This window comes from Methanosarcina sp. UBA5, from assembly GCF_002505485.1.
Taxonomy (GTDB): Archaea; Halobacteriota; Methanosarcinia; order Methanosarcinales; family Methanosarcinaceae; genus Methanosarcina.
In genome coordinates, this window is sequence record NZ_DAVG01000076.1 from 71,984 (window position 1) to 112,594 (window position 40,611).

Annotated in this window: 37 protein-coding genes and 6 pseudogenes; 24 read left to right on the plus strand and 19 right to left on the minus strand. The window is 39.8% G+C overall.

The genetic code is table 11. The features are described from left to right. Positions 1-659: 659 nt before the first annotated feature. The 4 genes and pseudogenes from BP621_RS07590 to BP621_RS07605 all read left to right on the plus strand — a co-directional run bounded on the left by BP621_RS07590 (position 660) and on the right by BP621_RS07605 (position 4,266). A complete protein-coding gene (locus tag BP621_RS07590; protein WP_292388900.1) occupies positions 660-1,664 on the plus strand; it encodes a right-handed parallel beta-helix repeat-containing protein in 1,005 nt (334 codons plus the stop codon). Between the two features lie 214 nt (positions 1,665-1,878). Beyond that, positions 1,879-2,085 (plus strand): hypothetical protein, encoded by a 207-nt coding sequence (locus BP621_RS07595; RefSeq protein WP_292388901.1) that lies wholly within the window; start codon positions 1,879-1,881, stop codon positions 2,083-2,085. Positions 2,086-2,394: 309 nt separating this feature from the next. Beyond that, positions 2,395-3,342: pseudogene (locus BP621_RS07600) on the plus strand (ankyrin repeat domain-containing protein); the annotation flags it as partial. Between the two features lie 423 nt (positions 3,343-3,765). Continuing rightward, the gene (locus tag BP621_RS07605) at positions 3,766-4,266 is read left to right on the plus strand and encodes a hypothetical protein (protein WP_292388902.1); all 501 of its coding nucleotides are present in this window, start codon (positions 3,766-3,768) and stop codon (positions 4,264-4,266) included. A 99-nt stretch (positions 4,267-4,365) separates the two neighbouring features. On the opposite strand, the gene BP621_RS07610 is transcribed toward BP621_RS07605, so the two are convergent. From BP621_RS07610 to gatE, 5 genes are all read right to left on the minus strand, one after another. Then, a complete protein-coding gene (locus BP621_RS07610) occupies positions 4,366-4,491 on the minus strand; it encodes a hypothetical protein (protein ID WP_292388904.1) in 126 nt (41 codons plus the stop codon). Positions 4,492-4,665: 174 nt separating this feature from the next. Beyond that, positions 4,666-6,000, minus strand: a complete 1,335-nt coding sequence (locus BP621_RS07615; RefSeq protein WP_292388906.1) for an aminotransferase class III-fold pyridoxal phosphate-dependent enzyme — start codon at positions 5,998-6,000, stop codon at positions 4,666-4,668. A 121-nt stretch (positions 6,001-6,121) separates the two neighbouring features. Next, the gene (locus BP621_RS07620) at positions 6,122-7,603 is read right to left on the minus strand and encodes an aldehyde dehydrogenase family protein (protein WP_292388908.1); all 1,482 of its coding nucleotides are present in this window, start codon (positions 7,601-7,603) and stop codon (positions 6,122-6,124) included. A gap of 262 nt (positions 7,604-7,865) precedes the next feature. After that, positions 7,866-8,249 carry a response regulator gene (locus BP621_RS07625; RefSeq protein ID WP_292388910.1) on the minus strand — a complete coding sequence of 128 codons (384 nt, stop codon included), beginning with the start codon at positions 8,247-8,249 and terminating at the stop codon, positions 7,866-7,868. Positions 8,250-8,837: 588 nt separating this feature from the next. Further along, complete coding sequence (gatE, locus tag BP621_RS07630; RefSeq protein ID WP_292388912.1) at positions 8,838-10,739, minus strand: Glu-tRNA(Gln) amidotransferase subunit GatE; 1,902 nt, start codon at positions 10,737-10,739, stop codon at positions 8,838-8,840. A gap of 848 nt (positions 10,740-11,587) precedes the next feature. Between gatE and BP621_RS07635 the strand changes: the two genes are divergently transcribed. The 3 genes from BP621_RS07635 to BP621_RS07645 all read left to right on the plus strand — a co-directional run bounded on the left by BP621_RS07635 (position 11,588) and on the right by BP621_RS07645 (position 13,771). Next, complete coding sequence (locus tag BP621_RS07635; protein ID WP_292388914.1) at positions 11,588-11,782, plus strand: YwbE family protein; 195 nt, start codon at positions 11,588-11,590, stop codon at positions 11,780-11,782. A 248-nt stretch (positions 11,783-12,030) separates the two neighbouring features. Further along, positions 12,031-12,840 (plus strand): DUF6544 family protein, encoded by an 810-nt coding sequence (locus BP621_RS07640; protein WP_292388916.1) that lies wholly within the window; start codon positions 12,031-12,033, stop codon positions 12,838-12,840. A gap of 772 nt (positions 12,841-13,612) precedes the next feature. Further along, positions 13,613-13,771, plus strand: a complete 159-nt coding sequence (locus tag BP621_RS07645) for a hypothetical protein (protein WP_292388917.1) — start codon at positions 13,613-13,615, stop codon at positions 13,769-13,771. Positions 13,772-14,014: 243 nt separating this feature from the next. On the opposite strand, the pseudogene BP621_RS17195 reads toward BP621_RS07645, so the two are convergent. After that, positions 14,015-14,262 (minus strand): annotated as a pseudogene (locus BP621_RS17195) (DMT family transporter). Between the two features lie 380 nt (positions 14,263-14,642). Here BP621_RS17195 and BP621_RS07655 point away from each other — a divergent pair. From BP621_RS07655 to eif1A (BP621_RS07675), 5 genes are all read left to right on the plus strand, one after another. Then, entirely contained in the window at positions 14,643-14,864 is a 222-nt protein-coding gene (locus tag BP621_RS07655) for a CxxC-x17-CxxC domain-containing protein (RefSeq protein ID WP_292388918.1), read from the plus strand. 316 nt (positions 14,865-15,180) lie between these two features. Further along, positions 15,181-15,393, plus strand: a complete 213-nt coding sequence (locus tag BP621_RS07660) for a CxxC-x17-CxxC domain-containing protein (RefSeq protein WP_292388920.1) — start codon at positions 15,181-15,183, stop codon at positions 15,391-15,393. Between the two features lie 538 nt (positions 15,394-15,931). After that, on the plus strand, positions 15,932-16,300 hold the full coding sequence (gene eif1A / locus BP621_RS07665) for a translation initiation factor eIF-1A (protein WP_292388922.1): 369 nt from the start codon (positions 15,932-15,934) through the stop codon (positions 16,298-16,300). A 585-nt stretch (positions 16,301-16,885) separates the two neighbouring features. Further along, entirely contained in the window at positions 16,886-17,089 is a 204-nt protein-coding gene (locus BP621_RS07670; protein ID WP_292388923.1) for a CxxC-x17-CxxC domain-containing protein, read from the plus strand. 771 nt (positions 17,090-17,860) lie between these two features. Then, complete coding sequence (gene eif1A, locus BP621_RS07675; protein ID WP_394339288.1) at positions 17,861-18,190, plus strand: translation initiation factor eIF-1A; 330 nt, start codon at positions 17,861-17,863, stop codon at positions 18,188-18,190. 576 nt (positions 18,191-18,766) lie between these two features. On the opposite strand, the gene BP621_RS07680 is transcribed toward eif1A (BP621_RS07675), so the two are convergent. Beyond that, the gene (locus tag BP621_RS07680; RefSeq protein WP_292388924.1) at positions 18,767-20,401 is read right to left on the minus strand and encodes an acetolactate synthase large subunit; all 1,635 of its coding nucleotides are present in this window, start codon (positions 20,399-20,401) and stop codon (positions 18,767-18,769) included. Between the two features lie 270 nt (positions 20,402-20,671). Next, complete coding sequence (locus BP621_RS07685) at positions 20,672-22,036, minus strand: NAD-dependent succinate-semialdehyde dehydrogenase (RefSeq protein ID WP_292388925.1); 1,365 nt, start codon at positions 22,034-22,036, stop codon at positions 20,672-20,674. Between the two features lie 267 nt (positions 22,037-22,303). On the opposite strand from BP621_RS07685, the gene BP621_RS07690 reads away from it, so the two are divergent. Next, a complete protein-coding gene (locus tag BP621_RS07690; RefSeq protein WP_292388926.1) occupies positions 22,304-22,693 on the plus strand; it encodes a hypothetical protein in 390 nt (129 codons plus the stop codon). A 627-nt stretch (positions 22,694-23,320) separates the two neighbouring features. After that, the gene (locus tag BP621_RS07695; protein WP_292388928.1) at positions 23,321-23,707 is read left to right on the plus strand and encodes a hypothetical protein; all 387 of its coding nucleotides are present in this window, start codon (positions 23,321-23,323) and stop codon (positions 23,705-23,707) included. 426 nt (positions 23,708-24,133) lie between these two features. On the opposite strand, the gene BP621_RS07700 is transcribed toward BP621_RS07695, so the two are convergent. From BP621_RS07700 to BP621_RS07710, 4 genes and pseudogenes are all read right to left on the minus strand, one after another. Then, positions 24,134-24,301, minus strand: coding sequence for a hypothetical protein (locus BP621_RS07700; RefSeq protein WP_292388930.1), 168 nt, complete (start codon positions 24,299-24,301; stop codon positions 24,134-24,136). A 677-nt stretch (positions 24,302-24,978) separates the two neighbouring features. Beyond that, positions 24,979-25,154: pseudogene (locus BP621_RS17055) on the minus strand (30S ribosomal protein S6--L-glutamate ligase); the annotation flags it as partial. Between the two features lie 105 nt (positions 25,155-25,259). After that, positions 25,260-25,550: pseudogene (locus tag BP621_RS07705) on the minus strand (30S ribosomal protein S6--L-glutamate ligase); the annotation flags it as partial. Between the two features lie 136 nt (positions 25,551-25,686). Next, entirely contained in the window at positions 25,687-26,877 is a 1,191-nt protein-coding gene (locus BP621_RS07710) for a tetratricopeptide repeat protein (RefSeq protein ID WP_292388933.1), read from the minus strand. A gap of 172 nt (positions 26,878-27,049) precedes the next feature. Here BP621_RS07710 and BP621_RS07715 point away from each other — a divergent pair, with 172 nt between their 5' ends. Further along, a complete protein-coding gene (locus BP621_RS07715) occupies positions 27,050-27,832 on the plus strand; it encodes an HAD family hydrolase (protein ID WP_292388935.1) in 783 nt (260 codons plus the stop codon). Positions 27,833-28,157: 325 nt separating this feature from the next. Here BP621_RS07715 and BP621_RS07720 read toward each other — a convergent pair whose 3' ends face one another. Together BP621_RS07720 and BP621_RS07725 are read right to left on the minus strand one after the other, a co-directional pair. Next, complete coding sequence (locus BP621_RS07720; RefSeq protein WP_292388937.1) at positions 28,158-29,036, minus strand: tetratricopeptide repeat protein; 879 nt, start codon at positions 29,034-29,036, stop codon at positions 28,158-28,160. A 988-nt stretch (positions 29,037-30,024) separates the two neighbouring features. Then, positions 30,025-30,534: a response regulator transcription factor gene (locus tag BP621_RS07725; protein WP_292388947.1), complete on the minus strand. Its 510-nt coding sequence runs from the start codon at positions 30,532-30,534 to the stop codon at positions 30,025-30,027. 242 nt (positions 30,535-30,776) lie between these two features. On the opposite strand from BP621_RS07725, the gene BP621_RS07730 reads away from it, so the two are divergent. Continuing rightward, positions 30,777-31,058, plus strand: a complete 282-nt coding sequence (locus BP621_RS07730) for a MarR family transcriptional regulator (RefSeq protein WP_048105965.1) — start codon at positions 30,777-30,779, stop codon at positions 31,056-31,058. Positions 31,059-31,260: 202 nt separating this feature from the next. Here the strand turns inward: BP621_RS07730 and trxB are convergent, their stop codons facing one another. Both trxB and BP621_RS07740 read right to left on the minus strand, forming a co-directional pair. Then, positions 31,261-32,187 (minus strand): thioredoxin-disulfide reductase, encoded by a 927-nt coding sequence (gene trxB, locus BP621_RS07735; protein WP_292388950.1) that lies wholly within the window; start codon positions 32,185-32,187, stop codon positions 31,261-31,263. Positions 32,188-32,245: 58 nt separating this feature from the next. Further along, positions 32,246-32,488 carry a glutaredoxin family protein gene (locus tag BP621_RS07740; RefSeq protein ID WP_292388951.1) on the minus strand — a complete coding sequence of 81 codons (243 nt, stop codon included), beginning with the start codon at positions 32,486-32,488 and terminating at the stop codon, positions 32,246-32,248. 179 nt (positions 32,489-32,667) lie between these two features. On the opposite strand from BP621_RS07740, the gene dph5 reads away from it, so the two are divergent. The 5 genes from dph5 to BP621_RS07765 all read left to right on the plus strand — a co-directional run bounded on the left by dph5 (position 32,668) and on the right by BP621_RS07765 (position 36,400). Continuing rightward, positions 32,668-33,468 carry a diphthine synthase gene (gene dph5 / locus BP621_RS07745; protein WP_292388953.1) on the plus strand — a complete coding sequence of 267 codons (801 nt, stop codon included), beginning with the start codon at positions 32,668-32,670 and terminating at the stop codon, positions 33,466-33,468. A 39-nt stretch (positions 33,469-33,507) separates the two neighbouring features. Further along, positions 33,508-33,789 (plus strand): DUF357 domain-containing protein, encoded by a 282-nt coding sequence (locus tag BP621_RS07750; protein ID WP_292388971.1) that lies wholly within the window; start codon positions 33,508-33,510, stop codon positions 33,787-33,789. Positions 33,790-34,072: 283 nt separating this feature from the next. After that, a complete protein-coding gene (locus tag BP621_RS07755) occupies positions 34,073-34,459 on the plus strand; it encodes a DUF555 domain-containing protein (RefSeq protein ID WP_292388954.1) in 387 nt (128 codons plus the stop codon). 249 nt (positions 34,460-34,708) lie between these two features. Next, complete coding sequence (locus tag BP621_RS07760; RefSeq protein WP_292388972.1) at positions 34,709-35,608, plus strand: carbohydrate kinase family protein; 900 nt, start codon at positions 34,709-34,711, stop codon at positions 35,606-35,608. Positions 35,609-35,728: 120 nt separating this feature from the next. Next, on the plus strand, positions 35,729-36,400 hold the full coding sequence (locus BP621_RS07765) for a diphthine--ammonia ligase (RefSeq protein ID WP_292388955.1): 672 nt from the start codon (positions 35,729-35,731) through the stop codon (positions 36,398-36,400). A 263-nt stretch (positions 36,401-36,663) separates the two neighbouring features. Here the strand turns inward: BP621_RS07765 and BP621_RS07770 are convergent. Continuing rightward, positions 36,664-36,925 (minus strand): annotated as a pseudogene (locus BP621_RS07770) (IS1634 family transposase); the annotation flags it as partial. Positions 36,926-36,937: 12 nt separating this feature from the next. Between BP621_RS07770 and BP621_RS17200 the strand changes: the two are divergent. Further along, a pseudogene (locus tag BP621_RS17200) lies at positions 36,938-37,537 on the plus strand (sensor histidine kinase); the annotation flags it as partial. A 444-nt stretch (positions 37,538-37,981) separates the two neighbouring features. Next, a complete protein-coding gene (locus BP621_RS07780) occupies positions 37,982-38,479 on the plus strand; it encodes a serine protease (protein ID WP_292388957.1) in 498 nt (165 codons plus the stop codon). 125 nt (positions 38,480-38,604) lie between these two features. Here BP621_RS07780 and BP621_RS07785 read toward each other — a convergent pair whose 3' ends face one another. Beyond that, positions 38,605-38,868 (minus strand): YjbQ family protein, encoded by a 264-nt coding sequence (locus BP621_RS07785; RefSeq protein WP_349682058.1) that lies wholly within the window; start codon positions 38,866-38,868, stop codon positions 38,605-38,607. Between BP621_RS07785 and BP621_RS07790 the strand changes: the two genes are divergently transcribed. Then, the gene (locus tag BP621_RS07790) at positions 38,765-38,998 is read left to right on the plus strand and encodes a hypothetical protein (RefSeq protein ID WP_292388958.1); all 234 of its coding nucleotides are present in this window, start codon (positions 38,765-38,767) and stop codon (positions 38,996-38,998) included. The genes BP621_RS07785 and BP621_RS07790 overlap by 104 nt on opposite strands. 152 nt (positions 38,999-39,150) lie before the next feature. Here BP621_RS07790 and BP621_RS07795 read toward each other — a convergent pair whose 3' ends face one another. Further along, complete coding sequence (locus BP621_RS07795; RefSeq protein ID WP_292388959.1) at positions 39,151-39,498, minus strand: hypothetical protein; 348 nt, start codon at positions 39,496-39,498, stop codon at positions 39,151-39,153. Between the last annotated feature and the right edge of the window lie 1,113 nt (positions 39,499-40,611).

Here is a 40,611-nt window from a genome sequence, read left to right on the forward strand (position 1 = left end):
CACGCCGATAGGGTTTGGGGATGAGGTCCTCAAATCCAAACGTTGCCTCGCTTTCGATAAAACCTTTTTTGAAAAAGCTTGCAGGCAAGCTGTTTTTTGAAAAGGCTTGTGGGACTCGGGTAATATCAATATTATATTTTGAACTAATCCCAAAACTTAAAAACTGCTTCACTGAAGCTCGGATTAAAGATAATCTATCGAGCTTATAAGCACGAAAAAAGTTTTGAAACTCTCATTGATATAAGAAAAAAATTGGTTTTGGGATGGGCTAATAGAACCATAAGTGGAAAATGAATAAATTAAATAATGATTCTATCATAAAAAGACTGAACCTAATCTATAATTCTTTTTTAAATCTTAAAACTAATATAGTGCCGGAAACTAAATACTTAAATCGGAGCAGTAGTCTTGTTGATATCAACTCTCTTATATATTTAAGAAAATACAATCTGATACTGTTGTATGAAGTATGGTGGTATATTAAGTTGTATATTAATAAAATATATGCCTAAAATAATTAAATATACATATTAAATAATAAAACTTAAATATTTTGAACACTTCTCTCAATTATGTACTTAAAGATTCTATTACTTTTTTTATTAGTTTTATATTTTACAGGAATTGCAAGTGCGGGTGACGAAGTCCAAATTAATAAAATGATTAAAGACTCGAGCGGTACTGTCCAGCTTAAGGGAAAAACTTACCTTATTGAAAAGCCCATTCAAATGAAGTCCGGTGTAACTCTACAAGGAGTAACAGGGAAAACTACATTTTTTCTTAAAGAAAATTCAAACTGGGATGTATGGGTTCCCCTTATTGACGGTACCAATTTAAAAAATGTGAAGATTAGGTGTATTACTTTCAATATGAACTGCGATAAACAGAAAGTTCCGTATGCAAAAGGCTATCATAATGTAATATTTCTGAAAGGTTGCAGTAATGTGGAAATCGATAGCTGTACTTTTATCAATGGAAGAGGCGACGGAGCACGCTTCAAGTCATGCAAAAAAGTGAAAGTCCATAACAACATAGCAAAACGTCTAGGACATGACAGTTTTTATGCAGTCGATTGCAACGATGTAAATATTTACAGTAATAAGGTTACTACCCGGAAAAATGCAGGAATTCGGGACTGGAACTCGGTCAATGTTCGTATATATGGAAACACTGTAAATGCTCAACTGGATGGAAGGGGCGGCTATGCAGGAATTCAAATTGAGTATTCTAAATACTTTAAAGATCCTAATGTAGAAATTTCAAAGAATGTTCTTACAAAAACCTGGGGCCCCGGAGCTCAACTTATTGCCTATAGTCAAGGATTAAGGATCAATAAAGGAGTGGTTATAAAACAAAATAAGTTCCTTAAATGCGGGCAATCTCATAATATTGTAGATACAGGCGGGATATCTATAAAAGAGTTGGATGGAGCAACTATAATCAATAATGTAGGTGACGGTTGCCGTAATGCTTTCATTTTTGTTTACTCCGGTGGGGACGGTACCCTCATAAAGGGCAATACAATAAAAAACACTAAAGTGCATGTTGCAAAAAAACTGGCAGGTACAGGTACAGGAATAGATAACTGGGCTGGCAGTAATTTGAAAGTATATGGAAATTCGTTTTCGAATAACGTGAATGGAGATACTTATAATGTGGATTAATCGGCCTTAAAAGCGCTTGCATTTGACCCGAAATCCCCCAAAATCCTGACCAGCAAAGGGCAATAGTATATTTCAGGATGTGACTCCTGAAAAAGGCCCTTGAGGCTTTTGATCGCATTCTGGCAACCGAACCCAGGAAACCATCGGACTGGGCCTGCAAAATTCTCAGGTCCAGTTTTTTCCCGGAATAAGGCTCCTATTATGAAGCCTGAAAATGCTGAAACCTGGTGCTGGAAAGACAACGTTTCTTGAGCTTGGCGAAAAGGAAAAAGCCTTAAATGTCTTCAGGATGCTTCTTGAAAGCGATCCCGATCACCTCAACTCTCTTCTTAGCGGAGGGGATTTGCTGTGCAAATTTGCCAAATACGGTGAGGTTTTCAAGTACCATCTACGGGCCCCTGAAACTCAGCCTTGGAAATGAAGCTGCTGAGAAGGGAAAAGAGTTTTGTGGCGCGAAAATTAATGAGTGATTATTGTCCCATCGCGTTCTGGGCATTGCATTTGGAGCATTGCATTCAGTATCGTTCTTATTCTTGAGGTACCAATTTTCCGCTTCCAAAAGAAGAATTGATAACCTGAGTCAATATATAGGCATATAATTTCATGATGCTGAGTGATAAAACTTATTTTCTCTGAGTGATATAATTATATTTTGTCTGAGCTATAAAAGTTATATTTTCCATTCCACACTTCAATTACAGATGCCAGGATAGCTATAACCTAGTAATATAAATATTCGATATTTGAGGAGAAAACATTGATGGATTTTATATCTAATTTATTTGGTACAGATAAAACTCAAAATTTTTTTGAAGCTTGTAAATTAGGGCAGATAGAAAATGTAGAGAAGCTTTTGAAAAGCGATAAAGTAGATATTAACTCGCAGGATGCATATGGTAAAACTGCTTTAATTTATGCGGTGAACAAGGGATACAGGAACATTGTAGAATCGCTTATTAAAGGCGGTGCCGATCTTAATATTCAGGATGAAAACGGGGATACCGCTTTAATTTCTGCGACAAAGATCGAACGTGGGGACATTGTTGAGCTGCTCACCAAAAGCGGTGCCGACCTTAATATTCGGGACGGAAACTGCGAGACTGCTTTGAAATTTGCGGTAAAAGTAGGATACAGGAACATTGTTGAGCTGCTTATTGAAGGCGGCGCCGATCTTAATATTCAGGACAGGAACGGCGAAACGGCTTTGATTTCTGCCGCAAATAGGAGTCATAAGGACATTGTTGAATTGCTCATTAAAGGTGGGGTAGACGTTAACCTTCAAGACAAAAACCTTAACACTGCTTTGAATGCTGCGGCAAAGATTGGACATAAAAATATTGTTGAGTTACTTGTTAACGCCGGCGCTGATCTTGATGTTCAGGACAAAAACGGTAACACGGCTTTGATTTATGCGGCAGATAGAGGGTACAGGGGTATCGTAGATTTGTTTCTTGAAAGTGGTGCCAATCTCAATATCCAAGAAGAAAACGGGCTTACCGCTTTGATGTTGTCGGCACAATCTGGGAATATGGATATTGTTGACTTGCTTATTAAAAGTGGTGCCGACCTTAATATTCAGGACGAAAATAGCAATACTGCTCTGGATATTGCGGCAGAAATGGAGTTTAACGAGATTGTTGATTTGCTTGTTGAAAGTGGTGCGAGTTTCAGGTCCTGATTTCTCCGGGAAGATGAATTTCATGACTTGTTACAGTGAAGAATACAGTAATCAAATTGCACTTTAGAATAAAGCAAATATCAAAAACCCGATGATAGAGGTTAAAAAGCCAGCACACTGTCAAATATGCAGAAAACCAATAACAAGGTTGCAGAGAGCCGATAAAAAGATTGCAGAGATTCAATAGTTAAGAATGAGGGAAACCTTATTTGAGTATGTAATCATTCGCACAAGAAGATAAGGAAAAGTCGTATTTGCATATATTCAGGTCTGCAAGTTTCAGGTCTTTACGGCTTTTTTCAAGCCCAAGGTTTTTGTGGTTTTTTTAATCCATGAAAAATCGGTCTCAACAGCCTGGTCTCTCTAAGTTCTGGATTATAATGAAGAAAATAGGAAAAGCCCTCGTATGATTGATATACCATCGTGACAATCCTTATTGCTATGAATGGCAGTAAACCCGAAAATTCAGCTTCACCTTCTTACTTAACTGACCGTGCGGCCCGCGAAAAGGCCCTTGTCGGGAATCTCACTCCTACCTACGAATCAGTTACTTTTTCAAATCCGGTTCTTGACCAGTTCAGGGGACTTATACCCGATTTCAATAAACGTCTCTCGCCTAAAAGAGATCTGGGACTTTCTTCTTCTGATCACCTCCGCCTGAGTCCGGAAACTATTCCGAGGCTTGTTTCCAGCTCCTGTATCGGAATCAAATCTGCTGGTCTTTTGGAGCCCATATTCGAAAGCCCAAAGATGCCTGCAGGAAAAGGGCTTGAGATCTTGCCTGATCTGCCTGGAAGAATGCTGACCGGATCAAGAATCTGCTCTCTAACGCTTACAGACCTTCCTATGGCTCCCCTTACAAGCAGGCTTTTAACGCTCAGGCAGACAGATGGACTGAACAAAGTCGAGAAGGACAGAAAATAAAGAAAGGGCTGCAAAAATAGAAAAATATATCTTCTCTTTTTATTTTTTACAAAATCGTGTAATTATTTAAAGAAAAAAGTAGTCCTTTTTACACATTTCTTAGAGATTGGTTACCTTTATACAGATGATTATCCCTAAGAGACTTACTGCCATTGCAATAGCAGTTATGAAAATAATCAAAGCGAAACCATCGTTCTCAAGCAGATCATTGTTCTGATACTCCATATTATTGTATACGTGATATCTACTTAAAAACTTTACAATTTTCATCTAATTATACAGAAATATTCTGCACTGGTCTTTAATTTATTCTTGAAGACTGCAAAATTCATTAGGAAATCTTTTCATTCTTTTACTCATATTCGAAGACTCTTTAATTTCTTTATCTTTTTCGGAGGCTTAAATGCCTGCCTTTTTCAGAGCCTTTTGAAATTTCTCGAGTCCAATGTCAAGTTCTTCATTTGTAATAACTAGCGGTGGGGAGAAACGAATTACCGAATCTCCACAGGGGAGAAGCAGAATTCCTTCTTTAAATGCTTCCCTCAGAATTCTATCCCTCCGTATCGGGTCTATTGATTTGTCGGGTTTTACAATCTCGACTCCGATCATCAGGCCGAGGCCGCGTACGTCCCCAATGCAGAGAAAGTTTTCCTGAAGCTCTCTCAGGCATTGCTTCATCTGGGAACCAAGCTCCTTTACTCGATTCTCTATATTTTCCTTTTCCAGATATTCGAGAGACGCGAGAGACGCGGCTGAAGCCAGAAGATTACCTCCAAAGGTGTTTGAATGGACGCCCTGGGGCCAGTCCATAAGCTCGCGGTCTGCAAGCATTGCCCCCATTGGAAGACCTCCTCCAAGGGCTTTTGCAAGGCATGAGATTTCGGCCCTGACCCCAAAATTTTCCATTGCAAGGAAAGGTCCTGTCCTGAAGCAGCCTGCCTGAACTTCGTCCGCTACAAGGAGGACATCGTTATCTGTACAGATCTGCCTTATTTCTCTATGAAATTCAGGAGGGGGGACGATATATCCACCTTCTCCCTGGACTGGTTCCACAAAAACGGCAGCTGTATCCTTTGGGCTCAATTCCCGCCTGAAAATCAGGTTTTCAATCTCTTTTGCACACTCGATCCCGCAGGAAGGATATTCAAGTTTAAAGTGACAGCGGTAACAGTAGGCATAGTGGGAATGAGCTGTACGAAGCGCAGGAAAATGTTCCTTTTGCCTGGCTTTTGAGCAGGTAAGAGAGAGGGAACCCAGAGTCCGTCCGTGAAAGGCATTATAAAATGAAATAAGCCCCTGCCGCTTTGTTTTCCAGAAGGCAAGTTTGATTGCAGCTTCGATGGCTTCAGTCCCGCTGTTGCAGTAAAAGACTTTTGAATATCCTGAAAGTTCTTCTAACTTTTTTGCAAGTTTCACAGGGGGTTCGGCAAAAAAATCCCCGTATCCACAGTGAGTCATTTTTTCAAGCTGGGCTGAGATTGCAGCTTTGACCTCAGGGTTGGAGTAGCCTGCGTTCATAACAGCAATCCCTGCAACCAAGTCAATATACTCTCTTCCGTCTATATCCCTGATTACGGAACCCTTTGCGCTGTCTACAACCAGAGGATAGGGTCGGGCTGTACAGGCCGATGTTATGTTACAATCCTGATCGATAATCTCTTTGGCTTTCGGGCCGACGATATTAAACATCCCTACTTCATGTTCAAAAAAATCAAGATACTGACCAGCCTCCATCGCTTTATATTTTCCCGGCTTCTCTGCTCCCTGCGTTTTTTCAAATTCTTCGGTTTTCTCCTGAGCCAGAATACACTCCTCCCCAATTTCTCTAAGCTCTCAAACTTTACTCCGATGAATTTTATTCCGACGAATCGATCTGGGCTTTTTGTAACCTGCCGCTATAATCTATATATACAGCTTTTACCTCGGAAAACTCCTTGACGGCCTCGGTACCAGCTTCCCGAAAACCATTTCCTGTCCCTTTCACGCCTCCAAAGGGGAGATGGACTTCTGCCCCTATTGTAGGAGCATTAACGTATGTGATTCCGGCTTCGATTTTTTCAATTGCCTTGAAAGCATTTCCTACATTTCCAGTATAGATTGCCGAAGAAAGCCCGTACTTGGTACTATTAGCAAGTTCGATTGCCTCTTCAATGTCTGAAACCGTAAAGATCCCGAGCACTGGCCCGAAAATCTCTTCCTGTGCAATTCGCATATCAGGCCTGACATCCGTAAATATTGTGGGCTCGAAGAAATAGCCGGGAAGCCCGGGATCTACTCGGTTTCCCCCCGCAAGAAGAGTTGCCCCTTCTTCTTTTCCTATTCTCACGTATCTTTCGATTTTTTCAAGCTGGGCTTTGCTGATTACAGGCCCAATGTCCGTCTCAGGCAGAAGCCCGTCACCTATCCTGAGAGCTTTTGCTTTTGCAAGCAGTCTTTTTATGAATTCGTCTTTTATTTTTTCATGCAGAATCAGTCTGCTCGTAGCAGTACAGCGCTGTCCGGTAGTCCCGAAAGCTCCCCATAGCACACCCTCAAGGGCCAGCTGAAGATCGGCGTCATCCATAACAATTACTGGATTTTTGCCTCCAAGTTCCAGAGAAACCCGTTTCATGGTTTTTGAACATTCTTCCATTATCCATTTCCCGGTATCAAGACTGCCTGTAAAGGAGATAGCCTTTATGCGCGGGTTCTGGACGACAGCTTTCCCGACAGTCTCTCCAGGCCCCGTTACTAGGTTTATTACTCCAGGAGGCAAGCCTGCTTCAATAAGCACCTTTACCAGCTTGAGGGCAAGCAGGGGCGTGTCACTTGCAGGCTTGAAAACAACTGCATTTCCAGCTACAAGGGCTGGCATGATCTTCCAGGCGGGAATTGCACTCGGAAAGTTCCAGGGTGTAATTAGACCAACAACCCCTATCGGTCTCAGCACGGTCATACAAAACTTTTCCTTAAGTTCGGAAGTCGTTGTTTCCCCAAGCATCCGTCTTCCTTCTCCCGCGGCATAGTTTGTGATATCAATGGCTTCCTGTACATCTCCTCTTGTCTCAGGTAGCACCTTTCCCATCTCTTTCGTCATAAGAACAGCAAGTTCTTCCTTTCTTTCCTGCAAAATTCGGGCTGCTCTGAAGAGTACCTCAGCTCTTTTAGGAGCCGGAATCTTGCTCCAGAGCCTAAACCCTGCCTCAGCAGCCTCAACCGCACTGTCAATGTCCTCGGCTCCAGCTATCTGTATTGTTGCCAGGTTTTCCAGAGTAGCTGGATTTATATCATCAAAAACCTCGCCGGTTGACGAGTCTTTAAATTCTCCTCCTATAAACAGCTTGTACTCCTGAACCATAAAATCCCCATAAAGGATGAATATACAAGGAAATAAACATATTCCAGAAATTTTTTATTACAGAAGGCCTTTCCTGGCCTGCTGGATAATCCTATTTCTTATTGAGCAGGGAGAGACTAAATAAAGTTATATACCAGACTCTTTAAAAACCTGCAAAGAAAAAAAGATTCGAAAACTGAATTAGCAACAGCTATTGATAAGTATAAATCTTTTGAATCTGGTTGAGACTACTGCAGGGCTCAAAGTTCTTATTTTGTTCTTTTTAGTAGCCTGCACTGCTGCTGGCAGCCTGCCAGATTCTCTTTGACAGCTCAGAGTACTGAACTTTTGGGTCCCCTATTTTCTGAATAAAGGAATTTGCGCCATTCTCGATTGCCTGGTGCATAAGTTCGTCTCTACCCACACCTGTGAACAGAATGAAGGGAGTGTTAATCCTTCTGTCACGGATAGTTTTCAAGAACGTGATACCATCCATTAAAGGCATATCATAATCTGAGACTACCACATCATAGGAGTATTTCTCCATCCTCTGAAGGGCTTCCCTTGCAGAGTTTACAGTATCCGAAGTTATATCATGGAAGACTTCTAAGAAGGTCTTTGATAGCTCTAAAAACAAAGGATCATCATCTACAAGCAGTATTTTCACGGGGATCTTCTCCTGAGGTTATTATCTTGCAACCTTCTTGTGGATCATTACACCACTTATCATCTCCTATGTACCAGAATCTCACCCACAACTACCACTAATACAAATGTCTTAATTAACATAAAAAGTTATCTTTTTTACTTCATAAATGAGAGTTTTTGTCGTTCTGGAGTAAGAATTTTTGTGTTCCAGAAATAAAAAATTATTATTTTATCCCGTCTGGCCTGAAACTTTCTTGAAGGGAACGTGCAGAGATCAGAAGGCTTAAAAAAGCATTTTTTAAGAAGATAATAAATAAAAAACAAAAAAAATCAAAGTTGCGCTGGCGCATCCCACTGCAAACAACGGGGTATGTTCGCGTCACCGCTCCAAATTCCGTTAAAGGAAATACTAATCCTAAACAATTTAGTTTGAGCAGAAGTTAGTAACCGAAAAATGGAGTTGATAGATTATATTATCATCAACGGTTACCGGGGAAGTTTTCCACCCCCGCAGCAAGTTAGCGGGGTATTCGACTGAAATAAAGAATGAAAATAAAGGATAAACAACAGAGAATAAAGGATAAAGGATAAAGGAAAAAGAAGGGAGTTACTCCTGATTGATGAAGCTATCCAGTTCTTTTTTCAACATCTGGCTAAGGATTTTTCCATCAACCGTGCCCCTGTATTCTTTCATGACAATACCCATGAGGGGGCCAAGAGCTGACGGACCTTTTTCCTTGATAAAGTCTCCTCTTTCCCTGACGATTTTCTTGATGAAGTTTTCAACTTCTTCGGGGTCAAAAGCACTGAACCCAAGCTTTGAGATCGCTTCTGGCGCGCTTAGTTCAGGCTCTTTTGCAAGAGCGGCCAAAAGATCCTGGATAGCTTCTTTTGCTATTTCCTGGTTTGAAATAGCTGCAAAAAGCCCTTTGAAATGCTCATCCGCAAGGTTTTCTGTCTCGACCCCGTTTCTCCGGATTTCCGGAACGATCCCGACAAGAGTTCTGGCAATGAGGGTTGAGTTTACGTTTGCATCTTTTCTGTATGTCTCAATCAGGTCTTCAAAGAGAGGAAGATGCTTTGAATAAGCTACTTTTTCGGCAAGCTCTTCATTCAGGCCGTTTTCAGAGACAAAACGTTTCGCCCGTTCAGTAAGGAGTTCGGGAATCTCAATTGAATCGAAATATTCCTGCGAGATTTCGATTTGAGGCACATCGGTTTCAGGGTACATCCTTGCAGCACCAGGAAGAGGACGCATATAAGCGGTATTTCCATCGAGAAGGGCTTTTCTGGTCTCTTCAGGAATTCCTTCTATGGCTTCTTTTGCTCTTTCAATAACCGCTTCGATTGCGAGCCTGGCTTTTTCGGGCTCGTCCGCAACCATTATTACGGCATCCCCTGCGGATGCACCTATCGCGTTTCTGACAGTCTTGACTTCTTTTTCAGTTATCCCGTAGTTGGGAAGTTCATCGGTGTGGAAAATCCCTCCAACGCCCGCAGTCTTTGCCCTGTCTGAAAATTCGGTCCCGAGCCTTCTTCCTGGCTGCACTTCTTTGCCTACAAGTCCATCAAATTTCCTGAGAAGAGCTGCAAGGACTGCACCTTTTTTTACGCCTTTTTGCAAGACTTTAGATTTAGTGTCTACAAAAAGCCCTGTTACGTCGTAGATTTCCTCGCAGACGAAGGCTTTTCTTTCCATAAGCTCCTGCCTGATAAAAAGAAGATTTAACTGCCTTTCAACTTCCCTGCGGACAATATCTTCTATCAGGTCAAGCGCCTGCACGCCTTTTATTTCGACTCTTGCGCCTTCGGCAATTGAGATGTTTACATCCTGCCTGATTGTGCCAAGCCCTCTCTTTACTTTGCCTGTAGACCTGAGGAACATTCCTATCTGCTCGGCAATCTCTCTTGCCTGGCGAGGAGTTCTGATATCCGGTGCAGTCGCGATCTCCACAAGCGGAATTCCCAGCCTGTCCAGGGAATATATGATCGAGTCTCCAATCTCTTCTACTTTCTGGGCGGCTTCTTCTTCCACGCAGAGGCTGTCAATTCCACATCGTCCATCAGAGGTTTCGATATACCCGTCACTTGCAAGAAAAGCAGTCCTCTGAAATCCGCTTGTGTTAGACCCGTCGACCACAATCTTCCTCATAACATGCATCTGGTCGACAGGCTTCATGTTGAAGAGTTTTGCAACCCCCAGGGAAATAGCCAAGGCTTCCTTATTGAGTTCTCTTGGAGGCTCTTCGTCATTTTCTATAAGGCAAGTCGTATCGTAAGCCTTATAGATATACTTCCTCCTGATCTTGGTCTGCTCCACCGCAGCCCTGTCTTTTTCTCCCATCTCACTTTCCGTAGCTCTGAGATACCTGAAAAACTTGAAGTCCGAGTCCTTGACATCTCTTATCAGAGTTGGACACCTGCAGAACAGCTTCTCCTTCGAATCCAGCTGCTGGTGAATTTCAAGCCCGGCTTTCAGCCCAAGTTCACTGTAATCGTATTTTTCCATATTTTCACCCGAATCTAAGCAGGAAGCGCCTTAATTTTCTTTAATTTACCTTAATTTCCTTAAAGTTTCCTTGAATTCTTTATAATTTTCCTAAATTCTTTTTAATTTTCCTTAAGCTCTTTTAAATTTTTATTTAAGTCCAGTCTTTCAAATCTAGCTCTTTTTGAGCTCCCTTCAGTTTTAAGTCCTTCGGCTCGTTACTTCCTCTCTTCTTTTTAAACACTTTTGCGCTCGATTCCTCTCTTAGCTTTATTAGGTGCTGTACTGGCAATTATCAATTATCATTGAGTAATTGTTGAATAATTATTGAGTAGGAAACTGAATGTAAAAGGTATTATAAAATGTATAAAGGTATTTCTGTATATAAGAGTGAAGCAATTCAATTGACTCGCTAATTAATAAAATCAGTAAAGAAGTGCAGGCTGCTTTCAGGCAGAGAACCTCTTTTCGAAAATTATTTTAAGCGTTGTTCTGCACAGAGGAAATCTCCTCTCGGGTTATGATGGTACTTCTGGAGTGTAATTATAGAAATTTCCGGTGATCCATCTGTCTAGAGTACGATCAACTATAGTCCTTGAAGTAAGTATTTGCACTTACTTTATAACCATGGAAGATCAGAAAGCATGGAATAATTGTGCCCTATTTACTTTATTCTGTATTTTCCGTGGTTAACCTTTCACTTGAGATTGGTGAAAAAATTTTGGTCCTTGATTATAAAAATATCCATTTACAAGACGAGACTAAGATTTACCCTCGACATTATGCCATTTAGGTCGCACTCTATAGAACTTCCATTCTAATTTCCTGAAAACGCACACCTTTATATAATCTCTAACTTACCTTCTGCCATGAGCAATGGTACTATAAGAGCAAATATTAAAGAAGGAATGAATGTCGGAATCGTCTTAAAAGCAGACCAGAAAACCGGAAAAATTACTCGAGGCGTCGTAAAGAGAATTTTAACCAATTCTTCAACTCACCCGCACGGAATAAAAGTGCAGTTAACGGATGGCCAGGTTGGAAGAGTCAAGGAAATCTATTAAAAGTTGCAGGATAAGTTATTTTTCGAAAACTGGCACGCTGACCGCTGGCAAAAAGGAGCCGCCACCAATCGCATATCTATTAACTTTATGTTGAGCCTGAATTCAAAAATTTCACTTATGACCGGATAACAGTATTACAAAATCTAAAGCTCCGTTCCTGAAGCCGAAAGCATCCGAGAACCCTATCAACCGTATATCAATCGCCAGTTCACTCAAGGAAATATGAAAAAAGCGCCTGGGAATAAAATATGCTAAAGGCTATTGCTTCAAATATATTTTTGATTGTCAGTACAAGGCTTGGCAGAGAGATCGAGAAAATATTTACGCAGCACCGGGAGCAGAAGCAGGTCATTGTGACTGAAGAAATTCTGCAAAAACTTCCGAATCCGGTAAAAAGATATCTTAAGTATACTGGGGTGGTTGGCAAGCCGATAGTACAAACGATAAGGCTCAAGCAGGTAGGAAAAATCCGGAAAGATGCTACACAACCATGGATGAATTTTGAGGCAAAACAATATTACTCCATAGACCAGCCGGGTTTCATTTGGATTGCGTATATGAAAATCTTGGGTTTGCCGTTGATGCGAGTGAGAGATTATTACATGGAGGGCAGGGGCAATATTTTGGTGAAGGCACTTTCATTATTCACAGTTGCGGATTCCGGAGGCGAGAAAATGGATCAGGGAGCAATGATGCGCTACCTTAATGAGATGATGTGGTTTCCGTCGGCTTATCTCGGAAAAAACATTTCTTTCGAGTCCATTGATACCAGCTCGGCGAGAGTGACGTTGAGGAATATGGGGAAAAGTGTAACGGCAACGATGTATTTTGATGACGAAGGAAGATTGACAAATTTCATGGCTCCGCGTTACCGGGATATAGGCAACGGTAGGTTTGAACTGGAAAACTGGTCCACTCCGATTCGAGAATATGGCGAGTTTGAGGGATTGAGACTTCCTATAAAAGGGGCAGCTGTCTGGAATTTAAGAGAAGGCGATATGGAGTATATTGATGCAACAGTAACCGATTTAAAGTATGATCCGGAAGGGCCGTATTGAGATAATAGAAGCAAATGAGGAAGCAAACGGCGCCTTCCAGCTGCCACCCGGACTGTAAGTCTGTTTTCAACGTTTCAGTCCTGCAGCTTAATTCTCCTGGATTACTCTTCAGGTTAATTGTCCGAGATTATCTTTTAGCTCTCAAGATTTAAATTTCTTTTTTAATTTTTTTCAAAAGAGACGAATATATAAAGAGAAAATGTACTCACTTCTTATTTTGACTCTGAGCCTATCTCAATCCCAGTCAGCTTATTAAGGGTTTGTTATGGAATTTAGAGGCCGTAAATTAATATTGGAGTCTATTGGAAAAGATTTACCGATTCATTTATTTTTTCAGTAATTTTTACATATATAACCGATGATATCAGGAGAGCTAATAATTGAATACTTTATTTTGCACCCCTTTGCCCTTTTTTAATTAATATTCAAGCTTCTAGATATTATTTTTAAATTTTGAATTTCCTTCATATTTTATAAAGGGAAATAAAGTATCATCAAGTTTTAAAGCTCGGTTCAGAGTAATGCATAAGATTATTGGAAAAAGTATACTTATATTTTAATTTTACAATATAAGAATATAGTCCCAGCTTGCCTCCCTAAAAAATGTTAAGCCAAAAGTAGGGAAGCGATAAAATGGGAATTTTAAGATTTTTAGAATTTGAAGGAATAAAGATATTAAAAAAGAAAAAAAGATCTTAAAAACAAAAAGGAAAAAAATCTTAAAAAATAAGAAGGGAAATTCAAAAAACGGGTAGAAACATTAAGAAATAAAATGAACTTTAGGGAAGTTCAAACGAAAACTGCGGCTTCTGTTGATTTTATACAAACGTTGCTACCTCCGATTCCTTCCGGAGCCAATGCAGCAGGAGTCATAAATGAATCCCGTACAGGCAACTTGTCCTGCAGTCCTGGATATGTTTCGCATCCCTGACATGTTTCATGGACAACAGTTGCACGGCAGCAGAAACTATGTTTGCCATATTTCTCTGTAAGGGCTCAAACCTGGAGGTTAGACCATAGGTCAACTGTGGGAATGAAAAACCGAAATGTAACGGTTGTAAGACGGTGTCGGATACCGTGTCAATGAGGGCTAGATCCTTACACAGAAGAATATTTCAGGGAGCTCGTGAGGGCGGTTTCAGGAGCTCCCTGAAATATCTTTCTTATTTTTAAGTCACTGTTCAGGAGACTCGAAAATCCCGACCACAGTGATCAGAGCTGTCCCGAGCCCTGCCCAGATTGCGTATGCAATGCTGACATCCATCCTTTTATGGCCAGAGTAAAAAAGAAAAAACTGATTACGTAAAAAAGAAAAATCAAAATTGAAGGAATTAATCTTGAAAACCCCTGCGATAGTTTCATGCATGTAGTACCGCAGACCTCAAATAGAATTGCCAGTAAAAACAGGTAATAATAATTCATCCATTTGTTATCTCTTGTCTTTTGTTATTTCTTTGTCAAAACTAATTTATAATTTTAAATCCTTTTTTACAGGTTTATATTTCTCTCATATTGCTGAAACACGGTTACTATGGCAAACCATTATACTTACTTTTTTCAATCAAAGCAGTGATTTAAGGCTCAGAATATTTTATTTCGTTTGCAGGTTTTTATTGTTAGGATTCCGGACTCTTCGCAGATATGTTTATATATGATAAGAGCTTGGGACATATTGGCAGTAAAAATAAAGAGTCATATAATCTGTTATTAAAAACTTCACTTTTGTTTTTAATAAAAGAATGTATAGATCTTATTTTTATAGCAACCTAGACTGTATCCGTTATAAGCGGAGGTGAAACAAAATGAGTTTTAATGACAGAGGGAACTCTTTCAGGGGAAGAGACAGCAACCGGGGAAACAGAGACAACAATCGCGGAGGTTTCAGAGGTGGCAACAGCGGCCCCAGAGAAATGTACCCCGCAGTTTGTTCTGACTGTGGTGTAGAGACACAGGTTCCATTCAAGCCAGCTGAAGGAAGACCGGTTTACTGCAGAGACTGCCTACCAAACCACAGGAAGTTCTAAATCCAGAAATTCCAGAATTTTCGATTTTTAATTATATCACTGGAAACCTTCCTGTAACAGGGGTTTCCAAACTCCTTTTATTATTATGTATAATTGATCACACCAAAGTATTTTCTCTTTGAGGAAGCCGCTTCTATTTCTTCCGGTAGTTATTGGATAAATCTTATATAACATGGAAATGGTTATATCTTTAGTAAAAATAATGAGACATATAATCTGTTATTAAAAACTCCATTTTTGTTTTTAAATAATAAGTTATATCCGATCATGTTTTTATCGAATACAGGTACCCGCTATAAGCGGAGGTGAAACGAAAATGGGTTTTAATGACAGAGGAAATTCTTACCGTGGAGGCAACCGGGGAAGCAGTGGCGGCCGTGGAGGTTTCAGAGGCGGCAACAGCGGCCCCAGGGAAATGCACAAGGTTGTCTGTTCGGACTGCGGTGTTGAGACCGAAGTTCCGTTCAAACCAACAGAAGGACGACCGGTTTATTGCAGGGATTGCCTACCTAACCACAGGAAGTTCTAAACTAAAACTTCATAAGAATGAGTTAAGTAAAGTGTTGATTTTAGAAAATCCCAACACTTGTTCCATTTTTAGTTGGTGTTTTTACCTTATGGCTGGTGAAGGACATCAGAATCCTGAATTTTATGAACTTTCAAGATTTAATTGTTAAATTTGGTCTGAATACTGTTGCAGGTACTTTTATAGTTTATTATTGATAGTTTATTGTTGCAGGTACTTTTATAGTTTATTATTGTATAGTTTATTGTTGCAGGTACTTTTGTAGTTTATTGTTGTATAGTTTATTGTTATATAAAAGTGCCCTGAAAGAGTAAGCAAACTCTCAGTATAGACTAAAGAGTAACACTAAAAAGTAATTGAAGGATCTTTAAGGGCCTTTGAAATAAGAAAGTTTCCTGAGGTTCAGGGTTTTTTAGAGATTTTAAGAGTTTCTTTAATCCCTATTCATTTATGAACCTTAACGTCAAAGTACATAAAGCATCCGTAGATACGGAAACTTTGAAAAATATGACGTAATAAAAGCAGATTGTATAAGCTAATAATGATAATAATAAGAGGAATTAACCTGGCGAACTATAGAAGCAATATAAGAAAGAGAAAGGCAGGAACTGGAAGCTCCGTGCCCGCTACTCAGGAAGTAACAAGGGTACGCACACCGCGTAGGGAAAATCACGAAGTTCTAGCAACAGTATCAAGTTTACTTGGTTCAAAAAGAGTTACATTGCAGTGTATGGATGGTATAGTCCGAATGGGCCGGATTCCCGGGTCCAAAAACAAGAAAATGTGGATCCATGAGGGGGACGTAGTAATCGTCGCTCCGTGGGAAATTCAGGATTCTAAAGCCGATGTGATCTGGAAGTATACAAGGCCCCAAGTTGAGTGGCTTGAGAGAAAAGGGTACCTCAAATAAGTACCGAAATAATATCGTAAAATTTAATAAAACCAGCTTGCCCTGATTATACTCCGGTTTTAACCAGTTTTCGGTTAAACCTCTTCCCCTCTTACATACTCCCTCTTCAACTTATCTTTAATCTCTTCAACTTATCTTTAACCTCTTCAACTCATCTTTATCCCTTTTAACTTACCTTTAGCCTTTTTAACTTGTTTTTAATCTTTTCAATGACTTTTAATTTTCTTACCAATTTCCTTCAGTCCCGCTAACTTAGCATTTAACCTCTTAATTATTCTCATCTGGCTATGGAGTTTAACTTGCAATTATAGTCTCTGCCAGTAAGTCTCTGCCAGTAAGAAACTATCTGGAAAGAGTTTTTAAAGATTAGGCTAACAGAGGCAACTCTAAAGCAGCAAGAACTTTCGGCGGGATTTTGATTTTTATGAGTAAAACTTATATAATTTGACTGTATATTAAGAGCATTAAAAATAAAGAGATGTATAATCTGTTATTAAAAACTAGTTTCTGTTTTTAATCAAAGAGTAATATACAGCCTTATTTTTAAACTATGGACTATCCGCTGTAAGCGGAGGTGAAAAGAAAATGGCTTTTAATGACAGAGGAAATTCCTTCAGGGGAAGAGATAGCAACCGTGGAGGTTTCGGAGGTCCCAGGGAAATGCACACCGCGATTTGTTCTGACTGCGGTGCTGAAACTGAAGTACCTTTCAAGCCTGACCCTGACAGACCAGTCTACTGCAGAGAGTGTCTTCCTAACCACAGGAAACCCAGAGAAAACAGGTACTAATACCAGGTTCACTCAAAAAATTCTATTTTACAAATTATGTCCGTTTCGTTTAGCTTGAACAAGCCAAACGAACTTCCTTCTTTTATAGTGTCATACTAAATAATATTCTTTTATTGAACGATTATAGTATTCTTTTTAATTGATTTATGGATTTGAGCTTCTTTTGTAACCCTTTAAATCAAGCCGACAAATTCTCACGTAGATTGATGTTTATTTCAAGTATATTGATATCAATTCTATGTATATTGATGTCTATTTTTCGAAAAAAAATCAATTTTTTAATTCATTTTAAATTTTTGGACTTTTCTGGGTCATTTGTTCACAGGAAGATTTATATAAATAAATAACTACGTTTACCGTGGCGGCAACCTAGACAGTACCGTAGAGGTTTCAGGGGCAGCAGCAATGGCCCCAGAGAAATGCACAAGGTTATCTGTTTTTACTGCGGGGTTGAGATCTAAGTTCCATTAAAACCGACCGAAGGAAGACCGGTTTGCTGTAAATTTCATTCTCTTTGTTTTTTGCCTTTTATTTAGAGGGATTTCTTGGGACCCAAATAAATGGAACCAAAAAACAATAATTTAACCAAGGAATTTAACCAAGTCTCTGCAAAAATATTAAATGTTTAATATGGTAAAGATCTTTAAAGACATCCGGAAAGACGGAAAAACAAGCCGAACTGAGAATAAAATCAGGGAGAGCCTATTCAAAATCAAAGTTGTTGAAATAAAAACCATCATTTGAGGAATTAATTTGGCTAATTACAGAAGCATTATCAGAAAGAGAAACGTGGGATCACATAAATCGGCTGTAGGAAATACTCCTGAAGTAACAAGGGTACGTACTCCTCGAAAGGACAGAAACGAAGTCCTGGCAACAGTATCAAGTTTACTTGGTTCAAAAAGAGTCACATTGCAGTGTATGGACGGTGTGGTTCGAATGGGACGAATCCCCGGATCCAAAAACAAGAGAATGTGGATTCGTGAAGGCGATATAGTCATAGCGAACCCCTGGGAAATTCAGGATTCCAAAGCCGACGTTACCTGGAAATATACCAGGCCCCAGATTGAATGGCTTGAAAGAAAAGGTTACCTTAACTGAGGATGCCTGAAATACTTTATTCGCTTTGTAGATAACTTTAATTTGCGATTCAATTAACCTGTGGTTAACTATGATTTTGGAAAATTAGGTTTAAAACTAGGATATGGAACCACAAGCTCAAAAACTGCTTAAAATTTATAAAATTAAAGACCTGAAATTCAAATTGAAAAGCTCTGAGACGGTATAACTGAAATTTCTTATTTAATAGTCTCACAGTCAACTTGTAATTAGTCAACTATTAATGTAGGAAAAACGTCTCATGTTAACTTTACCGATTTCGCTGTCCTGAATTTAATTACTTAATTCAATAACTTTTAACCTCATTCTAACTCTTTATCTCATTTTAACGCTGTTCTCCTCATCTGTCGGTCATAACAAGTGTCTATCGGAACTTCAATCTACCTGAGGGAATCTTCCTCTACCCGGTTCAGAATACTAAGTTCAGAGTAATAAGTCAGCCTCAGAGAAATTTTTATAAAATTTTCAGGCTTTCGCTCAGGTTCTTCTTCAGGCTTTTTATCTCTCCGTGGTCTTTCAGATGTCTCAATTGGTGGAGTTCTGGAAAACATGTTCCAATCAGAATTTACATTTAAGCTTTCCCAATTCTACAGAGAAAGTTTCATAGTTTACGGAATAGTCAATCGGGCACTCAATAACTGCCACTTTATTCAGGGCAAAAGCTCTCTCTAGAACTTCCGTAAGGTCATCATCTTCCTTAATCCTTATACCCACAGCCCCGAAACTCCTGGCGAAGAGAGAAAAATCAGGATTTCCATAGTCCAGCCCGAAATTCTCAAAGTGCATCTTTTTCTGTTTCCATTTAATAAAGCCGAAACCATTGTCATTGAGGATAAGGACAACAACAGGAATTCCATAGCGGATTGCGGTCTCAAGTTCCTGGCAGTTCATCATAAAACCCCCATCCCCGCAGATTGCAAGCACGCGACGCTCCGGATTAAGAAGCTTTGCGGTAATCCCTGAAGGGAGACCTGCACCCATGGTTGCAAGGGCATTGTCAAGGATTACAGTATTGGGGGCATAGGTCTTGTAAAGGCGAGAGAACCAGAGCTTATAAATCCCATTGTCCAGTGTGATTATATCTTCCCTCCCTAGCACCTTTCTAACACTCTGAACTACGGCCTGTGGGAGGGGAGGGTAGCTTTTCCTGGCAGGAGCATTTATTTTTTCCTCAATGAAACTCCTGGTGTGTTCAAAGATCGGAAATTCCCGTTTTTCCGGAATACTTGCAGCAAGTTCCCGGATTGAAGAGGCTATATCCCCGATGATTTCTACTGTGGGGTTAAAGTATCTATCAGGTACGGATTCCACGAAATCAATATTTATGATCTGCTTATCCAGTGTCATATTCCACAGGTAGGGAGGATATTCAACTATATCATATCCAATGGTAATAATAAGATCAGCCCCGTCAATCCCGCAGTTAACATAGTCTCTTGCATGAATCCCTGTGGCAAAGAGACTGTAGCTGCAGTCGTCAGGAACGACTCCTTTACCCATCTGAGTATGCACCAGGTAGATGCCTGTCCGCCCGACAAAATCTTCGAGCTCTTCAGTGACCGATTTTCGGTTCGCTCCTGAGGAAACTATGATCAGGGGATTTTTAGCCTCACAGATCATGGTTGCAGCTCTTTTTACAGCCTCAGGATCAGGATAAGGAATTTTAATTTCGCTTCGCTTCTGCACCGTCGCCTCAGTTTCTTCTTCAGCTACGTCTTCCGGAAGCTCAATATGTATAGCTCCCGGCCTTTCAGCTTCCGCGTGTTTGAAGGCATTGCGGATTACTGTGGGAATCATTCCCGGATCGGTAATGGAAACAGCCTTTTTGCAAAGAGGTTCCATCATCCTGACAACGTCTACAAGCTGGAAGCGGGCCTGCCAGTTGTCAGTCAGAGCCTTCTGTCCAGATATGGAAATAAGAGGCGCTCCTATAAGCTGTGCCTGGGAAACTCCTGTAACAAGATTTGTGGCTCCTGGTCCAAGCGTTGAAAAACAGACTCCTGGCTTTCCGGTCAATCTCCCATACGTTGCAGCCATAAACGCAGCAGCCTGTTCGTGCCTTGTTACGATCAGTTTGATTCTGGAAGTCCTCAGTGACTCAAGCAGATCAAGGTTTTCTTCGCCTGGCAGTCCGAAAATGTATTCAACGCCTTCTTCTTCAAGCTGGGCAACGAAAAGATCCGAAGCTTTCATGAATAAACCCCAATATAGCTATCTAACTTTTGTTCAGGTCGAATTTAACTTTACTCAGGTTTGTTTATTATGCCTTGGTTAAGTTATTAAGCTTAGATTAAATTTATTGTTCAGGCTTGAACAGATTTTTAAGCTTAAAAAGTAACTGTCAAGCTTAAACAAGCAGACTGTCAAGCTTAAACAAACTCTCAAGTTTAAACAAATTCTCTTAGTAAAGTCTGGTTAAGGTTTATTCGATAAAAACTTCAATCAATTCTCAGCCCTTTAGACTCACTTGTTGACCACAACCGTCTTTATGTTCACAAATTCCTTGAGTCCATAGTGAGAAAGTTCTCGCCCGATTCCAGATTTTTTTACTCCTCCAAAAGGCAGCCTCGGATCGGATTTAACCATTCCATTAATGGCCACAAATCCAGATTTTATTCTCTTTGCCAGCCTCTGGGCCCTTTCAAGGTTTCCTGACCATATCTCGGCTCCGAGCCCAAATTCTGTAGAGTTTGCAACTTTGACGGCTTCATCTTCGTTCTCTACCGTGATCACCGGAGCAATGGGTCCGAAAACCTCTACATTGCAAACCTTCATGTCGGTACTGGCTGCAGGGATCAGGGTCGGCCGAAAGAAAAAACCATTTTTACGCTCTTCTCCGTAAACGTGAGGTTCTACACCTTTCTTTTTTACGTCTTTCAAGACTCTCTCAAGACTATCTATAAGTTCTTTCTTTGCAAGAGGCCCAATATCGGTTTCCTCGTCCATAGGGTCTCCGATTTTCAGTTCCTGCATTTCAAGCTCAAATGCCTCGATAAAGTCTACAGCAATATCTTCCAAGACAATAAATCGCTTGGCAGCAATATAGCTTTGTCCGGTATTTAGAAAACGGGACTTTACGGCAACCTGCGCAGCCTTTTCGATATCAGCGTCCTCAAGTACTATGAAAGGATCCGAACCTCCCAGTTCAAGTACAAGGGGCTTTACCAAGCTCCCTGCAAGTTCCCCAATCTCCGAGCCTGTGTCTATGCTGCCAGTAAGCGAAACTCCGTCTACAATTTCTTCTTCAATAATTTCCATTGCAGTTTTTGAGTCAATTAACAGAGTATTAAATACGTTTTCAGGAAATCCAGCCTCAAGAAAAAATTTTTCGATTTCCAGCGCCGAAGCAGGCACATTCGAGGCATGCTTGATTACGCACACGTTTCCCGCACACATTGCTGGTACTGCAAATCTGAAAACCTGCCAGAACGGGAAATCCCAGGGCATGATCCCAAGGATTACTCCAAGAGGCTCAAAGGTTACATAACTTTTCTCAGCTCCTGTATCCACAATTTCGTCTTTCAGGAATTCGGCCGCGTTTTCAGCGTAATAATCACAGATCCGGGCGCATTTTTCAATCTCATCTCTTGACTGTCTGATAGGTTTTCCCATTTCCTTTGTAATGATTTCGGCATAAATTTTGATATTCTGCCGAAGGACCTTCCCAGCTCTTGAAAAATATTTTGTTCTTTCCTCAACAGACAATGAACTCCACCCGGAAAAAGCAGCCCTGGAATTTTCAATCATGGACTCACATTTCCCGAAAGAAAATGAGTCATATGTCCAGTTTACCTCTTCAGTATAAGGATTCACAGATTTTATTTTCATGACTTCCCCCCAAAAAGTCATCTAAAAGTCACTTAACAATAATGGAATTGCCAGTATTATAATTTAAAGAAATTGGGAAGAAAATAAAGATTCCGGATCTTACATACATTCCTAAAATGCAATCTGGAGCAAATAGTCAGATATAAAACTATATTTTATCTAATATGATTAATTATGTTCAGAATCTAGTAGAAATAGTTATAATATCCAAATATCAATTATAGAACATCTATTAATAACGAATATGATTATATGTGGGGGAAAAATATGAAAAAATCACTGATTGTCTTAATAGTATTGTTTGGAATATTTCTGGCAATAGGATGTGCTGGTAAGGAAGGTGGAGCTCCAAATGAAACAGGAACTCCAGAGCAAGCAGTAACTCCGGCTGAAGCAGTTACTGAAGTAGAAAATGTAACTGAAGTAGAAAATGTAACTGAAGTAGAAAATGTAACTGAAGTAGAAAATGTAACTGGAGTAGAAAATGTAACTGGAGTAGAAAATATAACTGAAATAGAAAATATAACTGGTACCGAAAATGTACCTAAGCATGTTAGTAGTATCCAAATAAAGAAGGCACGTATTCTAGAGAACACTCAAGCTGGGAATAATACCAGCGAAAGCGGAGTAATCAAAGTAACTCCCAGCAACGATTAATAAATCTTTTAAGGGTATCTTAGAACTCTGCCTCTAGTTCAGAGACTTTGTAATGTGCGTTGCCTTTATATACGAATTCTTAAACGCATAAGGCGGTAGCTGTGAATTCTCATTCAGCAACCAGATTAATAATATATAAAGTTAGACTTTACCGAAAAGGTACTTCTACAAATATTCAATTTGTGTGACACAGTAATAGGAATATAACAGTAAAGAAGTAAGATAGGTCGGCAACTTGGTATTTAAGCATTTACTGTAATTTGCCCTTGCATCTATCTTACTTTAACGAGAAAGCCTTTTAAAGATTATTTCATTTTTTCGTCACATTATATCCTATTTTCTTGTCAATGAGTTTAATTTATTTTTTAATTTATCAACGACGTTAAATCTGGTTTCCTTCAGTCCCATTTTAAAAAACTCTTTTTTCATAAATCAGGAGAAGATGAAATCAGAGAATAATAGGTGTGTTGAGTAAACCGAAGGTCCTTATTTTCAGAGAAATTAAGGTACTGTGTGGCAAGATCATAAGAAGAGTTATGTTCAGAATCTAGCAGCAATTATTATAAAACCTCAATGTCAATTATAAAGCATCTGTTATAAAACACATTAATTAAGTGGAGGGAAAATATGAGAAAAGCATTGGTCATATTGATAGTGTTGTTCGGTGTATTCCTCGCAATAGGATGCGCCGGTCAGAAAGAGAAAGCTCCAAATGCGACAGGAACCCCAGTAGAAGCTGTAACTTCAGTTGAAGTAGTAACTGCAGGTAAAGCTGTAACTCCGGTTCAGGAAGTAGTAGTTGAAACTGCAGTTGTAAAAGAAACCCCTGTCAAAGAAGTAACTCCGGCTACAGGAGTAACTCCGGCTACAGGAGCAACCAGGACAACTATACAGGGCAACAACACTACTGTAAACAGGACCACTATACAGGGGCCTAACGCTACTGTAAACAGGACCACCATAAAGGGACCTAATACTACTGTAAATAGGACTGTAGTCAAAGTAAATCCTTAATACATGGCAAGGGAGACTGAAGAAGTAAATAAAATTTGGGCAGAGTTCTAGGTAACTCTGAGTCAAGTCGAATTATCAAGTGATGTTCAGGAATTATCCGGATTCTGCCCATAACACAAAATTTTATAAAAATGACTTTACTTTTTTAAAAATTGTTGTACTATTTCCAGATAATTTTCAAAATAATTTTGAATTGTTTCACGAACCCAACAGTAAAATGTATATTATAATATGTCAATCTCACTTTAAAAGACGTCGTTTTCATCTTCGGAAAGAGCTAAACCTGAAAAAGAAGGCTTGTAAAATTTATAGGAGAGTATGACTTTAAAGAGCTTCATTACCAAATTAATAAGAAGGAAAACTATTTTTAGAATCTGGCAGGCACTATTATAAAACCAAGCAATAAATTATAAAATACTCTATTTTTTATGGGGAGAGAATGAGAAGAGAACTTGCAATTTTCATGGTCTTATCTATCATATTTCTGGCAATCGGATGCGCAGGAAATAAACCGGCAGCGTCACCGAAACGCCTGCAGTAGCTCCTGTTGAAACACCTGTAGTCCAGTCTCGAATGTAGCGCCTCAACCAGCATTCAAGGCAAGATTTTTGAAGTTGCCAATTGAAAATTTTTCCTTTAGCCCTGAATCAGTTAAAATATTAATCAGCGATACCGTAAGATGGACGAATAAAGATTCAGCAGTTCATACAATGAGAGGACCTGATTCTGAACCGGTGAACTGAGAACAGGAGATACGTACGAGTTCCTGTTTACAGACGCGGGAACCTATAATTATGACTGCTTGATCCATCCTTCTATGAAGGAAACTGTAATGGTTAATGAAAAAAGTGAAGACTTGTAAGAGTATTGAAATTTGAAATAGAGAATTGCTATAAATTTCCATTTTATGAAAAACAATTCTTTAAAGCTTTTTTTACTTACTTTTTAGTGCTGGGTAAACTCTAATCCTTTATCAAGCTATTCATCCATTTTCAATTTCTGTGGGTAAAGTGTTTAAAGCACAGATAGGAATTAATGAAACCGCATTTTATAATGAATTTTGTTGTAAAAATACAGTCATTCTTTTGCTTCGAAATCAACTGCCTGGAAGGATTTCACTCCTATTTACAAAAATAACGGGCAGGAAAATACTGAAGTTTCAGGAGGATTCAATGAGAGTTTTACAATAACGGAAGAGGAGATAGAAGGATCTTACATTGTAAAACCAAAAATCAGCTCTGTAGAAATACTCTTCAAATAGACAGAATTCTGGTTTCTGCGAGCACGACTCCTATTCCCTGGGTGCCTTCAAGGAGCTTGATCACGAGTGGTGGGCCTCTACTATGCGTATCAGATCTTCTACATCATCAGGCGATCGGGCATATCCTGTGTAAGGAAGTCAGACCCCCCTACTGGAAAGAAGCTGTAAGGCTCGCAATTTATCCCTATAACTAGTACTGCGATTCCGAAGTAGGTTCATAAAACTTGGCTTTTGAATAGATCCGAAGATCATGGATTATTCCAGAAAATAAGGAGTTAATTTTGGAATAGAAGCACTAGATATTGCCACGGATTCATTTACGCAGAAGACCCCCATTAATTCGAACTGCCTTACCACTGCAGTTCCGTAGAATGTAATTGAGGACCCGATTCTGGGGATGATGGCATCAAAATCACAAAGGTTATTTCCACTGTAGTGGATCGTAGGATGGGATGAGGTAATATTCATATAGCAGCGCGTTGTTTCGATTACCCACATCGCATGCCCTCTTTTTCTTCCTGCCTCCAAAAGACGGCGAGTAGAATACGATTTCTTTTCCTGTGACAGCATTTCTATTTTCACGCTAAGCCTTCCCCCTTCGGGCCGCTTTATCCAAAAATAAATCTTAAAATAAAAATTTAAGAATTTTGAAGAAAATAGTAAAACTGATAAGAATAGGCTATTGGACAAAAATAAGTCGTTTTATGTGAAAGTCTTCTTACTGGATATCTCCCCCTACTTCGGCATATCTGGGATCAATTTCTATAGCTTTGCTGTATGCCTCTTCAGCCTCTTCTTCCCGCCCTAGGAAACTCAGACAGACAGCTTTCCCAAACCATGAGTCTGCAGCCTCAGGATTGAGCTTGAGTGCCTGCTCATAAATCTCCAGCGCTTCTTCGAAACGTTTGAGCTGAGCAAGTACAAAACCCAGACTGGAATAGGCTTCTAGATACTCAGGGTCAAGCTGTGTAGCTTTCCTGTACGCTTCTGCGGCTTCCTCAAATCTTTGCATCTGGCTTAGGGTAAAGCCTTTATTGTACCATACATCGGCATTTTCGGCATTGATTTCGATTGCTTTGTCAAAAGCTTTGATTGCCTCATCGTATTTTTCAAGGTTTTCGAGATCTATTCCCATATTGTTCCAGGCGTCATCATTTTCAGGGTCCAGTTCCACAGCTTTTTGATACGCTTTAAGGGCCTGCCTGTAACTTCCAAGGCTGTCCAGATCCACTCCTTTATAGTGCCAGGCTTCTACAAAATTAGGATCAAGTTCGAGTGCCTTGTCGTACGCAATAATTGCTTCGTCATAGTTGCCCAGTTGCCCCAGAGCTATACCTTTTCCTACCAAGGCTTCTTTATAATCAGAATTATCCTCAAGGACTTTTTCATAGGCTTCGATAGCCGCCTCATAATCTCCTGCCTGACTCAAGTTCAGGGCCTTTCCGTACCATGCATTAGGATAGTCTGGTCTGAGCTCAAGGGCTTTTTCATAGGCTTTAACGGCTTCATCGTACTTTCCAACCTGAGATAAGGAGAAGGCCATATTGTTCCAGATATCTGGATCCTCGGAATTGATTTTGACAGCTTTGTCATAGAGCTCAAGAGCTTCCTCATATTTTCCAATGGTTTCAAGGACCTGAGCCTTATTATTTAACAGGTTTATATTCTCTGGATCCTTCTCGATTGCTTTATCAAAGGCTACAATTGCCTCATTAAGCTTGCCACTTCTAAGAAGGTCAAGTCCGTATTCGTTAAGTTCGGCTGCCAGGAACTCATCGCTGACTTCCTGCTTACCTATATCCCCCGAATCACTCAAAACATACATGTCTTCGGAAACCGTCTCTTCTTCAGATTTTTCTTTCCCGCCTTCTTCTCTGAAGGTTTTGTCTTTTGGTTCATCGGAACTCATATCAAAATTTCCTGCTCTGCCTTTTATAGTAGATCCTGCGGATTCTTAAATACCCGCGTTCGATATTTACTTAAATTCGTTGTTCGTTTATGATTTATACATCTGTCCTTTATGGCTTTTATAGCCTCTCCCCGAAAAGCTCTGAGAAAAGTTCCGGAAAGAAGAGCAGAGAATGAAAAAGCAAAATTTACATAGTTTAGAAAAAGCGGCAGGCCCGAAAAAAATGGAAGAGATTGAGAAGAACATGAATATAATTCAGAGAAACCTAGAGCGGACTTATTCCGGAGCTCTGAAAGCCGTGCTTTTTGATATGGATAACACTCTCTTTGATTTCGTAGCCGCAAAACTGGAAGCTTGCAGGGAAATTCTCTCTTTTATTTGGAGGGGAGATGTTACTGAAAAACCTTCGGAACTTTTCAGGTATTTCTTGAGAGGAGTTTACGGTTTTGAAGATTACGAAAATATTCGAGACTACATGCAGGAAAGAGATGTTTTTACAGCCCAGGGCTACAGGAAGTGCTGTGAGATCTATGAGCGGGAAAAACTGCAAAATCTCGAACTCTATCCAGATGTAACGGATACTCTTGATAAGCTGAAATATCTGGGCTTAAAGCTTGTGATTATAACGGATGCCGATAGTCATCATGCCCTGGCAAGGCTTACAAGAGTCGGGCTTCTTAATTACTTCGATCTTGTTGTGGCTGCGGATACGACAGGCACAAAAAAACCAGATCCATCACATTTTCTTTTCGCGCTTGAAGCGCTCGGGATAAAGCCCGGAGAAACTCTGGTAGTGGGAGATAGTATCAAAAGAGATATAGCTCCTGCCCGCAAACTTGGATTGAAAACCGCTTATGCTTCCTATGGAGACTGGAGACCTGGAGAAGAAACGGATCAGCGCTTTGATTTCAGGCTCGATACATTTTCGGATATGCTTGATATACCCGGGCTCTAAGCAGCAAACTTTTTAAAAAAGTCTTGACCGAAAACCTTTTCAAAAAAGGTTTTATCGAAAACCCGAGCAGCGGCGTGATCAACCGGCGAAACGGTTGCAGCTAAACGGGTGTGCTTGATCGAAAAACCTGAGCTTTGAGCGGATATGCCAGTAAACCTGTAAGCTGTAAACCTGTAAACCAGATACATCAGGAGAAAAGAAAATTTTTGGAGAAATGAAAACTTTTGGCCACCAGTCCTGATGATTCCGAAAAGAAATTTTCGGCTAACGGCTTTTTCTGGCTCTGGGTCTTTGAATTGTGTGGAAAAACCTGAAATATTACTACTCAAAGAAGATCAGAATATATCGGATTTATATCAACTGCTCTCTCGTAGGCCTCCATTGCTTTCTGATGTTTCTTAATCCTGTCGTATACGATACCTTTACCAATCCAAGCTTTTGTAAAACTTGGATTGATCTCGATAGCTCTCTCAAAAGCTTGAAGTGCCTCTTTGTATTTTTCCAGGTCTCTCAGAGCAATTCCCTTATTGTACCAGAAACGGGCATTATCGGGATTTGTCTTTATCTTAGTGTCAAAAATCTCCACGGCCTTTTCGATATAAAGTCTTGCTTCTTCGTGTTTTTCAAGCCAGCGGAGAGCCACACCCTTGTTATAAAGGGCCTTCCCGTTCGCAGGGTTCAATTCAAGAGCCCTGTTAAAAGCACTAATGGCTTCTTCATAACTTTTTATCTTGCAGAGCCCCATACCTTTCTTGCACCATTCACTTGCGCTCATGGAGCCCAGATCGTAATTCTTCTCATAAAGGCGGATAGCCTTCTCAAAATCATCCATAGCATCCTCGTATGCCTTCATTTCTCTCAGAGCCATTCCCCGCCTGTACCAGACTTCAGGATCCTCAGGAGCAAGATATATAGCCCGATAGTATGCATCCAGAGCTTCTCTATACTGCATAAGACCTATAAGCAGTTCACCTTTGGAGTACCAGGTCTTCGCATCCGCAGGATTGATCTGAAGAGACCTGTTAAGGGCATCAAGAGCTTCATCATATCTGAAAAGCCTTTTCAGAACCATCCCTTTGCTAAACAGGATTTTTGCATTGTCAGGGCTTATTTCCAGAGCTTTGTTGTATGCATCCAGAGCTTCTGCAAATCGTCTAAGTTCATGGAGTGCAATACCTTTATTATACCACTCGTTCGAAGTCATCACTCAACCACACCTTTTTTCGATAACGTTTTTCCACCTTTTATCACATATACTCTAGCAATAATAATATGCCTTCAGAGCGTTAAATTAATTTTGTACTTTAGCTCCGTACTAAAAATAAGGAGATATCTGCAGTTTCACGTCATAATTTATGTGTTAAGAGTACATTTACAGTTACACACAATAATCTATGTTTTTGCTCTTTTTTAAGGATTTTGAAAAATTCTTATTCTTTTTTATTTTAAAAATAAAGTCTTCAAAGTCCGGGCAAGAATTCGATAAACTAAAATAACTTTATACATGTTTTTCAATTCATCCTTGAAATTAATAAAAATATATTTATCGTAGGCTCAAATTCTTCCTTCTTTCCTTTATTTCAATCGAATACCCCGCTAGCTTGCTGCGGGGTGCGCCAGCACAACTTTGATTTAATCCGTGGTTTTGCCCTGACCTGGAAAAAATTGATCTATAAAATAAAACCTGAAAAATCCGATAAGTTCGATTTTAGCAAAAGTTGAGATCCCCTTCTCTCACGGCCTGTCAAGAGTCTGATTATCGACTTCTCACACTGAGGAATTGAGGAATTCTCTAATTTGGGGAGACTTGGACAAGGACCATATACTTGAATTCAGACCTAATTCAGCTCTTAATAGCTTCTCATCTTCATAATGTATATTTTAAAGATCTTTTATAAATAATAAAGATAACTATCTAGAGAATCCTGGCATACTTAATAAATTAATTAGTATAATATTAGAAACTCGTGAAAATAACGACAAAGACATTTAGTAAAGCCATTTAATAAGGAATTTAACAAGAGACTTTATAAAATCATCTAACAATATTTATGACATACAGAAGTATTTCTTACATGTCAAGAGGATCAAAAAATTTTAAATGATTGCCCTGAAAAACTCTTCAGAGCAGGATTTAATTTTGTAATATTTAAAATAGAAAAAGGTTTTTCTGCTATAAGCCGGCTTTGGAGTTAGAAATGAGTACGCTTCAAAATCATTCCCACTCTGGCTCGCAGTTCCCCCGGGTTAAAAGGCGTAGTAACATAATCATCAACTCCCGATTCTAAAGCCTGAATCCTGTTTTTCACCTCTCCTTTTTCATTGAGCACCATCACTGGGATCCACCAGTACCTTGAACTGGTTCTAAGCTGTTTGCAGATCTTAAAGCCTTCAAGGTCTGCAAGCCCTGTATCCAGCAGGACAAGATCGGGTTTTTCAGCTTTTACGGCTTCAAGTGCGGAAAGATTACCAGGGACTTTGACAACATTATAATTTTCAGCTTCAAGTGTCACCTTAATACTAAGGGCACTGCTTCCATCTCCCATAATCAGGATTTTCTGCCGCGTATCATTAAGATTTGCAATTCGGGTCTTTACCAGTTCTTCTGGAACTGAAAGATGGGAGGCAATCTCCCTTTCACTTATTTCAGGTTGTCCTTCAATTAATTTCAAAATTTCATAATCAAGATTTTTATTATTCATCACCCTCCATCACCATACAGTATATATTTTCTTAGCTATTAAACATTTCTCAAATTTTTCATAATAAACGTTCCTTTAAATTTAATACGGTATGAAGAGTATAGAGTTATCCAAATATTCAGAAGAATTCTTATGAATCGTCGGCTTGACCAATTAGGAGATAAGTTTATAACCGTAAATAGCAAGTTAATATTGGAAATAAGAATCGCTTACAGAGAACAGCCACCTCTGAGATGATATCAATGGATCCAATGGAAAAAATTTTTGGTAAAACCGCACAAATGACAGTACTCAAGAATCTGATCGAACACCAGAACGAATCAACCTACCTTTCGGGAATAGCTGAAGAAACTGGCTTGTCTCACTCCAGCGTATCAAGGGTTATTACTCCCCTGATCGCATCGGGCATCGTCATAGAAAAGCCCCTGGGAAAGCAAATTCGGACTTTCCAGCTGAACATGGACAATGAGGCAACAAGGCTGATCATAGATTTCTACAATAAAATCAATCAGATGCTTGAATAAGCATTAAAAGCAGAAGCACAAAAAATGAAAATCGGGAGCAATGCAAGCTTACTGTACCGTCTTTCGAATTTATGAACAATTTAGAATTTTGAACAATTAAGCTTTAAGGCAATTCCAGCCTGAAGGTCTCGATTCGGATAACTCTTCAGGTAACCTGTTTCAGACAATTTCAGCTAGAAGATCCTGGTTCGGATAGTTTTCATCAAGTCTCTTTTTTTAAGCTTTCTATGTACTCATTTGCAGCAGTAGCTGCGAGTGCTCCATCTCTAACGGCTGCCACAAGCTGCCAGATAGGTGTATCACGACAGTCTCCTACAGCATAAATTCCTTTCTTAGAGGTTTCAAGGAAGCGGTCCGTCTTGATAAAACCTTCCTCATCCTTTTCCACATCAATGATTTCGGTGTTCGGGTGGATGCCCACGTATATAAAAACCCCGTCCGCAGCCAGTTCGTGCTGTTCTCCACTTTTAAGATCCTTATATACTATTTTTTCGACTCTTCGAATTTCTCCGCTACTTCCCAGGATTTCCAGGATACAGGCATTGAAAATGAATTCAAGGTTCGGAGTTGCAAAAGCCCTGTCCTGAAGGATTTTTACAGCTCTCAACCGGTTTCTCCTGTGAAGAAGATAGACCTTCCTGGCAATTTTCGAAAGGAGAATAGCGTCCGTAATCGCTGAGTTCCCACCTCCGACTACTACGACGGTTTTGTTTCTGAAAAAAGGTCCGTCACAGATAGCGCAGTAAGAGACCCCTTTACTAATAAATTCTTTTTCCCCAGGCACGTTTAGGTGCTTGGGATTTGCGCCTGTAGCTACTATAACAGCTTTCGATTCAAAGTCTCCGCTGTCCGTAGAGACGATTTTCTTCTCCCCCTCGCTGCGCACAGAGAGAACGTCAGTTATCTTTGTTTCTACCCCGGCTTCCTGAGCATGACTTTTATATTTTTCCATCAACTCAAGCCCTGAGATTGCTGGAAAGCCAGGGTAATTCTCCACTACATCTGCAAGCGCAATCTGGCCGCTAATTTCGCTTCTTTCAAGAACCAGAGTATTAAGTCCGAAGCGTACGGCATAGATGCCGGCTGCGAGCCCTCCAGGCCCTCCTCCTACAATTATCAGATCGTACATACTACTTGCCTCCTGAATTCCTAAAAAAAGTTTCAGAAAACATACATCGAAGATTAACTCAGCTAATACGGGATATAGCATCGGCTTTTTTCGGGAGGCCTGTAAAAGCTACCTTTCCATCAATAATGGTCGTAGGAACCCCAACTATGCCGTATTTATCAATCAATACCTGGCCCTCTGGAGTTTCCACATCTATTTCTTCGTATTCAAAGTCATAATCGGATTTCAGGTCTTTCCAGAGTCTTCGAGTTGCCGGACAGGCAGTACACCAGCTGGCGTGAATAAGCGTAACTTTAACCATAAAAACCCCTTTAAAAACTGCAATTGTAAGTCCATTCTATTATTAATTTTCATATATAAATAAGTTAAGCGTACACGTAAATCCGGAAAAATAAATAGTATTGTTGCTTCAATCTATGATTATTGCTTCGATCTCTCCGAACAAAAAGCTTTAAACCAGCAGGGCTCTTAAAACGGGCTATGCTTACATTTATAGGTCTGGGCCTTTTTGACGAATATGACATTTCTTTAAAGGGACTTGAGGCTATCAGGGAAGCTGACCTGGTTTATGCGGAATTCTACACATCCTGTCTCATGGGTACAAACCTTGAAAAAATGGAGAAACTCTATGGGAAGAAAGTCTTTTTGCTTTCAAGAGAGAATGTGGAGCAGCATCCTGATTGGCTCTCCGAGGCAAAGGACAGGAATCTTTGCTTCCTGACTGGCGGAGATACAATGGTCTCTACAACCCATGTAGATTTGCGTCTGAGAGCTGAAAAACTGGGGATAGAGACCCGCCTGATTCATGGGGCTTCCATTGCCTCGGCTATCTCGGGTCTTACAGGATTGCAGAACTACCGCTTCGGGAAATCCGCAAGTATTCCTCATCCCTATGAGAGCAGGAGAGGCACAAGGATAATCTCGGAAACTCCTTATGATATAATAAAACAAAACCTGGAACTTGGCCTGCATACTCTGGTGTTTCTGGATATAGATAAGGAAAAAGGCTATATGACTGTAAATACTGCTCTTGAGCTTCTCCTCGAGGTTGAGGAAAAAAGAGGAGAAGAGGTCATGCACAGAGCGGCTGCAGTAGGAATAGCCAGGGCAGGCTCGGAAAACCCGGTCGTAAAAGCAGATTATGCAGAAAACCTGAAGGACTTCGATTTTGGAAAACCTCTCCACGTCCTCGTAATTCCCGGAAAACTGCACTTTCTTGAAGCTGAAGCGCTTGTGAAACTTGCAGGAGCCCCAATAGGATTTATGAAAGAAGTGGAGTAAAGAAGAGAATTATATTAAAAGCGTCTTCTGGTGATCATGATGCCTGCCGATCTGGATGAAAAAGTCAAAAGATACGAGGATATGTTAAAAAGAGCCCTCCAGAAAGCCAAATATGCCCCAATCCAGGGATCTCATATGTATGCCGTTGCAAAGGATTATTATACAATGGCAGAAGCCTACTATAAAGATGGGGTGTATTTTTTGGAGAATAGCGATCCTGTAAATGCTCTGGCCTCATTCAGCTATGGTCACGCCTGGCTTGATGCGGGAGCAAAACTCGGGGTTTTTGCAGTCGATGATGAAACTCTTTTTACTATATAAATGGAAAAGAGAATAAAAGAGGAAGAATAAAAGAAAATGAAAATGCCTTAACTCTGATTCCGGGGAGAAAGCATAGATTCCCTAATTGGAAGGATTAAAGTTTCAGGACTAAGAATTAAAAACTTAACTGAAAAACCATATAAAATCAAACGTGATACTATTCTATTTGAGGCAGAAACAATTTATATACTTTATTCTATTCTTTAGATCCTGTGGAAAACTTTTCCCAATCGGGAAATCTTCTTGAAAAACGTGCATAACAGAATAATTATGGTGGATAATAATGAAAAACTTCCATGTGGTACTTGAAGCAGCTTGGTTGGTTAGAGATGTAAAGACGGCTGATGATGCTATAGGAGTCGCGATTTCAGAAGCTGGAAAACGCCTGAATCCTAAACTGGATTTCGTAGAGGTTGACGTGGGCACTACATCCTGCCCAGTGTGTGGTGAGCCCTTTAGCAGTGTTTTCATAGCAGCAAACACCGCTCTTGTAGGTCTTGTTTTTGAGATGAAGGTTTTTGATGCCGAGTCTGCCGAACATGCGGAAAGGATCGCAAAATCCGTGATAGGAAAATCTCTAAGGGACATTCCGTTGACAGTTGTTGAGGTCACCGAATTCGAAAGGGCAGCCGAGAAGGGCGAACAGCAGAAGAGCAAAACAGGCAAATAACAGTTTTTTTCTAAGAACCTGTTGGGACAGAATAAGACATTATGCTGCGGCTAGTTATGCCTCTGGGTTTTGTTCAGATCTGACTTTATAAGGCTGAAAAGAGACCCTTGGTGAAAAAAGAATACCTATCGTTAATCGAAACCCAGCAAAAAAAGCAAGTTTTATCTCTCCTTCAGGCTTGGTTTTTAAAGTTTGATCCGGCACAAAGACCCGGGCTTTTTCACAACCCATGAAAAAAGAGGACACTACATGGACAGAGTAATTTCCATCGTAGGGCATACCGCCCTTGATTACATTGTAGATGTTGAAAAAATCGCAGGAAAAAACGAGTCGTCTCCTGTCATTGACTATGAAGAATACCCTGGCGGAGGGGCTGCCAATATTGCAGTTGCCATTGCAAAGCTGGGGGGAAAGAGCCAGCTGATCTCCTCTGTAGGTACGGATTTTGTAAGTTCAGGATATGAAAAACTCCTTACAGAAGCGAATGTTGACCTCTCCCACCTTTATAGAATTGAGGACCTGAAAATTTCCAAAGCCTTTATTTTCACTGACAGGGAAGACAACCAGACAACCTATTTTTACTGGGGAGCCTCTTCGAAATTCAAAGAATTGGAACCCGAACCTGTAGATTTTGTCCATCTTGCAACCGCTGACTCGATGTATAACGCGAAGCTCGCACAAATTGCCGGTTTCGTATCCTTCGACCCGGGCCAGGATCTTGTTACTTACTCGAAAGAAAACCTCGAACTCATACTCGCTCATACTGACATCCTTTTTGCGAATCGACACGAGATCAAGCGAGTTTCAGAGATGACCGGAAAAAGTTTTTCTGAACTCAAGGCTATGATCGACGTCATTGTGGTCACATACGATTCCAAGGGCAGCAGGATCTATACAGGTAATGAAGAATTCTTAATTCCTGTGATTTCTGTTCAAGCTACAGATCCCACCGGGGCAGGAGATGCCTACAGGGCAGGTTTCCTTCTCGCACTCACCAGAGGATACCCACTTTCCACATGTGGAAAAATAGGGTCTACTGTAGCTTCTTTTGCCGTACAGACACGGGGCTGCCAGACAGGTCTTCCTACCTGGAAAGAGATGAAAGTCCGTTATGAGACCAATTTTGGAAGGCTTGAGAAAGAATGCTGAAATTACAAATGCCGAAGAAAGCATGATCAAAAGTCAAAAAGTATATAAAATATTACTTAATGATCCACGCATTATAACCCCCGACGTACGAAAAAAGAGATTAAACAAAAAGGGATGCAGATGAAACTCGCAGCACTGATTTCCGGTGGCAAGGACTCGATTTTTGCCATATATAAAGCCCTCCAGGAAGGGCATGAGGTCACCCACCTGATTAATATTGTTCCCGCAAGGGACGATTCCTACATGTACCATTCCGTCAACCTCCACATGGTAGAACTAATCTCTGCCGCCTGTGAAATCCCATTGGTCCAGCAAGAGTCCAGCGGAATAAAGGAACTTGAACTGGATGACCTGACCCTTGCCCTCAAGAAAGTAGATGTGGATGGGGTATCTGTAGGTGCGATTGAATCCCAGTATCAGGCAGGTAGGGTGAAGAAGATCTGCGACTCCCTGGGGCTTAAGGTCTATACTCCGCTCTGGCATAGGGATCCTGAAGAATTGCTCAACGAGATGTCAAAAGTGCTCGATATTCGGATTGTCAGGGTCGCAGCTGACGGTCTCGACAAATCATGGTTAGGTCGTCCTATAAATGTAAACTCAATCGAACATCTCAAAGCCCTGAATAAACGGTACATGGTCCATATGGCCGGAGAAGGTGGAGAATATGAGACTGTTGTGCTTGATGCTCCCTTTTATAAAAAACGGATTGAGATTGTAAAAAGTGAAGTTGAATGGCAAGGCGACACTGGTTCCTTAAAGATCCTGGAAGCAAAACTCGTCGACAAAAACTGATTCTCAAAAAGCTTCCTGAAAAACAGGTGAATCCAGAAGACGGTTTCATCTATTTCATATTTTAGAAGCGCTATAAGCGCTGCAATTCTTTAAAACATAATTTTTTTACTTTAGATTCTTCAATTTTCGCTTTTTATTCTTTAATTTTTACTTTTGATCCCTAGTTTGACAGTATCCACTAATTGGTACTGAATATTACCCTTCTTTTTTGGTTCAATTGTGCTTGACACTTCTTTTAAATTTATAAAAATTTGTTATATATTCTATGTAGTTCCACTCTTTTTTGATATGATTAAGCTATTGATCGGTCAAAACTCGCAAAAATATAGTTTTTGATTCCACTTACCTTGAACTCGATTGTAAGTGTCAAATTCTTCAAGTTTTTTTAATGAATTTTGTAGATATGTGTTTTAGCTCCTGAAATTCATATCGCATCAGCGATATGAATAATTGAGCGATAAATCCAAGGATAATAGATCCATAAACGCTATCATCCGACCAAACTCTCAACGGCTTAACGTTAATAACCGGGGATGCGTTAAGGATTCGGAAATTCTCGAAGCTTTCAGGGTAAGCCAGGACAGGGTCATATCTATGGCGCTTATCCATGAAGAACTGCATGAAGGCGGAAAAATCGACACACTGAATTTTTCACCGTATCTGGAGAGACTGGTTGAGAATCTTTTCCGCACGTATATACTTGGAGATTCCAATATTAGCTTAAATCTGGATCTTGAAGAGAATGTTTCTTTGATATGGATACTGCAGTTCCTTTAGGGCTGATTGTTAACGAACTTGTCTCCAATTCTTTAAAATACGCATTTCCAGACAGAAACAACGGGGAAATCCAAATAAAACTCTTCAGTCAGGAGGCTGGAGAGAAACTGAATAATGAAGAGAAACTTACCGATAAAAGCAGCAGGTATACTCTCATAGTCTCAGATAATGGAACTGGAATCCCCAAAGATCTCAATTTTAAAAATTCAGAAACGCTTGATCTGCAGCTTTGTGTCCATTCTTGTTGACCAATTAGACGGTGAAATCGAGCTAAAAAGGGATAAAGGAGCCAAATTTACTATAAAATTCAGTACAGCAGAAAAATTAATAAAAAATTATAAATTTTCATACTTTCTTTAAGTCCGGAATAAGCTTTTAATTCTCTTTTTCGTAAGAGACTTTTTTATTTTATGCAGAAGCAATAGGATGATAAATACTCAGGATTCTTGCCTTATTTTTTAGAATCAGCCATCTGAGTTCCTTAAATATGAATGAAGCGCAATTTAACATTAAAGATTAGAAATTCCATGAAATCAAAGTTGCGCTGGTGCACTCCGCTGCAAGCAACGGGGTATGTTCGCGCCACCGCTCCAAATTCCGTTAAAGGAAATAATAGCCCAAAACAATTTAGTTTGAGCAGAAGTTAATAACCGAAAAATGGAATTGATAATTATATAGTCATCAACGATTACCGGGGAAGTTTTCCATCCCCGCAGCAAGCTAGCGGGGTATTCGACGGAAATAAATCTAGGTGAAATCGGTAGATTGATTAGAACTTATGATGAAAGCTTATTATAAAAGCAGGTGGTCCTTTTTTCGATATGGGAAAATGCGCACTATAGGCGCTGTTATTTTACTCAAAGAGAGTTGCCTTACATGGCTACGGTTTCTCATATATTTCGGGAGGAAGGAGAACATTTGATAGCTGATGGAATGAGACTTGCTGTTACTAGAATTTTGAAAGATTTCGATCTGGCTCTGATAGAGCTTCCTCCCGAATGTATGGTTAAAATTACCGAGCTTGGTAGTGCAGCTGAACTAGAGGAAGCTTTTCTTGTCAATGATATCCATATTATCCGGTGCAAGGTAATTAATGCCGGAGCTTCACTGCTTTATCTGGGCTTTCGATGCCTTGATATGCCGAAACCGGGGGATAGCAGTTCCCCTATCCTGCAGGCAGGGAAGATAATTGGGATTATATTTTCGGTGATGCTGAACAATTGCATGGGGATTACAATCTCTTCCAGTATTCTCCGCATCCTGGGAACTAGGATTAAGAAAAAATCGATCTTAAGCAAATAAGACTCTTTTTACGAATAGCTTTTTTTAGGTAATAATTTTTAATAACGTGGCTCTTAAAGAAACTTTTCTTTTAAGAAACAAAGTAGTTAAAAGTCCCCGAGAATCTACAACACACTTCTTCTTACCTATTCAATCATGTTAAAGTTAATGTACACAATCTGTTGCCACGTTCCAAGAGTAAGGGTTTTTTCAACAAAAGGCACTGTAAGGCTCGGGCCGATGAGCATGGCTCTTAAATGCGAGCCTCCGTTATAATCTCCCCAAGGTTTGTAGTGGTGATAATCCTTGTCCAGAGAGATTAGCTTTTCAAGCGTTTCAGAAACATCTTTTGAGAGATTGAGCCCAAATTCAATTGTAGTTATTGCTCCGGTTGACCCAATGCAAAAGATCGTAACCGTTCCGGTTCTTATTTTTTATTTTCTTACTTCTTCTGAGATCACTTTGGTAATATCAACAATTCCGCAGTCCTCTTTCCCAGTTACTGAGATTTCCCTTGTTTCCACAGGCGTGAAAAGATGATTGGAGACTCCGATTAATAAATTCTTCCAAATATCTGAGAAATCTCCCGATTGTCTTTCTACTGCTGCACGGCTTGTAAAGAGCATGATCGACGCAAAAATCAGGAAAGAGTGCGGAGATACCCATTTTCGGATTCTATAACGCCAATTGCCTTAACTTTCACTCTTATAGCTAATTTGGCGACCCTGCTTGGTTTTACTGCTCTGGCTGGTTTCACTGTTATGGCTGGTCTCATTATCCTTACCGGTTTCATTATTTTGGCTGGTTTTATTATTCTGGCTAGCTTCGAGAGCCTGACTGGTTCCGTTTTCCTGATGGGCTCCGAGGTCTAATTGACCATCGGGGTAGCCTTCATCATAGCCGTGTATGTAACCTTCGTTGTAACTGCTATTGTCACCTAATAAGCCAGCTTTGACATCGTAATAGTTGCTATTGAAAGCATTCTTGTAACTGGCTCGGTAGCCGTCTTCGTAGCCATGCTGGTAGTCGGGGGATTTCATACCCGATAATTTTACTCCTAATATCAAAGTTAATATAACAAAGACTGCCAGCAAAACTCCACCTATTTTTATCCAATTTTTATTCGATTCGTTTGTCAATCAGCTTTCCCTCGGCAGATTATTAATAATAGATATTCATATTTATCAGACTGTATAATATATATTGAATAATATAATTATATATACTTTGGGTAAAATCATTTAGATTATATACAGAAGATATACACGTTGTTTAAGGTATGATAAAGAGCTAGTTTGTTTTGTGTTACTTCTTAATGTGTATATTTCTTTTGATTTTATTCTCTCAGTCATCTCTCATTTATGCCTGGTTCACACTTTATTTTTGGTATACATTTTAACACAAAGTTATACTAGTAATTTTGATCGGGAACTCTGGTCACTAGATAAAGTTCTCAGTGACAGCTATATGCTTCTCATATTGGAAGCAAGTCCCGATTTATAGTAAATTACATAGATAGTAATTATTTACATATTGTAACCTGTCAAATACTTTTATCCTGAATGATGCAGAAGAACTAATATTGAATAATATTTAGAGCTTTTGGGTAATATATCACTTTTGAGATTATGTTTTTTGGCCACTAAAAATGAGTCTGAATCTTCCTTCTTTCCTCTCAAGTCTCTAAAAGTAAGCGTCTAAAATGAAAGCTATTTTAAACCTGTTACAGCCATTCTCTCAACTACTATAAGGGTTAAACCATGCAGTGATTAAAAGAAATTGAGCTGTAAGATTTAATAAAAAATCAACATACGAGAGTTGCCAAGCCAGGTCAAAGGCGCCAGACTTAAGATCCGTTTACGAAGGTATTTGTGGGTTCGAATCCCATCCCTGGCATCTGTTTTAAAGATATGTTCAGTTTTTAAAATACCTTTCTCAAATGACTATCTTTTCTACAACTATTTTTTCTTGCCTTGGCTTTAGTCCCCGCCGGTAATAGTCTCCTTCTGGTGTCTTGATACACTCATTAACCATCTCTTACAATAGCTGAAATAGACACAAGTTTTCCAGTGATGTAAAAAACCGGAAAATTCGACTTTTCAGATATCAACAGATTGATAAAGTAGGATAGCTTCAATTGAATTTAGCGATAC

Bases quoted from the DNA above. Each gene is read 5' to 3' on its own strand.
- BP621_RS07590 (WP_292388900.1), top strand. From the start codon at position 660: ATGATTAAAGACTCGAGCGGTACTGTCCAGCTTAAGGGAAAAACTTAC.
- BP621_RS07595 (WP_292388901.1), top strand. From the start codon at position 1,879: ATGCTGAAACCTGGTGCTGGAAAGACAACGTTTCTTGAGCTTGGCGAA.
- BP621_RS07610 (WP_292388904.1), bottom strand. From the start codon at position 4,491: ATGGAGTATCAGAACAATGATCTGCTTGAGAACGATGGTTTCGCTTTG.
- BP621_RS07615 (WP_292388906.1), bottom strand. From the start codon at position 6,000: ATGGAGGCTGGTCAGTATCTTGATTTTTTTGAACATGAAGTAGGGATG.
- BP621_RS07620 (WP_292388908.1), bottom strand. From the start codon at position 7,603: ATGGTTCAGGAGTACAAGCTGTTTATAGGAGGAGAATTTAAAGACTCG.
- gatE (WP_292388912.1), bottom strand. From the start codon at position 10,739: ATGGAAAAATACGATTACAGTGAACTTGGGCTGAAAGCCGGGCTTGAA.
- BP621_RS07635 (WP_292388914.1), top strand. From the start codon at position 11,588: ATGAGCAATGGTACTATAAGAGCAAATATTAAAGAAGGAATGAATGTC.
- BP621_RS07640 (WP_292388916.1), top strand. From the start codon at position 12,031: ATGCTAAAGGCTATTGCTTCAAATATATTTTTGATTGTCAGTACAAGG.
- BP621_RS07645 (WP_292388917.1), top strand. From the start codon at position 13,613: ATGAACTTTAGGGAAGTTCAAACGAAAACTGCGGCTTCTGTTGATTTT.
- BP621_RS07655 (WP_292388918.1), top strand. From the start codon at position 14,643: ATGAGTTTTAATGACAGAGGGAACTCTTTCAGGGGAAGAGACAGCAAC.
- BP621_RS07660 (WP_292388920.1), top strand. From the start codon at position 15,181: ATGGGTTTTAATGACAGAGGAAATTCTTACCGTGGAGGCAACCGGGGA.
- eif1A (WP_292388922.1), top strand. From the start codon at position 15,932: ATGATAATAATAAGAGGAATTAACCTGGCGAACTATAGAAGCAATATA.
- BP621_RS07670 (WP_292388923.1), top strand. From the start codon at position 16,886: ATGGCTTTTAATGACAGAGGAAATTCCTTCAGGGGAAGAGATAGCAAC.
- BP621_RS07680 (WP_292388924.1), bottom strand. From the start codon at position 20,401: ATGAAAGCTTCGGATCTTTTCGTTGCCCAGCTTGAAGAAGAAGGCGTT.
- BP621_RS07685 (WP_292388925.1), bottom strand. From the start codon at position 22,036: ATGAAAATAAAATCTGTGAATCCTTATACTGAAGAGGTAAACTGGACA.
- BP621_RS07690 (WP_292388926.1), top strand. From the start codon at position 22,304: ATGAAAAAATCACTGATTGTCTTAATAGTATTGTTTGGAATATTTCTG.
- BP621_RS07695 (WP_292388928.1), top strand. From the start codon at position 23,321: ATGAGAAAAGCATTGGTCATATTGATAGTGTTGTTCGGTGTATTCCTC.
- BP621_RS07700 (WP_292388930.1), bottom strand. From the start codon at position 24,301: ATGCTGGTTGAGGCGCTACATTCGAGACTGGACTACAGGTGTTTCAAC.
- BP621_RS07710 (WP_292388933.1), bottom strand. From the start codon at position 26,877: ATGAGTTCCGATGAACCAAAAGACAAAACCTTCAGAGAAGAAGGCGGG.
- BP621_RS07715 (WP_292388935.1), top strand. From the start codon at position 27,050: ATGAAAAAGCAAAATTTACATAGTTTAGAAAAAGCGGCAGGCCCGAAA.
- BP621_RS07720 (WP_292388937.1), bottom strand. From the start codon at position 29,036: ATGACTTCGAACGAGTGGTATAATAAAGGTATTGCACTCCATGAACTT.
- BP621_RS07725 (WP_292388947.1), bottom strand. From the start codon at position 30,534: ATGAATAATAAAAATCTTGATTATGAAATTTTGAAATTAATTGAAGGA.
- BP621_RS07730 (WP_048105965.1), top strand. From the start codon at position 30,777: ATGGATCCAATGGAAAAAATTTTTGGTAAAACCGCACAAATGACAGTA.
- trxB (WP_292388950.1), bottom strand. From the start codon at position 32,187: ATGTACGATCTGATAATTGTAGGAGGAGGGCCTGGAGGGCTCGCAGCC.
- BP621_RS07740 (WP_292388951.1), bottom strand. From the start codon at position 32,488: ATGGTTAAAGTTACGCTTATTCACGCCAGCTGGTGTACTGCCTGTCCG.
- dph5 (WP_292388953.1), top strand. From the start codon at position 32,668: ATGCTTACATTTATAGGTCTGGGCCTTTTTGACGAATATGACATTTCT.
- BP621_RS07750 (WP_292388971.1), top strand. From the start codon at position 33,508: ATGCCTGCCGATCTGGATGAAAAAGTCAAAAGATACGAGGATATGTTA.
- BP621_RS07755 (WP_292388954.1), top strand. From the start codon at position 34,073: ATGAAAAACTTCCATGTGGTACTTGAAGCAGCTTGGTTGGTTAGAGAT.
- BP621_RS07760 (WP_292388972.1), top strand. From the start codon at position 34,709: ATGGACAGAGTAATTTCCATCGTAGGGCATACCGCCCTTGATTACATT.
- BP621_RS07765 (WP_292388955.1), top strand. From the start codon at position 35,729: ATGAAACTCGCAGCACTGATTTCCGGTGGCAAGGACTCGATTTTTGCC.
- BP621_RS07795 (WP_292388959.1), bottom strand. From the start codon at position 39,498: ATGAAATCCCCCGACTACCAGCATGGCTACGAAGACGGCTACCGAGCC.